The 52,056-nt window shown below is 50.6% G+C and carries 43 protein-coding genes and 1 pseudogene (1 of these 44 running past the window's edge); 21 read left to right on the forward strand and 23 right to left on the reverse strand.

Annotated features, from left to right (window positions below; all coding sequences use genetic code 11):
• From B5X72_RS08820 to B5X72_RS08880, 13 genes are all read right to left on the reverse strand, one after another.
• Nucleotides 1-3,078, reverse strand: the 5' portion of a protein-coding gene (locus tag B5X72_RS08820; RefSeq protein ID WP_079716465.1) for a SusC/RagA family TonB-linked outer membrane protein. 195 nt of this gene lie to the left of the window's left edge; only the first 3,078 of its 3,273 coding nucleotides appear in the window; it begins with the start codon at nucleotides 3,076-3,078; its stop codon lies off the left edge, out of view.
• A gap of 543 nt (nucleotides 3,079-3,621) precedes the next feature.
• Entirely contained in the window at nucleotides 3,622-4,581 is a 960-nt protein-coding gene (locus B5X72_RS08825; protein ID WP_079716466.1) for a D-2-hydroxyacid dehydrogenase, read from the reverse strand.
• Nucleotides 4,582-4,735: 154 nt separating this feature from the next.
• Entirely contained in the window at nucleotides 4,736-6,352 is a 1,617-nt protein-coding gene (locus B5X72_RS08830) for an amidohydrolase family protein (protein ID WP_079716558.1), read from the reverse strand.
• Nucleotides 6,353-6,368: 16 nt separating this feature from the next.
• Entirely contained in the window at nucleotides 6,369-7,847 is a 1,479-nt protein-coding gene (locus B5X72_RS08835; RefSeq protein WP_200122188.1) for a S10 family peptidase, read from the reverse strand.
• A gap of 14 nt (nucleotides 7,848-7,861) precedes the next feature.
• Nucleotides 7,862-9,364, reverse strand: coding sequence for a S10 family peptidase (locus B5X72_RS08840; protein WP_079716468.1), 1,503 nt, complete (start codon nucleotides 9,362-9,364; stop codon nucleotides 7,862-7,864).
• Between the two features lie 40 nt (nucleotides 9,365-9,404).
• Entirely contained in the window at nucleotides 9,405-10,790 is a 1,386-nt protein-coding gene (locus tag B5X72_RS08845) for a RagB/SusD family nutrient uptake outer membrane protein (protein ID WP_079716469.1), read from the reverse strand.
• A gap of 11 nt (nucleotides 10,791-10,801) precedes the next feature.
• Entirely contained in the window at nucleotides 10,802-14,134 is a 3,333-nt protein-coding gene (locus B5X72_RS08850; protein WP_200122186.1) for a TonB-dependent receptor, read from the reverse strand.
• 386 nt (nucleotides 14,135-14,520) lie between these two features.
• Nucleotides 14,521-17,412 (reverse strand): tetratricopeptide repeat protein, encoded by a 2,892-nt coding sequence (locus B5X72_RS08855; protein ID WP_139378607.1) that lies wholly within the window; start codon nucleotides 17,410-17,412, stop codon nucleotides 14,521-14,523.
• A 44-nt stretch (nucleotides 17,413-17,456) separates the two neighbouring features.
• On the reverse strand, nucleotides 17,457-18,938 hold the full coding sequence (locus B5X72_RS08860; RefSeq protein WP_079716471.1) for a S10 family peptidase: 1,482 nt from the start codon (nucleotides 18,936-18,938) through the stop codon (nucleotides 17,457-17,459).
• 66 nt (nucleotides 18,939-19,004) lie between these two features.
• On the reverse strand, nucleotides 19,005-20,528 hold the full coding sequence (locus B5X72_RS08865) for a SusD/RagB family nutrient-binding outer membrane lipoprotein (RefSeq protein ID WP_079716472.1): 1,524 nt from the start codon (nucleotides 20,526-20,528) through the stop codon (nucleotides 19,005-19,007).
• Between the two features lie 29 nt (nucleotides 20,529-20,557).
• A complete protein-coding gene (locus B5X72_RS08870) occupies nucleotides 20,558-23,767 on the reverse strand; it encodes a SusC/RagA family TonB-linked outer membrane protein (protein WP_079716473.1) in 3,210 nt (1,069 codons plus the stop codon).
• Between the two features lie 158 nt (nucleotides 23,768-23,925).
• Entirely contained in the window at nucleotides 23,926-25,083 is a 1,158-nt protein-coding gene (locus B5X72_RS08875) for a FecR family protein (protein ID WP_079716474.1), read from the reverse strand.
• A gap of 118 nt (nucleotides 25,084-25,201) precedes the next feature.
• On the reverse strand, nucleotides 25,202-25,741 hold the full coding sequence (locus tag B5X72_RS08880; protein ID WP_079716475.1) for an RNA polymerase sigma-70 factor: 540 nt from the start codon (nucleotides 25,739-25,741) through the stop codon (nucleotides 25,202-25,204).
• A gap of 222 nt (nucleotides 25,742-25,963) precedes the next feature.
• Here B5X72_RS08880 and B5X72_RS08885 point away from each other — a divergent pair, with 222 nt between their 5' ends.
• The 7 genes from B5X72_RS08885 to mnhG are packed head-to-tail and all read left to right on the forward strand — an operon-like array spanning nucleotide 25,964 to nucleotide 31,715.
• Nucleotides 25,964-28,273 (forward strand): putative monovalent cation/H+ antiporter subunit A, encoded by a 2,310-nt coding sequence (locus B5X72_RS08885; protein ID WP_079716476.1) that lies wholly within the window; start codon nucleotides 25,964-25,966, stop codon nucleotides 28,271-28,273.
• A gap of 2 nt (nucleotides 28,274-28,275) precedes the next feature.
• The gene (locus B5X72_RS08890) at nucleotides 28,276-28,689 is read left to right on the forward strand and encodes a Na+/H+ antiporter subunit B (RefSeq protein WP_079716477.1); all 414 of its coding nucleotides are present in this window, start codon (nucleotides 28,276-28,278) and stop codon (nucleotides 28,687-28,689) included.
• A 2-nt stretch (nucleotides 28,690-28,691) separates the two neighbouring features.
• A complete protein-coding gene (locus B5X72_RS08895) occupies nucleotides 28,692-29,048 on the forward strand; it encodes a Na+/H+ antiporter subunit C (RefSeq protein ID WP_079716478.1) in 357 nt (118 codons plus the stop codon).
• On the forward strand, nucleotides 29,045-30,568 hold the full coding sequence (locus tag B5X72_RS08900) for a proton-conducting transporter transmembrane domain-containing protein (RefSeq protein WP_079716479.1): 1,524 nt from the start codon (nucleotides 29,045-29,047) through the stop codon (nucleotides 30,566-30,568). The genes B5X72_RS08895 and B5X72_RS08900 overlap by 4 nt, the downstream gene beginning before the upstream one ends.
• A gap of 12 nt (nucleotides 30,569-30,580) precedes the next feature.
• Nucleotides 30,581-31,057 carry a Na+/H+ antiporter subunit E gene (locus B5X72_RS08905; RefSeq protein WP_079716480.1) on the forward strand — a complete coding sequence of 159 codons (477 nt, stop codon included), beginning with the start codon at nucleotides 30,581-30,583 and terminating at the stop codon, nucleotides 31,055-31,057.
• Nucleotides 31,054-31,326, forward strand: a complete 273-nt coding sequence (locus tag B5X72_RS08910) for a cation:proton antiporter (protein WP_079716481.1) — start codon at nucleotides 31,054-31,056, stop codon at nucleotides 31,324-31,326. The genes B5X72_RS08905 and B5X72_RS08910 overlap by 4 nt, the downstream gene beginning before the upstream one ends.
• Entirely contained in the window at nucleotides 31,323-31,715 is a 393-nt protein-coding gene (gene mnhG, locus B5X72_RS08915) for a monovalent cation/H(+) antiporter subunit G (protein WP_079716482.1), read from the forward strand. The genes B5X72_RS08910 and mnhG overlap by 4 nt, the downstream gene beginning before the upstream one ends.
• Nucleotides 31,716-31,748: 33 nt before the next feature.
• On the opposite strand, the gene B5X72_RS08920 is transcribed toward mnhG, so the two are convergent.
• Together B5X72_RS08920 and B5X72_RS08925 are read right to left on the reverse strand one after the other, a co-directional pair.
• Nucleotides 31,749-32,849: an NADH:flavin oxidoreductase gene (locus B5X72_RS08920; protein WP_079716483.1), complete on the reverse strand. Its 1,101-nt coding sequence runs from the start codon at nucleotides 32,847-32,849 to the stop codon at nucleotides 31,749-31,751.
• 22 nt (nucleotides 32,850-32,871) lie between these two features.
• Nucleotides 32,872-33,171 (reverse strand): ArsR/SmtB family transcription factor, encoded by a 300-nt coding sequence (locus tag B5X72_RS08925; RefSeq protein WP_079716484.1) that lies wholly within the window; start codon nucleotides 33,169-33,171, stop codon nucleotides 32,872-32,874.
• 104 nt (nucleotides 33,172-33,275) lie between these two features.
• Here B5X72_RS08925 and B5X72_RS08930 point away from each other — a divergent pair, with 104 nt between their 5' ends.
• Nucleotides 33,276-34,211 carry an alpha/beta fold hydrolase gene (locus B5X72_RS08930; protein WP_079716485.1) on the forward strand — a complete coding sequence of 312 codons (936 nt, stop codon included), beginning with the start codon at nucleotides 33,276-33,278 and terminating at the stop codon, nucleotides 34,209-34,211.
• Here the strand turns inward: B5X72_RS08930 and B5X72_RS08935 are convergent.
• From B5X72_RS08935 to B5X72_RS08950, 4 genes are all read right to left on the reverse strand, one after another.
• Nucleotides 34,204-34,662 (reverse strand): DUF4180 domain-containing protein, encoded by a 459-nt coding sequence (locus B5X72_RS08935; RefSeq protein ID WP_245826896.1) that lies wholly within the window; start codon nucleotides 34,660-34,662, stop codon nucleotides 34,204-34,206. The two genes, B5X72_RS08930 and B5X72_RS08935, sit on opposite strands and share 8 nt — an antisense overlap.
• Nucleotides 34,638-35,546 (reverse strand): class A beta-lactamase, subclass A2, encoded by a 909-nt coding sequence (gene bla, locus B5X72_RS08940; RefSeq protein ID WP_139378608.1) that lies wholly within the window; start codon nucleotides 35,544-35,546, stop codon nucleotides 34,638-34,640. Before bla ends, B5X72_RS08935 begins: the two co-directional genes overlap by 25 nt.
• A gap of 1 nt (nucleotide 35,547) precedes the next feature.
• Nucleotides 35,548-36,492 (reverse strand): homoserine O-acetyltransferase MetA, encoded by a 945-nt coding sequence (gene metA / locus B5X72_RS08945; RefSeq protein WP_079716486.1) that lies wholly within the window; start codon nucleotides 36,490-36,492, stop codon nucleotides 35,548-35,550.
• 83 nt (nucleotides 36,493-36,575) lie between these two features.
• Complete coding sequence (locus B5X72_RS08950) at nucleotides 36,576-36,809, reverse strand: hypothetical protein (protein ID WP_079716487.1); 234 nt, start codon at nucleotides 36,807-36,809, stop codon at nucleotides 36,576-36,578.
• Between the two features lie 169 nt (nucleotides 36,810-36,978).
• On the opposite strand from B5X72_RS08950, the gene B5X72_RS08955 reads away from it, so the two are divergent.
• The 4 genes from B5X72_RS08955 to B5X72_RS08975 all read left to right on the forward strand — a co-directional run bounded on the left by B5X72_RS08955 (nucleotide 36,979) and on the right by B5X72_RS08975 (nucleotide 39,787).
• Nucleotides 36,979-37,716 (forward strand): DNA-formamidopyrimidine glycosylase family protein, encoded by a 738-nt coding sequence (locus B5X72_RS08955; protein WP_079716488.1) that lies wholly within the window; start codon nucleotides 36,979-36,981, stop codon nucleotides 37,714-37,716.
• Nucleotides 37,717-37,953: 237 nt separating this feature from the next.
• Nucleotides 37,954-38,421: a hypothetical protein gene (locus B5X72_RS08960; RefSeq protein ID WP_079716489.1), complete on the forward strand. Its 468-nt coding sequence runs from the start codon at nucleotides 37,954-37,956 to the stop codon at nucleotides 38,419-38,421.
• A gap of 524 nt (nucleotides 38,422-38,945) precedes the next feature.
• Entirely contained in the window at nucleotides 38,946-39,257 is a 312-nt protein-coding gene (locus tag B5X72_RS08970) for a helix-turn-helix domain-containing protein (RefSeq protein ID WP_079716491.1), read from the forward strand.
• Nucleotides 39,258-39,340: 83 nt separating this feature from the next.
• Nucleotides 39,341-39,787, forward strand: coding sequence for an META domain-containing protein (locus B5X72_RS08975; protein ID WP_079716492.1), 447 nt, complete (start codon nucleotides 39,341-39,343; stop codon nucleotides 39,785-39,787).
• An 80-nt stretch (nucleotides 39,788-39,867) separates the two neighbouring features.
• Here B5X72_RS08975 and B5X72_RS08980 read toward each other — a convergent pair whose 3' ends face one another.
• Nucleotides 39,868-40,329 carry a VOC family protein gene (locus B5X72_RS08980; protein WP_200122171.1) on the reverse strand — a complete coding sequence of 154 codons (462 nt, stop codon included), beginning with the start codon at nucleotides 40,327-40,329 and terminating at the stop codon, nucleotides 39,868-39,870.
• Between the two features lie 82 nt (nucleotides 40,330-40,411).
• Here B5X72_RS08980 and B5X72_RS21030 point away from each other — a divergent pair, with 82 nt between their 5' ends.
• The 4 genes and pseudogenes from B5X72_RS21030 to B5X72_RS09000 all read left to right on the forward strand — a co-directional run bounded on the left by B5X72_RS21030 (nucleotide 40,412) and on the right by B5X72_RS09000 (nucleotide 42,553).
• Nucleotides 40,412-40,633, forward strand: coding sequence for a hypothetical protein (locus B5X72_RS21030; RefSeq protein WP_245826898.1), 222 nt, complete (start codon nucleotides 40,412-40,414; stop codon nucleotides 40,631-40,633).
• Nucleotides 40,634-40,660: 27 nt separating this feature from the next.
• A pseudogene (locus B5X72_RS21035) lies at nucleotides 40,661-41,185 on the forward strand (alpha/beta fold hydrolase); the annotation flags it as partial.
• A 402-nt stretch (nucleotides 41,186-41,587) separates the two neighbouring features.
• A complete protein-coding gene (locus B5X72_RS08995) occupies nucleotides 41,588-42,070 on the forward strand; it encodes a MauE/DoxX family redox-associated membrane protein (protein ID WP_079716494.1) in 483 nt (160 codons plus the stop codon).
• Between the two features lie 6 nt (nucleotides 42,071-42,076).
• Nucleotides 42,077-42,553, forward strand: coding sequence for a hypothetical protein (locus B5X72_RS09000; RefSeq protein ID WP_079716495.1), 477 nt, complete (start codon nucleotides 42,077-42,079; stop codon nucleotides 42,551-42,553).
• Nucleotides 42,554-42,613: 60 nt separating this feature from the next.
• Here B5X72_RS09000 and B5X72_RS09005 read toward each other — a convergent pair whose 3' ends face one another.
• From B5X72_RS09005 to B5X72_RS09015, 3 genes are read right to left on the reverse strand one after another with little or no spacing between them, the layout of a single operon-like run.
• The gene (locus B5X72_RS09005) at nucleotides 42,614-43,993 is read right to left on the reverse strand and encodes a RagB/SusD family nutrient uptake outer membrane protein (protein ID WP_079716496.1); all 1,380 of its coding nucleotides are present in this window, start codon (nucleotides 43,991-43,993) and stop codon (nucleotides 42,614-42,616) included.
• 3 nt (nucleotides 43,994-43,996) lie between these two features.
• A complete protein-coding gene (locus B5X72_RS09010) occupies nucleotides 43,997-47,200 on the reverse strand; it encodes a SusC/RagA family TonB-linked outer membrane protein (protein ID WP_079716497.1) in 3,204 nt (1,067 codons plus the stop codon).
• 11 nt (nucleotides 47,201-47,211) lie between these two features.
• The gene (locus B5X72_RS09015) at nucleotides 47,212-49,242 is read right to left on the reverse strand and encodes a TlpA family protein disulfide reductase (protein WP_079716498.1); all 2,031 of its coding nucleotides are present in this window, start codon (nucleotides 49,240-49,242) and stop codon (nucleotides 47,212-47,214) included.
• 841 nt (nucleotides 49,243-50,083) lie between these two features.
• Here B5X72_RS09015 and B5X72_RS20550 point away from each other — a divergent pair.
• The 5 genes from B5X72_RS20550 to B5X72_RS09040 are packed head-to-tail and all read left to right on the forward strand — an operon-like array spanning nucleotide 50,084 to nucleotide 51,838.
• A complete protein-coding gene (locus B5X72_RS20550) occupies nucleotides 50,084-50,401 on the forward strand; it encodes a hypothetical protein (RefSeq protein WP_139378609.1) in 318 nt (105 codons plus the stop codon).
• A 48-nt stretch (nucleotides 50,402-50,449) separates the two neighbouring features.
• Complete coding sequence (locus B5X72_RS09025) at nucleotides 50,450-50,647, forward strand: hypothetical protein (RefSeq protein WP_079716500.1); 198 nt, start codon at nucleotides 50,450-50,452, stop codon at nucleotides 50,645-50,647.
• The gene (locus B5X72_RS09030) at nucleotides 50,637-50,822 is read left to right on the forward strand and encodes a PIN domain-containing protein (RefSeq protein WP_079716501.1); all 186 of its coding nucleotides are present in this window, start codon (nucleotides 50,637-50,639) and stop codon (nucleotides 50,820-50,822) included. The genes B5X72_RS09025 and B5X72_RS09030 overlap by 11 nt, the downstream gene beginning before the upstream one ends.
• Before the next feature lie 32 nt (nucleotides 50,823-50,854).
• A complete protein-coding gene (locus B5X72_RS09035; protein WP_079716563.1) occupies nucleotides 50,855-51,181 on the forward strand; it encodes a type II toxin-antitoxin system RelE/ParE family toxin in 327 nt (108 codons plus the stop codon).
• 18 nt (nucleotides 51,182-51,199) lie between these two features.
• A complete protein-coding gene (locus B5X72_RS09040) occupies nucleotides 51,200-51,838 on the forward strand; it encodes a hypothetical protein (RefSeq protein WP_079716502.1) in 639 nt (212 codons plus the stop codon).
• Nucleotides 51,839-52,056 lie beyond the last annotated feature (218 nt).

Below are 52,056 nucleotides of genomic sequence, written 5' to 3' on the forward strand. Positions count from 1 at the left end.
GTTAGGCAGCCGGTACCCTATCAGTACATTTTGCAAGCGCAAAAAATCGCCTTTTTCGACATAATCGGAGATGTTCGGAATGTTTGCACTTGCAAAATTGTCGTTGAATACAAGACGTGGCACGTCCGTCACATCGCCGGGCTGTTGCCAACGGTCCAGCACTTTGACCGAATTATTGAAATACCGTTGGTCCAACCAGGTTCCGGTATTGCCATTCAAGACATAGTTGCCGCCAGAAAAGGAAAAGTTAATTCCTGCATCGAAGCTTCCATACCGAAACGTATTATTAAAGCCGCCATACCATGTGGGCAAAGCATTTCCCAAGGGTTGGTAATCAGCCGCCGTGATTGCCGGTGCCGGGCGACCATCCAGGTATGTCCACGCAGAGCCTCCCGAAGGAAAAGCTGCCGAATATTGCACTTGTTCACCAGCCGCATTCATGTAAATACGCTGGCCGGTAGCCGGATTGACACCATTGGTGACCGCTCCGTACAACGTGCCTACGGAGTAGCCCGCCTGCGTCATGTTAAACGGATTGCCCGAAGAGGTGCTTACGATACGCGAGCCTTCGCCTTCAAGTGCAGTCACCTCATTCTTGATGCTCGTGAAATTGAACGAAGCATTCCATGAAAACTTCCCTTTTCTGACGACATCCCCGCTAATTCCTAATTCAACACCTCGGTTGTACAATGATCCGACGTTCCCCAGAATTGCATTGCCGGGAATACCCTTTGAAGGAGACTGCGGCACCTCCAAGATCAACCCGTTTACATTGTTATTGAACCAGCTGAAATCAACCGATATCCGGTCGTTCCAAAAGCCCAAATCCGCCCCGATATTGGTTTGTTCACTGGTCTCCCAGCCCAGATCCGAATTGCCTGCTTGGCTAAGGTGCCACGTAGAAGCACTCCCGTAAAGCGCCGAAGAGAACAAAATGAGCGAGCCATACCGTGAATTCATCTCGCCGTTGCCTACCCGGCCCCAGCCGCCCCGCAGTTTGACACTACTCATGACGGTACTTATAGCGGAACCCTGGTAGAACGCTTCTTCAGACAGTGTCCATCCGGCGGATGCCCCGCCAAAGTTACCCCACTTGGTCGAAGCGCCTAACGCCGAATTGCCATCCCGCCTGAAATTGAACTTAATGAAATAACGACTCTTATAGTCGTAATTCAAGCTTGCGAAATAGGATAAAAAGGCCCAATTTATCAGCAAGTTACCTGACTGCGATACTTGCCCCCAGTTACCCTGAACATCGGTAAAATACGGATCGGAAGCTTGCTGCACATTGACTCCCCATCGGTTCGTCGAAAAATCCTGCACATCCATACCACCAACGGCCGAAATGTGGTGGTCCGCAAATCGCGTGTCATAATTCAACGTATTGGTAAAATTCCAGTTGTTAAATAAAGTCGATACGTTCGTCACACTACCGTTTGTAGACGAACTGGATCCATGCTCGGGACTCAGCGAGCTGACATTAAGAGTGGACAACCGGTCTACCGAATAACTGGTCGTGAAATTCAGGCCCTTCAACAGGTTAACGGTCGCTCCCACATTCGCCAATATCCGATCGTTGGTCGAGCTGTATTTAGCCAGCTCAAATAAAGCCACCGGATTATAATAGACGCTCACGACCTGGTTGTTGCCATTGCCGATAGGTCCGCCCGGCGTGTTGGCCAGGTGTGGGGTACCATCCGGATTATACGCCGGCACATTCGGATTAAGGGTATAAGCCATCCGGGCAGCGCCTACAATCAGCTGTGCGTTGCCTTCCATGGAACCCGAGTTTGGCGCCCTATTTTCAGACTTGGTATAACTTATATTACCTCTCAACTTGAGCCACGAGTTTACATCATGGTCCAAATTAAATCGAAGCCCCGTCCGGTCAAACTCGTTCGTCTGCAAGAACCCCTCCTGCTCGGTAAGGTTGGCCGAAAAGAAGTAACGCGTCTTCGGACTGCCACCGCTCACCGTTACCGCATGGCTGTGCTGCACACCCGTTTGAAAAATATAGTCATACCAATTGGTATTCACCAGCGACCCATCTGGATGATAACTTGGGAAGAACAACGCCGACGCAACAGCATCGTTATCCGCCTGACCGCTCAGTATCTTCCTGTTCAGTTGCGCTTCGTTCTTGATCATCATGAAGTCTTCCGCCTCCAGCAACTTTGGAAGCCTTACCGGCTCGGTCACGCCTACCCAGCCGTCATAAGTCACCCGGGCGCTTCCCTCTTTACCTCTTTTGGTAGTAACTAAAATGACGCCATTAGCCGCCCGGGATCCGTAAATAGCCGTTGATGCAGCATCCTTCAATACGTCAATCGATTCAATATCGGCTGGGTTAATGTCTGCCAGCGGGTTGTTGGCCACGGTAGCGTTTGAAGACACATCGCCGCTTGTCACCGGAATACCGTCTATGACGATTAATGGATAAGAGCTTAGTGATATGGAATTCGTTCCCCTGATGCGGATAACCGGCGCATTGTTCAATACCCCGTTTGGTAAGTTGATTTTTACGCCGGCAGCCCTTCCTATAAGCGCCTGATCAAAACTCTGTACCGGGATTTCCTTGACTTGATCAGCCACAATGCGGCTTGCGGCACCTGTAAATTCCTTTTTTGACTGGGTACTATATCCAACGACAAGCACCTCGTCCAACTCCGACGCGTCGGGTTCAAGGTTAATGGTATAAGGACCCGGGGTTCTCACGACAACCTCGGCAACGCTATACCCCAGGAATGTCACCTCAATGGTTGATCCCACCGGCACCCGAAGTGAAAATTGCCCATCGTCATTCGTTTTCGTCGCCAGTGTACTGCTGCCTTTCACATGTACAGTAGCCTCGGGCAAAGGAGCGCCGGTCTCATCGCGCACCGTTCCCGAAACCGTTATGAGTTCTTGAAAAGCGGCGTCCGGGACCAGCGATACGGCACCCCGAACGCCCATCGTGCCTGAAAACATCAGGGCACACAGGAACGCAAAGACGCTGCAGACGGGTTTGGGTTTAGGTTTTAATTGGATATGCCTATGCACACCACTTGGCATCGTTTTGCCAAATAAAAAGTATTTCATACTTTTACCAAATTAAGGTTAGCTATTAGAGAATAATGACGTTTTATTAGTAGTGATACCTTGTCCATGCAGGAGTGGTGCGAACACTCCTGCTTTTTTATTGGTATCGGGTATTTCCGGTCATGCTCAAGGAGGGTAAAAATGATTCATATAAAACGGTTAAGCCTGTTGACGCCTATATTTAATTACATACATTTGGCAGCTAAAAATCGTTAACCTGCAAACACCGTATGTGTTTGATAGTCCAGCTATCAGCATACCAGACTACTACGGTCCCGTGCAAACCACCGATTCACTTATCTTTTCAAGACAGAAAAAGCGAGAATCCCCAAAAAACAACCAACACAGCACAACACCAGCAATGGAGAAATAAAAAAATTAAAACTCACCTATCAATACACACAAACATAACCATATTCTTATATAATTCACAATAAAATAGTAAAAATATTTTATTTTTCATCAATAAAAAACAAAACAAATAAGAAAAACACAATTTTAGTCAGTAAAACAAGACGAAAAATTCAACAAAACCCAAAAAACCTACACATTAACGACGTTTTTTGAATCCCCTTTCTGATAATCCATCAAATTACACACAGCAACCTCCATCAGGCGGGTCCGCGCCTCTTTCGTAGCCCATGCAATATGCGGGGTAATCAAACAATGTCGTGCGCCAAACAACGGATTGTCCGGAGCCGGCGGCTCGGCGGACAACACGTCAAGGCCGGCACCGGCGATGCCGCCGCTGTTCAGCGCTTTCGCAAGATCTTCTTCCACCACAAGTGGCCCGCGCGCCGTATTGATAAGAAATGCAGTTTCTTTCATCTTTTTCAGGCTACCGGCGTTTATCAGGCCCTTGGTTTGCGGCGTGAGCGGACAGTGGAGACTCACTACATCAGCCTGTGCCAGCAATTCGTCCAAGCTTGCCCAACGGAAATTCCGTCGGTAAGACTGATCGGTTTGCGTACGGCTATATCCAATGACGTCCATGCCGAATGCGGCGGCGGCGTCTGCCACGCGCTGGCCGATATCACCGAATCCGATGATGCCCAATGTCTTGCCCGAAAGCTCCATCAATGGATAATCCCAGAAGCAGAAATCAGGTGATCGCGACCATTTGCCCGAAGCGACGGCGTCACTGTGTCGCTGTACATGGTGGCAAAGTTCCAATAGCAATGCAAAAGTCAGCTGCACAACAGACGCCGTGCTGTATCCCGGCACATTGGTCACCACGATTCCCTTTTCCCTGGCGTAGTCAATATCCACGATATTGTACCCGGTGGCCAGCACTCCGATGTATTTCAGGTCCGGCAGTTGTTCCAGTATTTCGGCATCCAATGGCACTTTATTCGTCAGTAAGGCTTCAGCGCCGTTTGCCCGTTCCACGATTTGGTCGGCGGTCGTTCGGTCATATACGGTCAGTTCACCCAAACTGCCCAGATCGTCCCAACTTAAGTCGCCGGGGTTCAGCGTATGTCCATCCAGTACAATGATCTTCATCTTTTTATTCGTTTGATTTAAAAACCCAATATTAAGCATAACTTTTAACTATCGCGAATACGCCGGTCGGTTCACGTCCATAACGACAGCGGCGCGTATACGGTCTATTCCAGACCGTATACGCGCCACCATGACACGCTACCGTAGGTAGAATTTATTTAAACATCGAATGATGGTAAATACCCGGCTGCAGGATTTCATACTTTTCCTTGGCCTTTTCCTGACGTACCATTTCCTTCACATCATCCAGCAATTTCTTTGCATCGTAGACAATACCGTCCTTCACGGTATACGTTACGCCACCCACACGCACCACCTCATTCTCTTCCGTCACCCGGATGGCGCCAGTGCCGTACAATACCTGCAGATTTTCCAGTGGATTTTGGTCCACGATGACAAAATCCGCCAGCTTGCCGACTTCCACGCTGCCGATTTCGTCGTCCATACCCAACGATTCCGCACCGTTGAGCGTCGCCGCCTTGATGACCTCCAACGGATGGAAGCCCGACTCACGCAGGAGCTCCATTTCCCGCGGATAAGCAAACCCGTACAGCGCATAGATAAATCCGGCATCCGTGCCAACGGTGACGCGGCCACCCCGGTTTTTATATTCATTGATAAACTTCATCCACAGCTGGTAGTTGCGTTTCCATTGCAGCTCCTGTTCCGTCCCCCAATTAAACCAATACGATCCGTGCGAAACCCGGTTGGGCTTGTAAAACTCCCACAACGAAGGCAGGGTGTATTCCTCGTGCCACTCCGACCGCCTTGCGCGCATCAGGTCCCTGCTGGCCTCATAAATCACCAACGTAGGCGAAAGCGTAAAATCCAGTGCAATCAGCTCATCCATCACCTTATTCCATCGTTCAGAGTAAGGTTCGGCTGCCTGTTCCCACAACTGTCCTGCTTCACCGAAGCGATCTTGCTCATCCTGGTAGTTGTATGACAGCGAATAATCCTGTACCGTACGATCCGTAAACATCGCCTCCGGCAACCCATACCAATGCTCCAATGCTGTAAGTCCCGCCCGGGCACTGTGCAGCGCATTCCAGCGTCCTACGTACACCTGTGCATGGTGCGTTTTTGACCGTAGCCCCAGGCGTTTGTTTTCTTTGATGGCGGCATCCATGATGTGCGGTTCAGCACCGAAAAATTTGATGCCGTCGGCCCCCTTTTCCTTGTTGCTGCGCACCCATGCGATGGCCTGCTCTTCGGTACTGATGGGTCCGCTTACCCCTTGCCCGAACCGCGCGTAAGCCTTAATCCTTGGCGCTGTAATCGTATTTTCCGCACTTTTCTTTTTCTGATCCAACACCCATTCCAGGCCATTGCCACATCCCGGATCGGCAATGGTTGTCACGCCATGCGCCATCCACAGTTTAAAAACATATTCGGCGGACGCCGCCTGCGATCCACCGATATGGGCATGCGTGTCTACAAAACCCGGCAGCAGATACATCCCTGTGGCATCCAGTTCCTTCCCGCCTTCCACGAGTTTTGGCCTGCGCGCTTCGTTGACCGGCACACCCGGTGCACCGACAACCGCTACGTTGGTAATCCGGTTACCTTCCACCACGATATCCACTGGCCCCATTGGTGGCGAAAGCGTACTGTTTATCAGCGTCACCCCCCGGATGATCAATTGTTTCCAGGGCCCCTCTCCCTCTGCCCTATCGGGTGCCCCCGCTACTCGGCCTTGGGCGTACCCCCTGCCACTCATGCCGATACCTGACAAGCAACAGGCGGCAATCACGATTAGTACATGCTTCATACGCTCGTTCATTAAGTTAATCAACACGATATTTTGCGGGCATATCTTCCGCTGGCAGCGTTTTGGCGATAAACGCCCGCAAGTCGTCGTTGGCTGCCTTCAGATCCTCCTTGCGCAAATACATCATGTGACCGCTGCGATAGCCTTTCCAATCCATCCGGGATTTCAGTTTGCCGCTGGGGTCCATCTGCCAAAGGTTGTATTGCGCATTGAAATAGTCGGTAGCCCCGTCATAATACCCCGATTGGACGAGCACATGCAAAAACGGATTCATCGCCATGGCCTGCCGCAAGCTCTCGCCGGTTTTGTTTTCCAGCGCAAACCGGTTCCATGAAGCGTGGCCAGCCACGTAATATTCCAGATCCGTATCGTACTTCAGGTAATTTTTGATGTAATAGTTGTTTGCTGGTGTGAACGTATGCTGCCACGACGTATTCTCCGCTGCATAGTCCGGTCTTTCGCCTGCGACCGTCCGGTCGATGCCCAGGTACCGCGAGTCCAGCCTGCCAATGGAATAGCCTTCTGCGCGCAACAGCTCTTTCCAGAAAAAGGCCATCGGCACCACCAGGTTATGTTGCAGGATAGCGGTTTCGGAGATCCCCATGTACCGGGACATTTTGTGCGCAATAGCTTGCCTCTTCCCTTCATCGAGGTAGCCGCCCCTTACCAACGCAGGTATCAGCGAGTCCACCGTATAAGCCTCCACTTCGGGAAGCATCTCCTCCAGATCCTTCCGCTGCAGGTCCGCCGGCAGTTTTTTATGGTACCAAGCCGTGGCCGCATAGTAGGGCAGCAAATTGGCATCACCCACCGGTCCATACCGCCAGAATCCTAACGTCCCGGGAGATACCAATACCACACCATTGATGTACATCCAATGCCTGTTTTGCAGCTCCAGGGCCAGTCCCGACACGCGGTACGTCCCATAACTTTCGCCAATCAAATATTTCGGCGAAGCCCATCGGTTGTGCCGGGTCACAAACGTCGACAACCAGTTTCCCAAGTAGGTGAGGTCGTTGTTGATACCCAGGAACTGCGCAAGCGGCGCATCGCCGACAGGGCGCGAATAGCCGGTATTGACCGGCTCCACATACACCAGATCCGTGACATCCAGCAACGAATGCGGGTTATCTTCTATTCCATAAGGCTGGATCGGATACCCCTCGTCATCGATGCGTACGCGGTGCGGCCCGGTATAGCCGAGCCGCATCCACAGGGCACCTGCACCCGGCCCCCCGTTGAACGAAAAAGCAATAGGCCGGGTCGCCTGATTCGCCACATCGGTGCGGTAATAATAGGTGTAAAAAACACCGGCAATCACCTTGCCTGATTCATCCCATACCGGCTGCATGCCGGTTACTGCGTTGAACTTGACGGTTTGTCCATTTATCATGACCTCATGCTTGGTCGTTACCGCAGAATCGGGATTAAATGATCGATCTTGCGCTTGGCAAATGTAGGGCAAGAGCATAAGGGCAAAAACAAGTTTATTCATAGCCATACGCTTACTCAGTCAACGGTATATTTCGCAGGGACGCCTTCTTTGGGAATGCTCAGTTTGATAAATTCGCGCAAATCCTCATTTGAAGAAGCCAAATCTTCATATCGCAAGTACATCATGTGGCCACTGCGATATCCCTTCCAATGCATGCGATCTTTCAGCTTGCCGCTTGGGTCGAGGTTCCACATGTTATACTGCGCATTGAAATAGTCGCACGCCCCGTCGTAATAACCCGATTGCACCAGCAAATGCATAAACGGATTCATGGCCATGGCCTGCCGGAGATCTTCGCCGGCGGTCTCCGTCTCGGCGCCCTCCCGCGGCCAGGGCCGGGTATGGCCGGCGACATAATATTCCAGATCCGTGTGATATTTCAAGTAGTTGGTATAATAGTAGTTGTTGGCTGGCGTAAAAATGTGCTGCCAGGTCGTATTCTCCGGTGAGTAATCAGGCTGTCCGCCTGCCACCATCCTGTCGATACCCAAGTACCGCGAATCCAGACGCCCAACCGTATATCCTTCCTTGCGCAGAAGTTCTTTCCAAAAGAATTGCATGGGCACAGCCAGGTTATGATCCAAAATAGCCTGCGATGAAATGCCCATGTACCGCGACATGCGATCGGCAATGGCCTTCCGTTCGTTTGCATCGATAAATCCACCTTGAGCCATTGCCGGAATCAGTTCCTTGATGGTAAACGCTTCAACTTCGGGCAGCACAGCTGTGAGGTCCTTTTGCTGCAAATCGCTGGGCAGCTTCTTATGATACCAAGCCACCGCCGCGTAATACGGCAGCTTGTTGGCATCAGCCACCGGGCCATCGCGGCGAATTCCCAGACCAGTAGGCGACACCAGCACCACCCCGTTGATATACATCCAGTGGCGGTTTTGCAACTCCAATGCCAGGCCGGAGACACGCGTCGTGCCGTAGCTCTCGCCTACCAAGTATTTCGGAGAAATCCACCGATTGTTTCTCGATACGAAAGTCGTAATCCATTGGGCCAAGTATTGCACATCCGTTTTTACGCCGAAGAAATCCGATGCGGGAACACCATTCACCGGCCTTGAGTATCCGGTATTGACCGGCTCGATATACACGATATCAGCGACATCGAGCAGCGAATGCGGATTATCCTCGATACCATACGGCTGGATGGGGAACCCTTCCTCGTCAATTTTGATACGGTGCGGGCCCGTATAGCCCAGGCGCATCCAGAGCGCTCCGGCTCCCGGCCCGCCATTGAACGAGAAGACCAAGGGACGGGTATCCTGCCCCGGGACGTCCGTCCGCTTGTAGTACGTATAAAAAACCCCTGCACGGGCTTTCCCTTTATCGTCCCATACCGGTTGCATGCCCGTCGTGGCGCTAAACTTGACCGTCTGGCCCTTTACCACCACTTGATGGTTGGTCGTGACTGCCGAATCCGGGTTGATTTTGATGTCCTGGGCATGGGCGCTACTGCATACACCCGCCGTCAGCGTCATCAGCACAACAGCTAATCGTTTTATCCTCATTTTTAAGTAAATAAAGTGTTAGTAATGAATTGTTTTTTGACTATCGGTAAGCCTCATTTTGTTGTACATTGTTATTAGCCCGGGTTTCAACCGAAGGGATGGGCATGACTTGCCTACCCGCATTCGATAACGAATAGCTGGGCTGGCTTCCTGTGGTCCGCACAATGTTGGTAAATACCGTTGTGCCAAGCCCCCGGCGGATGACGTCAAACCAGCGCTGTCCCTCGCCCACAAACTCCAGGCGCCGTTCTTCCAGGATAGCCGCAATGATCGCGTCCTTGCCTGCAGCAGTCCGCGCTGCTACACCAGCCCTTGCACGCACGGCATTCAAATCTTCCAAAGCACCATCAAAGTTCTCCAATTCGGCGCGCGCCTCAGCACGTATAAGGTACTGCTCCGCCAGGCGAAGCAACTGAAAATTATCCCCCTCTTGCGGATCATCCCATTTCGTAGGGTAATAAACCGGCCGGGCAGGATTCTGTGCAATCAACTGGGCACGCGTATCAGCCGGGTCAGCCACAATCGCCTCGTAGGTCGATTGATGAAGCGCAGTACCTCCCCGCGCACTCAGGTTGGACGGGTAGTACCAATTGCGCAGCCCGTTGATATCCACATTGCTAAACTGCACTTCAAACAACGACTCTTCCGTATTCTTGTTCCTGAAAATGCTCATAAAAGGCACATTCAGTGATTTCCCCGCAATCGCATCGGTGGCATACTGTTCAGCCAAATCCCATTGCCGGTTATACAGGTAATACCGGGCCAGCAGTGCGCGCGCGGCGGGTTTGGTTGCTTTCACTTTAGACAATACCGTAGACGACCGCGCTTCGGGCAGCAGCTGCAGTGCCTGAAGCAAATCCGACTCAGCCTGCGCATATGTTTCGGCCAATGTACTTCTTGGCTTCAAATCACTTTCCGTGATGCCCGAAGAAGGCGTCAAGACGATCACGGCACCCAACTCACCATACACCTGCGGATACCCCCCGAAAAAGCGCGCCAGATCGAAATAAGCCAAGCCCCTGACCCAGTAAGCTTGTCCCAGCATATCATCCTTGATCCCTTGATCGATAGCCATTTCGGGCACATAAGCGATGATGTTGTTTGCGATATCGATACACCGGTAAAACGACGTATACAAATCCTCTACCTCGGAGTTGTCCACACTCCAGTTAAATTCATCGGTAGCAATCAATGCGTCCCACGTGTCAATCTGTTGCGACATGTCCGACGCCACGTCGGACAAGACCTGCACACGCCACATATACGGCGTTTGCAAGTTGTTGTACATCCCGTTGACGGCTCCTTCAGCACTATTGAGATCAGAAAAAGCTTGGTTACTTGTAATTTGGGAGACAGGCTCCAAATCCAACAAATTGCATCCGGAAAACGTGAGCAATCCCGCACATATAACGACTAAAACTCTCATAGCAGTAATTTTTAGAATGTTAGATTTATTCCCCCCATCCACACTCGCGGCTGTGGCATTACACCCTGGTCTATGCCTTGAACGGTTTCTGACGGGCTTACCGACACCTCGGGATCCAATCCAGTATAGTTGGTAAACGTCAGCACGTTTTGTCCAGACACATACAGCCGCAACTGGCTAAGCCCCAATTTTTGGATGGCGCTGCTTGGCAGCGAATACCCCAGGCTGATGTTTTTCAGCCGTAGATAAGACGCATCCTCAATATGCCTTGATGGGCGGTAGTTGACATTGTAGTTGATGTTTGCCATCCGCGGAATATCGGTCACATCGCCCGGCTGTTGCCACCGGTCCAACTGCTGCGCACTGTAGCCTGTGGTCCGCTCGCCACCATGTTCGAAAAAGTAACGGTTGTAGTTGAATACATAATTTCCGTAACTAAACTGCAGGAAAGCAGACAGGTCAAAATCCTTATACCGCCAGGTATTGGTGAGCCCGCCCTGGAAATCGGGCCAAGCATTTTTATCCGAAATGAAGCGGTCTCTGTTTACGTTAAACTGGCCGTCGTCGCCCGTCCGCCAGATGATATTTCCCGTTTGAGGGTCAACCCCCAATTGTTCATGCACATAAAACGAATACAGCGGATATCCTTCTTCCAGCCGAATATATTCCCGTGAAAATTGGTTGAAAGGCGAAGCAAGCTTCTTAATCAAGTTCCTGTTTTGCGACACATTCAAATTGATATCCCACGAAAATTGCTCATTGTTAATCGCCTGGGCATTGATCCCGAGCTCAATACCCCGGTTTTCCATTTCGCCGTAGTTTTGCAGCATCACGCTATATCCGGTAGATCTCGGCGTAGGCACTTCCAGCAACAGGTCCTTTGTCTGCTTGTCATAATAGTCCAACGTCAAGCCCAATCTGTTGTTGAAAAAGCCGATATCGACCCCGATATTCAGTTGGGCGGTGGTCTCCCATTTCAGGTCCGGATTGGCCAGCTGCACCGGATTGAACCCAGCCAAGTCGCCATAAGAAGCCGCTCCACCGGCACCCGGTGTGGTTCCGCCGCCGCCCCGATAACCGCCTCGCTGACCTCCCCACAACCCCAGGGACGCATAGTTACCAATACCGCTTTGGTTACCAGTTACACCATAGCTGACGCGCCATTTCCACTGCGAGATCACCGGCAGCTGCTGCATGAAGGCTTCATCTGACATCACCCAGCCCAACGATGCCGAGGGGAACAATCCCCAGCGATTGTTGGCACCGAACCGAGAAGAGCCATCGTACCGCATGTTTACACTGACGAGGTATTTCTGTTGGAAGTCATAATTTATCCGGCCAAACACCGAAGCTATTGCCCATTCGCTTTCATCGCCACTTGAATTCTTGACAGCCGCCGAAGATATTTTTCTAAAGCTGTCACTGGGGAATCCCTGTCCCGTTGCAGTCACAAACGTATTTTTATTTTTTTGGAACGTCGTGCCCGCCAGGAAGTCCAGGTTGTGTACAGCATTGAAACTGGTCTTATAGGTCAGTATATTTTCATTGATCCAATTCAGGTCGTTGACCACGCTGCTCGTCGCCTCACCACCTACGCCCGCACCGGCCACCATCTTGGTATTTGCATAGTTGTCTTCCTGGATGTAGTTATTGTCCAAGCTCCAGGTCGTCCGAAACACCAGTCCCTCGATGATTGTCCAATCTGCAAAGAAATTACCGATAAGCCGGTTTGTATTCATCAAGTAGTCCGTCTCGTTGACAATGGCCAGCGGGCTTTCCCAAACCGGGCGGTTGTACGATCCGTCCTCGTTGTAGGCCGGGATATTGCTTGGATAGAAAAACGCATTGGCCAACGCGGAGTTGATGTTGTTCCCATTTTGAATCCGGTTGCGCCGGCTGTTGGAATAAAAGATACTCGTTCCGAATTTTAAGCGGTCGGCCGCCGAAAAGTCGATGTTGCTCCGAAACGATTTGCGATTAAACATGACCGGCTTCATGATCCCTTCCTGATTAAAATTATTGGCAGACACCATATAGCGTATCCGTTCGTTGCCCCCTGAGATTGAGGCATCGACATTGTACATCGCCCCCTGCTGCATGATGGGATCCATCCAATTGGTATTTATGGCATTATCGGGATTGGCATATGGCGGGGCAAAGGCCGCTCCCGAAGGGTTCAGTGCATCGAGGCTTCCATAGCGGTCTATCCAGTTATTGGCCGCCGCCTCATTTTGCAACCGCTCGAATGCCGGGCCGTCAACGCGCAGTTCATTCGGGTCTTTCCACGCCTTGGAAGTACCCGCATAGCTCGAAATCGAGATCGTCGGCTTACCGGATTTCCCACGTTTCGTCGTGATCAGGACCACCCCGTTGGCCGCCCTGGCGCCATAGATTGCCGTCGCCGCCGCATCTTTCAATATTTCCATAGACTCAATGTCGGATGGATTCAAATCCGCAAGCGGGTTGGTCGGTTGGCCGAAGGTCGTCCTTGCCAGGTTCTGTGACACAATCGGCACACCATCGATGACATACAACGGCTCGGAGCTGGCATTGATGGACGTACTCCCCCGTACCCGCACCACCATGCCTGCGCCCGGCTCACCGGAGGCGGCCGTCACCTGTACCCCCGGGGCCCGTCCCTGGAGCATCTGATCGGGGCTTGGCATGGGTAGATCTTTCAGCGTTTCACCATCCACACGGGCAATAGCGCTGGTCACTGTCCGGCGGCTCTGCTCGCCATACCCCACCACCACCACTTCATCCAACTGCGACGCGTCTTCCTGCAGCTGGACGTGGTAAGGGCCCTCGTTTGTCACCGTCACTTCCTTTGGTAAATAGCCGATATAAGACACCTGAATGGTAGCATTTTTGGGCACCCGCAGGGTAAATCCACCCTCGGTATCCGTTTTTGTACCGATACTTGCCTGGTTTTTCACCGATACCGTAGCCCCGGCCAAGCTTTCGCCACCCGCGTCTTTAACCGTGCCGGTAATGGTCACTTCTTCCTGCACAGGCGTGGCCATTTCATGCTTCATGTTGGCAAACTGCGCCTTCGGAAGCGTGATGATGATCGTTTCCGAAATAATTTTGTAGGCCATGCCCTGTGGATAAATCACACGGTTCAGCACGTGCTGTATATCGGCATTCTTTACCGAAATACTCACCAGGTCCGATGACTGGACTACTTCATCGCTGTACAGAAAACGATAGTCCGTCTGTTTGGTGATTTCGCTAAAAACATGTTCGAGCTTAGCATTCTTTAGGGACAGCGTCACCTTCTGCGCGCTGCTTTCCGCATACGCGCCAGCTACAAATGCAATAAGCAACAAACAAGTAATCTTCACAGCGATTAGGAATTTAGTGCACCGAGCATACCAGCATTTACGGTTTGGCATACCCTTGCCAATTGAAAAGTATTTCATACTTTTGCCTAATTAAGGGTTAATTGATAGATTAATTGATACTTGTTTAGCTTTTAACCTTCCGGGAGTGCTGCCAACACTCCCGTTCTTCTTTTACAAGCTTTTTCTTTTCAAATCCAGCATTTTTTCCATTTTGTCGGGTTTTTCCATCGTTTTTGATTTGTTGGATACCAGTTAGTTACTATAAAGAAACGAAGCGTCCCAATCGGGGTGACAAGAACCGCAATTTTTATTCGTTTAATAACCCCATGCGGCCAAAACCGGTCTGCTGCTACCGGTTTTTGGCCTACATGGAGCATTTTTTAATCTTATTCCGTCGCCACGTCGGCCTTCAATCCCTCAAGTGTCCTGTCCAGTCGGCCGATTGCTGTATCATCGCCATTGTACAGGTCTTTCAGCCCTTGGTAGGCTTGCACCTGATAACGGTTGTGCCGGATGGCTTGCTCAAATAGCGCAATAGCCTCCTCGGCGCGGCCATCCTGCACGGCCAGCTGTGCAGCAGACAACGCCCGGGAAGAGCGGTAAAAGCGGTCACCGTCTTGCGGAAGCTTATCGAACAGTGCCGCTGCCTCCTGGCCTTTACCTGCTTTACTCAGCAGGCGCACCAAGCGTTGGTTGTGCAGTTCATCCAGCCGGTCAGGGTCTATCCCGTTCACCAGCAACTTTCCGAGATACACATTCAGGGAATCCGCCTTGCCTGGCTGCATGGCGTAGGCCTCAGCTATCCGCAATTCAAAATCCGGACGGCCGCTTGACGACGCTTCCAGAATGCGCTGCGCCTCCAATAAGGTGGTCACGGCTTCTGCATACCGGCCATTGGCCATCAATGCATCGGCATAGCTCCCGCGCAGGTTGTAATTTTGCGGCCTTTTGGCCACCAGTGAAGCCAATTCAGCCAACGGAGCAGCAATCCCCAGCAACGCGCGTTCGGTAGCCGCATACGCCCGTGCATCATCCTTGCGGTCCCGCAGATAAGTAGATACCTCGGCACCGATGGCCACATATTGGCCAGCCGCCTTGATCGCCTCGGCAATCAAGCCATTCCGATGATAAAAGGTGCGCAGTTGGATGGCATTTTGTGCTTTGATCTGAAAATCAGTCTCTATCGCCACCGCCTTATCATAGAGCATCGCCTGTTCGCCTATTGCAGCGTCGTTATCGCCCGATTCCCTGCCCACGATTTCAGCTTTCACCACGTAAGCTGGCGCATACCCGCTATCCAGCTCCACGACCTGTTGCACATAGCCCTTTGCGCCGGCAAAATCACCGGTTGATAACTTCAGGCGTGCGTATGCAAGCAATGCAGGTAAGTATCGGCTATCATACGTCAAGGCCGTATCCAAGTAGCGCTGCGCCAAGTTGACGTCTGCCCGCTGTGCACGGTTGCTGAGGTTGAGGTACACTTGGGCCCAATTGGATGCCATCGCATCCTTGTTGCCGGCGAGGTAAGCAGCCTCGTTTGCCGTAAGCTCCTGCAAAAACTGGTACATTTCCGGATCTTTCGTCGTCAGGTCATGATGCGTATTCATGGACTTAAAGTCCAACGGGTGCACCTTCACGTGTTCAAAGTAAGCCGGATAGGTCTGCGCCAAGTACTCCGACTCATTATTTTGCGAATAATAATCCAGCGTCAATCCCTTTTCCATCGCGTTGAAGTACAAGGCCCTGATACGCCTGTTCTGCTCATCGGTGAGCACGCGGCCATGGAACAAATGGACATACTCATGCAAGATCACATTCCGTTCGCCGTACGCCCCCCGCTCAACGTACCCGATATCCGCCGCGCCGCTGCCAACCCCACGGATGTCCATCCATTGTCTATTATCAAATGTCGTATTGAACCTGAAATGCGGCGATTTCATGGCAATCGCAAGATCGATATGCAGCGGCGGTATCACGAACGCATTGTTTTGTTTCGTCAAAAACGGGAAATAAACCACCGCGCTATACAGCTGATTCCAGACCATGCCTTTTGCTATCTCACCTGGGTAATACGTCACATCGGGGAATACTTTCGCAAAATTGTCCCAATCGTGAATGGTTGTATGCTTCAACTCCGCCGTAACCGAATCGTACGAAGCCAAGTAGGGTATCCGCTTCGATTTGATGACGGCAGACAAGCCATTATGGGCCGGCCCATAATGCTGCTTCCTTGCCAGTATCTCCAAAAATATCGCTTGGGCGGTATCCAATCTTGCCAGCCTTTCGGGATGATCGAAATCGCTGTAATAAATAGACGCACGGTGCATGAGTGGCAATACCGAGTGGTTGTACTCCTTTTCGACCTCCCGGGTCACAACCAGTGCCTGATCGACGTTACCTTCCCGCACCAGCTGATCAGCCGCTTCCAATTTCGCCCGTATGGCCTTTTCATCGTTATCGACATAATCAGCGAAGGTCAGGTTCGTATGGCCATTGCCCCAGTGCCAATGGGTTTGGAAATGCAATGGGTTGATGGCCAAGGCCACCTCCCACTGACCCGCCATATCGTCCAGCTGAGTAGCATCTATCCGTCGCCATATAGCGTATCCGTAGCTAAACCGCGCATTGGCCTCCAGGGGATTCAGCTCCAGGCACCGAAATATCGGTGCCTCGGCAAGTGCCGGCCGCTGGTCCCAGAAGTACACGTCGCCCTCCAACAGATAGGCCGCCGCAGACTGCGGGTTCCGCCGCTGCATGTCCTTGGCCAGTGCGAGCGCCTCATCGTATTTCTTCTGCAGCAACAGCGCCCTGCCCAGCACGGCCCTGAGCCGCTCATCTTCCGGGTTGGATGCCAGCATGTCTTTGCAGCGTGCTTCAGCTTCGGGCAATTTCCAGGCTTCGATAAGCAATGTCGCCTCCATGCGTGCCACCAAGGGCGAGCGGTTAGCTGCTGCCTTCACCGACCGGAGTTCACGCGCTGCCCTATCAAAATCATTATTCAACCACCAATACTCCGCGCGCAGCACCGCCTCTTCCACCTCGGTCACGTTAGCCCCCGCATCCAGGTATGACAGCACCTCATCCCACAGCCCTACCGCCAACATGCCGTCCAGGATGCCGTACATATCGCGCCCCCCCTGTTTAAGCTGAGCGCGGAGCTTCTGGCGGTGTTCTTCCAGGTGTTTCAGCGCAGCGCCGGTATCATTGACCAGATCCTGGCAAATGCCCTGGGCAAGCGCTGCAAACACCAAAAAGCAGCATATCCATATTCTTTTCATGACGTCCTGATTTTGGAACCGCATGGCCGGCCATGCGGCCAGCGCTAATACTTAGCAGGCTGGCCTTTAGCCGGCGTTGAATTTTTGATAAACTCCCGGATATCCTCATTAGCCGTTTCCAAATCCTGCTTCCTCAAGTACATCATGTGGCCACTGCGGTACCCTTTGAAACTTGTCCTGTCCAACAACTTTCCAGAAGGATCCATCTGCCACAGGTTGTATTTGGCATTGAAGTAATCGCAAGCGCCGTCGTAGTAGCCCGATTGCACCATGACGTGCAGGTAAGGATTTTGTGCCATGGCCTGGCGCAGGTTCAGCCCGGTATTGTCGTTGCTTCTGTCCCAAGGATGAACGGGGCCAAACATGTTGTACTTTACATCCGTCTGATAGTTCAGATGATTCTTGTAATAGTAATTGATGGCCGGCGTAAACGAATGCAACCAAGAGGTCAATTCCGCCGCATAGTCCGGGCGTTCGCCACCCTCTTTGAAGTCGATACCCAAATACCGCGAGTCCAGACGGCCAACGTTATACCCTCTATCGCGCAACAGTTCTTTCCAGAAGAACGACGTCGTGATATCGAAGTTATGCTGCAGAATCACCTTTTGCGAAATGCCGGAATAACGGGCCATTTTTGCGGCGATCTGCTCCCGCTCTGCTTGGGGTAAGCTCCCACCCTTGGCTATCGCGGGGATAAGCTCGTTCATGGTAAACTCCTCGACTTCGGGCAGCATGTCTGTCAGATCTTTCTGCTGCAAATCCGCCGGCAAAGCCTTGTGGAACCAGGCGGTAGCGGCATAATAAGGCCAACGCAGGGCCTTCTCCAGCGCCGTGCCCCTATCGATGCCCAAATCTGTCGGCGACACCAATATGACGCCGTTCAGGTACATCCATTGCGCGTTTTGCAGTTCGAGTGCCAAGCCGGAAACCCGGGTAGTTCCATAACTTTCGCCGATAAGATACTTAGGCGAGGGCCACCGGTTCGTCCGGGAGACAAACGTGTTCAACCATTCCGCCAGGTATTTGATGTCTGCATTTGTACCAAAGAACTGCTTGCGGTCCGCATTCTTATCCAGGATTCGCGAATAGCCGGTATTGATCGGGTCGACGAACACAATATCAGCCACGTCAAGTATAGAATACGGATTTTCCTTAATTCCATACGGCTGCAACGGATACCCTTCATCGTCGATATTGAGCAACCGCGGGCCGGTATACGCGATATGCATCCACACCGACCCCGATCCCGGCCCCCCGTTGAAGGAGATGACCAACGGCCGTGCATCCCTGTCTTTTACATCATTCCGTTCGTAATACGTGTAATGCACAGCAGCAATGGGTTTGCCCTCCTCATCCCATACCGGTTGTGTGCCTGTCGTTGCGGTGTAGCCAAAACGCTGTCCTTTGACCGTCACTTCATGCTTGGTGACGATCGTCGAATCTGCCCACGGTATCCGTTGGGCGTGCAGATTTGCGACATACAGTACCGTCAACAAAACCATCATTAACATTGTTCTCTTCCTCATATAGCTTATTGTTTAAAAGGTTATTAAAGTAAAAAATTTTTAACCCAGCGATGAGCCTACCGCTGGCTATTGCCTGGTATCCCAAAATGCCCGATCAAGCAATGACGATCGTTGCGTGATGTGCGGGTTATTATTGATTTCAGATTGCGCATAAGGCAACAACCGTGGCACCTCATCATAGATGGCAGCCGGCTGCTGATGCGGCACCAAGCTCGGGTAGCCTGTCCTGCGGTAGTCCGTCCACGGTTCTACCAGCACGGCATAATTTGCCACATACTTTTCGGTGATGATTTGTTCCAGCCGTTGCGCGTTGGTACCGCTAAGCGTACCGTGCTCAGCCAAGTAGCCGTCTATTTCTGCCTGCGTCAACCCTGCTTCCAGCATGGATGCCCGGATCCCCTCCGCAAAAAACGCATTCGGGTCGCCAGCGGCGCCGTAGAGCAGCGCTGCCTCGGCGCGGATGAAGTTATATTCGGCATAGGTGAGCAACCGCGCCGGACCATCGCCACCGTAGGTAATCGCACCGTCCTGCAGGCTGCCATTGGGGTTTATCCGAGCCGGATCAACTGCCGACGCCGTCCCATAGACGTACGAATGGATGCGCGAATAAGCCGACGATGGCTCAATATCCAGGAAGCTCGCCCCCCGGTAAGTAGCCGGGCTCGAATTGTAGGGGAATGGCACGAAATACGAACGCCTGCGCGGATCATCGTTGCTGTTCATCAAATCCACGAGGAACCTGTTCGGAAAAAACTGATTCCTGAACTGGCCGTTTTCCATGCTATACAGCGGGTTCTGGCGCTGCGATTCGGCCAAAAACGGCATCTGGAAGCTGTCGTCATTGCTTTCCATAAACTGTGCGCCGCTGTTAATCAACGCAGTGATTTGCTGCGACGCGAACGCCGCATCTTTTGCACTATAATGCAGGAAGATCCGTAGTTTCAAGGTATTGCCGAATTTCTCCCATTTTTCCCGTGCTGAAGGCCAATCGTTACTTGTATAGATTGTGGAATACTGATTGGGCGACAAGGTGGAGCTTGCCGCATTGATATCGGCAATCCCTTCATTGATCAACCGGATCAGATCAGCATATATTGCTTCATCATCGTCCACTTCGGGATACAGGTTTTCGGCATGCTTCGCCGCATTGAAGTAAGGTACATCGCCCCATGAGTCTACCACGATTTGATACACATACGCTTTCAGCAGTTTACCCACGCCGGCGTAGTGCGGGCTTCCGCCCTCCGTTGCTTTATCTATCAGGAGCTGGGCATCGCTCAGTGTTGTTCCGAAGATACGTACCCATTGGTTGTTTACGTCCGAGTCATTGATGTTGTAGCGCTCGTACTCCCTAAACGTACCGAAACCGGTATTGGGGCCATGGCCACTGAACTGCTGCACCAAAAGCGAGGCGTAGCGAAACAAATCGCTTGCTCCCATGTAGCCTACATTGACGGTCACTGAAGGCAGCAACTGGGTGACTTGCACGTCCGTCACGTTATTGGGGTCGTCATTCACATCGAGAAACTTCTCACATGACCCGAAAAGTACGACACTTGTCGTCAACAAAATATAGAATAGCTTTTTCATCTGTTTATTTAATTCTATGGTCTCCAATGTTAGAGCGTTAAACGAATACTGCCACCAATTGTACGCGCTGTTGGTTGGATGCCAAACTCCAATCCCCTTGCGTTGCTAATCCCCAGCAGGTTTTGCTCCGGATCCAGGTGCGGATAATTCGGTGCGTAGATAAACAGGTTACGCCCATAGACCGACAGGTTAACCGCTTTGATGAATTTTTGGCCACCCAGCAGCCGTGCCGGCAACCGGTAAGACAAGTTGGCTTCACGAAGCTTGAGGAAGGTGGCATCCAGCACATAACCTTCCCATGCCACATATTTCCCCTGCAAGCCGTAGTACTGCTGTGCCGTGACACCAATGTTATTTGGTGTGCCGTCTTCCAGCACGCCTTCAAAGACATAAGGTGTGGCGGGGGTACCATCCGCATTGAACCGGGGATATTCAGCAGTTTCTGCCGCTACGCCATTGATTTGCAAATCGCCGATGGTCCGCGACAGCTGGTCGCCCTTATATTTGAAGTCAAACAGGAAGGAAAACGTAAAATCCTTAAACGAGAGCGTGTTGTTCCATCCCAATACAAACTTCGGATTGGGGTTTCCGACACGTTGCACCGCCGAGGTCGGCCTTGGCAATCCGTTTGCCCCGATAATCACTTGGCCGGCCTCATTCCGTTGGTACGCATTAGACCAGATTTGGCCATATTCTTCGCCAGCAACCAAACGGATGTTGGGCGAGGTAAAGCCGCCGATGGAAATGTTATCTACCCCCGGCGCCAACTCCTCGACGACTGATCGGAAGGTCGTGAAGTTGAAGGAAGCATCCCAGTTGAAGTTTTCATTCTTGACGGGCACCACCCGCAGCAAGAGTTCAAGCCCTTTGGTAGACAACTTGCCCGCATTGGTCGATATGCTGGTAAACCCGGATGAAGACGGCACCGGTACGTTGAAGATCAAGTTGCGCGTATCACGCCGGTAGACCGACCCATCCAGAAACACCCGCCCGCTGAAGAGCGACACTTCCGTACCCAATTCGATTTCACGGGTAAACTCCGGCTCCAATTGCGGATTGCCGGCACTATTGTTCAAGGTATAGCCTGCCAAGCCATTAAAGGGGAAATTGACTGCCGTAGATCCCAAGCCATCGCCAGCATTAGCCCGGCCATAGTACGTATTGGTTTCATAAGCACTGGTGCCTTTACCCACTTCGCCAATGTTGGCCCTGATTTTCAACGACGACAGCACATCCGATTTCAGCGAAGGAAACGCCTCGGTAGGCACCCAGCTGATGGCCAGCGCAGGATAGAAAATCGATCGGTTACCCGGTGCCAAGGTCGACGAAAAATCGTTCCTCGCCTTGACGTTTACCGAAAGGAAGTTCTTATAGTCGACCACCAAGTCGGCAAATACGCCTATCGCCCGCTGCTCGTTGACGCTCGTACCGTTTGCCGTATTGTACGTCAAAAAGTTGGATTGATGATCAAACCCTCGCAAGACAATGCCAAGGCCATCCGCCCGGAGGCTGTTGCGATAGTTGGCAATAATCTCATTTCCCACGGTAGCCAATATATTGATATCCTCGCTGATTTTCCGGTTGCCGGTTACAGTGAAGTAGGAGTTGATGTTCCTGACGGTCATTGACCGATCCGTGACGCCGCCAGCGCCGGCGGAGTTGGTATTGGCATTACTCCGCACGCCCATGTCGTCGAAACCTTTCGACACGCTGTTGAACACATCCGTACCCACTTTCAAGTCGGCCTGCAACCAATCCAGGATATCATACTTAAGGTTTACATTGCCGTAAAAGCGGTTGACCTCACCACGGTTGGTAATGTGTTTGATGGACCAGTACGGGTGATCCTCTGCCGCATACCACAGCTGGTTACCCTCTTCGTCTTCAAACGGCAGGTTTGTCAAATCATAGCTTCTCGGCGCGTAGATGCCCCGCCACAGCGGGTTGGCACCCTGGTTGCCGGATTGCGTCCGATCGGAGGTATTATTGGTATACGAAAACGAAGTACCAATCCGCAACTTGTCGGAGATATTCGTCCCAACGTTTACCGATAAGTTATTCCGTGTCAGTTCGTTGTTGGGTACCAGTCCTGTTTCTTTGGTATACCCATATGAAACGCGGTAATCGTACTTATCCGTTGCGCCCGAAAAGCTGAGGTCATTCTGGGACGATATCGAATTCTGCAAGATATCCCGTATATTATTCGGGTAGGCACGTAGCACCTCTTCCTCACCAAACCAGTTTTCTACGATTTGCCCTTCGATCCGCGGTCCCCACGAGCCGGCCACGTTGTTGATGTAATTACCGTTGCTACCTTGCGCATATTCATTTTGGAAGTCGGGAAAACGGCTCACCGTACCCACCGCCGTATTGGTTCCTACCGTCACCTGGTTGCGCGTACCCTGCTTGCCTTTTTTGGTGGTAATCAGGATGACGCCCGAAGCAGCCCTTGAACCATAGAGCACGGTTGCAGCGGCGCCTTTCAGCACGCTGATGTTTTCGATATCCTGGGGGTTGATATCCGATATCCGGCTGGAGGTAACCACCCCGCTATTCACCGAGTTGTTGCCGCCCGAGTTGTCCAGAGGAATCCCATCGACCACATAGAGCGGTTGGTTGCTCCCCGTGAAGGTCGAAAAGCCGCGGATGGTGATATTTGAACCCGCGAAGCCCCCTCCAGCGCCACTGACCTGCACGCCCGCCACTTTTCCGGACAATGCGTTCGTGACGTCTGTCGTCGGTGCTTTGGTCAGTTCCTCACTTTTCATTTCACTCACCCCATAGCCCAACGTCTTCCGATCGCGCTGAATACCAAATGATGTGACGACCACTTCATCGAGTTCGGCAAACGATTCATCCAGCACCACCGTTATCGGCTTGCTATCCGTGACGGTGATTTCTTTTGCTTCATAGCCGATAAACGATACCACCAATACCGAATTTGACGGCACGGTGAGCGTGAAACGCCCGGCGGCGTCGGTGTTCGTCCCCCTGCCGGCAACGCCTTTCACATTCACCGATGCTTGCGTTAGCACGTTACCCTGCTTGTCCATCACCACCCCGCTTACGGTCAATTCCTGCATGAGGCCGCTTGCCGCATGAATACTGGCCATACTTTCTGTGTGTACGCCCATCGCCAAGACCAGCATCATCACAAAGACCGCTTTAATGGCCAGCCGTGTTTTAGGTAAGGTTGAGTCACTTAACTTGCCTGTTTTTTTGTAGAATAAAAAATGCATACGTTTATGCAATTGAGGTTAATTGAATAAGTTAGTTAAACGCGTTAGATTTTTGTAGCCATCAGTGAGCACGCGAGCACTCCCGATTTGAGGTTTGGTTTACGTTCGATAGTAGTAGCTGTCGTTCATGTTCGTTAGTTTGGTGTTAAAGTTTGTAATTATTCGAATGCTATGGTCACCGTATTCCCCGCTATCGTAAACGCCGCACCACTTACATAGCTCAGCATCTCCAATACCTCGGAAATATTCACGTTCCGCCGGATGGCACCACTATAGCCTTTGTTGGTCGGGTAGGTCCCTTGGTATTTCACCTCCACATCGTACCAACGCGATAGTTGGGCCATGATTTCGTCGATGTTATCACTTTTAAAATAAAAATCCCCTTGTTTCCAGGCGATGGCTTTCTCAATGTTTGCCGGCAGCACCGTGATGTGTTCGCCCACTTTCGCCTCCTGTCCCGGGGCCAGCAGCCGCTCACCTGTCGGGTTAGACACCCGCACGGCTCCCTGCAGCAACGTGGTAGACATCACCTTATCGTATGCATTGATATTGAAATGCGTGCCCAGCACTTCCACTTTGTTGCCATTTACATTGACAAGGAATGGCTTTTCGACATCATGAGCCACTTCAAAATAAGCCTCTCCCTGCAAGAACACCTCCCGGTCGTCTGGCCCGAAGTGTACCGGAAACCGCAGTTCGGACATGGCGTTCAGCCATACTTTCGTACCATCCGACAGCGTGATGCTGAACGTCCCGGCCTTGGGCACCACGAGCGTATTATAGATCAACCGATCGTCGTGGCTTGCACCCTGCCCATACATCAGCTCGCCCCCGCTGGTGACGATCTGCGTACCATCCTGCTCCTGCAGCTCGTGCTGGTACACCTCTAAATCCACCAGCCGCCCGTCTGACAGCCTCAGCAATGCCTTACTTCTGCCGGGCGCCACATCGTTGGCATACTGCTTGTCGGGGACAGGCTGCTGGTCGGCGGTCGTTCTGGTCAGCTGTCCGGAAAATTTAATACCCAAAAACGTAATCAGGGCTATCGCCGCCGCCACGCCGGTAAAACCCAACAGCCGTTTCCACCGTCTTCTTGTGCTTCGTGTCGAAAAACGCTCCCAGGCCGCATCCGTGTCTATACTGTTCAAGAACGCTATATCCGCATCCGATTCCCGTCCCTGAAATGATGCCAGCATTTCCTGATGCTCCGGCGACTCCGCCAACCATTGCTGGAAGACTTCATTTTCATCTTCCGACAAGTTGTTTTGGAGATACTTGCTGACCAATTTTGCGATTTGGTACGTTTTCGGATCCATTTATGTCATGATTAGTTACCGCAACAGGGCATAAAACCACACACCGCGCGGAAGAAGCCGAGCTCCCGTATTTAATATAAGAAAACGAAAGCAGGTAAAAGGGTGACAAGAAAATAAATCAACTATCAAAAAAAAGCAACAAGAGCCCGAGGAGTTCGGGATTAAACTTGCTTTTAATAAGTTTCATTCCCCGCTGTTTCTGGGTTTTTACGGTGTTGATGCTGATGTTCAGCTTTTCGGCAATCTTGAGATTAGACAGCCCTTCCAAGTAGCCCATGCGGAATACCTGCCGGCAGCTTTCCGGCATGGCCTGCATGATACGATGGATTTCATCCATCACTTCCGAGCGGATGATTTTGGCCATCACGTGGGATTCCTCAAAATCTTCCGGGCGGTAATATCCCAAAAACCGCTGCACCACCTTTTCATGACGCGAAAGGTTGAAACAAGCATTCCGCACGGCGCTGTACAAAAAGTTCTTAATGGCTACGTCATCTTCGACCAACGCATCACAGTTCTTCAAATAAGCCATGAATGCATCCTGCACGATGTCTTCGGCCAATACCTTATCGTGGACGAATTGCCAGGCAAAATGGCAAAGTCGCGGATAGTACTTTTTGAATAGCGCTTCAGGCAATAAGCTGTAATGATCTTCCATTTAATTGTGACCGGGATAACCAACGTGACAAAACTCCATAAAATAAAACCAGTCCCTCGCTCAATTCACAGTGTGTTTACAATTGGATGTCCAAATATTAACATTATAAATAAAAATAACAAAAAAACTTCAGATTCTAATCCCGCTTTTTCAACTTTTATGCATCAGCGTTGAAAAAAATGCGTATTTTAGTCGCTTTCCGCGAACAAAACAAACGAACAGATGCTATTCGCTGTACTTGCAGGTTTTATTGTTTCCATTCTCTACATCCCCTTCGGCCGGTTCTTGAAAGGCAAGCTGGCGGGGCTGGCGGCACTACTGCCCATCAGCTTGTTCGCCTATTTTGTCAGCTTCATTCCCGCTGTCAGCGACGGGCAGCGTGTGACGTTCCATCAGCCGTGGGTACCTTCATTGGGCATCAATTTCGATTTCCACCTGGATGGGCTATCGCTGCTATTCAGCCTGCTCATCACCGGTATCGGCTCACTGGTCTTTCTCTATGCGGCCCCCTATCTCCGGGGGCATCGATACCTTGATCGTTTTTATGCGTACCTAAGCCTGTTTATGGCGGCCATGCTGGGGGTCGTGCTTGCAGACAACGTGCTGTTGCTTTTTATCTTTTGGGAACTTACCAGCATCAGCTCCTTCTTTCTTATCGGTTTCAACAACGACAATGCCGCCTCGCGCAAAAGCTCGCTGATCGCCCTCGGGGTGACGGGCGGCGGCGGCTTCCTGCTTATGGCCGGTCTGGTGCTGATGGGCCACCTATCCGGCAGCTATTCCATCCAAGCGATGGTCGAGACCAACGAATACCTCAAAAACCACGTGTTATACGGGCTGATCCTCCTGTTGGTCTTCGCTGGCGCATTTACCAAATCGGCGCAATTCCCCTTCCACTTCTGGCTACCGGGGGCAATGAAAGCGCCCACTCCCATATCCGCATACCTACACTCGGCCACCATGGTCAAGGCGGGGGTCTATCTCCTGGCCCGGCTTTATCCGGTACTGGGCGGCACCGATTACTGGACCTATCCGCTGATTATCATCGGCGGCATCACCATGCTCTACAGCGCTTTCCATTCAATATTCCGCACCGATCTGAAAGGCATACTGGCCTATTCGACCATTTCTGCACTGGGTATCCTCGTGTTCCTTATCGGTATCGGCACGCCGCAGTCGCTGCTGGCCGCCTCGGTATTCATTTTGGTCCATGCGCTGTACAAAGCATCATTATTTTTGATCACCGGGGTAATTGACCACGAAACCGGCACGCGTGACATTACGCAGCTGGCCGGTCTAAGGAAGGTCCTGTTTCCGCTGGCCATAGCGGGCTTGCTCGCCGCCCTCTCAAGCGCCGGCCTGCCTTTCACCTTTGGCTTCATCGGCAAAGATTTGGTGTATGAAGCCACGCTGCATACCGATGGGGTGATGCCCATTATCCTTACGGCGCTTGCGGTCGTCACCAATATTTTCCTGCTATACGCCGGCCTGCTTGCCGGCCTGAAACCCTTCACTGGCCAGCTGCCTGATCGGTACCAACGCATTCACCTGCCGTCGTTGCTGATGTGGGCACCGCCGTTGCTGTTGGCCCTGTTGGGTATTGCCTTTGGGGCATTCCCTGCCATAGCAGACGCTTCGCTGCTCAATCCGGCTGCCTCGGCAATGATCAACAAGCCGATTGACACGCCACTGAAAATCTGGCACGGCTTCAACCTGGTGCTATTGCTCAGCGGCTTGACGCTTGCATTGGGTGCCTTCCTGTACCTGATGCGCAAGCCTTCGGCTTCCGGTCTGGACTGGATCGAACGATTCAACAACCTGTCACCCAAACACGTTATCAGCCAGTTGACACATTATGTACGCCACTTTGCCATCCGGTATACCCGTACGCTGCACAATGGCCTCCTGCGGGTGTACCTGCTCCGTATCGTTGTATTTGCCACCTTGCTGCTGGCCTTCCGCCTTTTTGCCGGCGGCAACATTTACCTGTTGCCCGGTTACCTGACGCCCCTGAGCGTCTACGAGATCGCCGTCGTGTGCATCCTGATTGCGGCCATTTACCTTACGGTCACCTCCTCTTCGCGGCTTACGGTCGTGGTGGCCACCAGCGTCATCGGCTACGGCATGTGCCTTTTGTTCGTCTTTTACAGTGCACCGGACTTGGCCATGACCCAGTTTACCATTGATACCCTTACCGTGGTGCTGTTTGTACTGGTACTATTCCGGCTGCCGCCATTCCTCAATTTTGCCAACCGCGGTGCCCGGATACGTGATTGGGTGGTCGCCGCCACATTCGGCGCAATCATTACCCTGATAGGCATACAGGTTTTGAATCAATCGTTTGACGACGCGGTGAGCAAGTTTTACGGCGACAATGCCTACATCCTGGCAAAAGGAAAAAATGTAGTCAACGTCATTTTGGTTGATTTCCGTGGCATGGACACCCTATTCGAAATTGTGGTATTGAGCATCGCCGCCATAGGCGTGTTCAGCCTGTTGAAACTAAAGCTCAAAGCATCCGAAAAAGAATAACCATGAAAAGCACGATATTAAACACGGCATCAAGCTACTTATTGCCCATTCTGTTACTTTTTTCGATATTCATTCTGCTGCGGGGACACTACCATCCAGGCGGTGGCTTTGTTGGTGGCCTTATCGCTTCCATTGCCTTTGTGCTGCATAGCTTTACCCACGGCACGGACGACACACTCAAGCTGCTCCGTATCCATCCAGGCGTACTGATTCCGGTAGGGCTTGGGCTTGCCGTCCTGAGCATGTTTGCACCCGTACTCATCGGCGATCCGGTGATGACCGGTTTGTGGTTTGACGAGCCTTTCCCTGTCATCGGCCTTATCGGCTCGGCACTGTTTTTTGACATCGGCGTGTACATTGTGGTCGTTGGCGTGGTGCTCACCATATTGTTTACCATATCCCAATACAGCGAATAGCCATGGAACTATTACTCGTCATTTTACTCGGAGTCCTGTATGCGGCGGGCATTTTTATGTTGCTCAGGAGGAGCATGGTCAAGCTGCTCATCGGCCTCATCCTGCTGGGTAATGGTGCCAACCTCATGATTTTCCTGGCAGGCGGCATCACCCGGGGCAAACCCCCTGTCATTGATGATGCGGCCAAGCTTTTCACCGATATCTACGCCGATCCCATTCCCCAAGCGTTGATTCTGACGGCCATCGTTATCAGCTTTGGGCTCCAGGCCTTTGCCATTGTACTGTTGAAGCGGGTATACGTATTGATCAATTCGGATGACCTCGACGATTTAAACACCCCGGAAGAAGAAGATATATGATTGATAATACGCTCATTTTTCCTGTAATCGTTCATTTGTTTACGGCCATTGTGCAGCTGTTTTTCTGGCGCAAGACCGTTGCCCAGCGCATTGTCAGCATCACGGGCAGCCTCATCGCGATGCTGTTGGCTACACGCCTCTTCACGGCGGTGTGGAACGACGGCATCCGCACCATGCAGGCAGCGGGATGGGACGCGCCTTTTGGCATCACGTTCGTAGCCGATGTATTCAGCAGCACCATGGTGCTGCTCACCTCGTTTTCCGGCTTGGCGGTATCCATTTATTCCGCCACCGGCGTCGCACGCGGGCGCATGCTGTACGGCTATTTCCCGATATTCCATTTCCTGCTGATGGGGCTCAACGGCGCGTTTCTTAGCGGCGACATCTTCAACCTGTACGTGTGGTTCGAGGTGATCATCATCGCGTCATTCGTGCTCATGACACTCGGTGGCCGCAAGGCGCAGATTGAGGGTGCCGTCAAATACATGGCCATGAACATCCTGGCTTCCACGTTCTTCCTCACCGGCATCGGCATCCTTTACGGCATCACCGGCACACTCAACATGGCCGACCTGTCGCTCAAAATCGCCGCTCTCGAAAACCGCAAGCTGGTAGACCTCACGGCCAGCTTCTTCATCATTGGCTTCGGCATCAAGTCGGCTGTCTTCCCACTGTACTTTTGGCTGCCCTCGTCGTACCATACGCCGCCCTCTGCGGTTGCGGCCGTCTTCGGGGGGTTATTGACCAAAGTGGGCATTTACGCCTTGTTCCGTGTTTTTACCCTCATTTTCATCCCCGACGATTTCCTGGCCACGCTGCTGGTCATCCTGGCGATATTTACCATCCTCACGGGCACCTTTGGCGCGGTCATCAAAAACAATATCCGCCGGGTATTTTCGTACCTTATCGTCTGCCACATCGGCTTCATGTTAGGCGGCTTGGGCATGTATTCGGAGATTGCGCTTACGGGAGCGCTGCTCTATTTATTTCATGACATCATGGTCAAGACGAATATCTTCCTTATCGCCGGCCTTATCCGGAAGCTACGCGGTACGATGAACATGGATAAGCTCGGCGGCCTCTATGCCGAGTACCCGTTATTGTCACTGGTTATGGCCCTCGTGCTCTTTTCGCTGGTGGGCGTGCCGCCGCTCTCTGGATTCTGGCCCAAAATTTACCTGTTTGAGGCCGGCTTCATGGACGGGCAGTATGCGCTGGTGGCCGCTATCATCGTGGGCAGCTTTGCCACCCTATACGTCATCGCCAAACTATGGGCCAAGGTATTCTGGAAAGACCAGCCGGACGCACCGGACGGGGAAACGCCCGCGGACGAGTTCAAGCCGCTCAACCCGTTCAGGAAATCACTTTTGGTCGTGCCGATTGTTTTCTTGGCAGCCATCACGCTGTACATCGGTCTGGCCGCTGAAAATGTTGCCGCGGTGGCCAAACACATCGCACACGAGATGAAAGACATTTCACCGTATATCGAAGCCGTTTTAGGACCCAATGTATCACCGTAAAAACGTAACGTCATGGTAAAACAATTTTTGATGAACCTCCTGCTCGCCTTCACCTGGGTTGCATTGACGGGCGTACTGTCCTACTCCAACTTCCTATTTGGCTTTGCCGTTGGTTTTCTGTTGCTGTGGCTGATGAACCGCAATGAAAGCGACCACCGCTATTTCACGCGCGTGCCGAAGATTATCGGGTTTTTCCTGTATTTCCTATATGAAATGATCCGCGCCAACATCCAGGTGGCCTATGACGTTATCACACCCAAGTTTTTTATGAAACCCGGCATTGTCAAGTATCCGATGAATGCCAAGAGCGATTTTGAGATCAACCTGCTCTCTACGGTCATCTCCCTGACGCCGGGCACCCTTATCCTCGATGTGAGCGAAGACCGCAAAGTACTGTACATCCATGTGATGTATCTCAGAGACAAAGATCAGTTCATCCAGCAAATCAAGGATGGTTTTGAACGCAGACTATTGGAGATTATACGATGACATTAAGTACCTATATTGATTACGTGATTTTGCCCATTCTGGGCGTAGCCTTGCTGCTGGTATTGGTCCGGATATTCAAGGGTCCCACGATCGTGGATCGCGTGATAGCCTTGGACCTGCTGATAACCATTGGCGTGGGCGTCATCACGGTATTCAGCATTAGCACACAAAAATCGACATTCATCGATGTGGCGATGATTCTTGCGCTGATTGCCTTTCTGGGCACCATCGCGTTTTCGTATTACTTAGAAAAAAGGGGGAGAAAATGATCGATATTCTTATTGGCACATTATGCACCATCGGTGCAGTCGCTATCCTTATTGCCGCCATCGGCATCCTGCGGATGCCCGATTTCTATTTACGGCTATCCGTCACGGTCAAGGCCGCCACACTTGGCGGGGGGTTGCTGCTGCTGAGCGCCGCCTTCTATTTCCCGGAAGAAGTGTCGGTGACGACCAAGGCAGTGGCCATCATCTTCTTCCTCACGCTCACCGCCCCTGTAGCGGCCCACCTCATTGGCCGTACCGCCTACTTCATCGGCACGGAAAAGTGGAAAGGCACCATACGAGACGATTTGGCGGGCATGTATGACAAGGAGACCCACCAGCTCGGCAGTGGCGACAATGAAGGAGACAACATCTCGCACCCATCGTCGTGAGGGATTCAGTTAGCGACGTGCATAACGCGATGATTACACCAATTCGGCGAGCGCCTCTTTCGTAAAGCCCCTTAGCTCATCTGCACGGCCCAACTTGATTTTGAGCAGCCAGTCCGGATCGGCCAACAAGGCCCTGCCTACGCCCACCAGGTCAAAATCGCCCCGGTCAAAACGGCGCAGCAGCTCATCCAACCCGCTTGGCACGGAGCTTTCGCCGCGGAAGGCGGCGAGGAACTCACCCGAAAGGCCGACCGACCCAACCGTAATCGTTGCTTTTCCCGTCAGTTTCTTGGCCCATCCGGCAAAGTTAAGATCAGCGCCTTCAAATTCAGCATCCCAGAAACGGCGTTGCGAGCAATGGAAAATGTCCACACCCGCATCGGCCAATCGTTGCAGCCACGCTTCCATTTCCTGCGGTGTCTTGGCCAACTTGTTTCCATAATCCGCAGGCTTCCATTGCGATAAACGCAGGATAATGGCAAAATCGTTACCCACCTGCCTCCGCACCTCTTTTACTACCTCTACGGCAAACCGGCTTCGCTCAACCAAGGTTTTACCGCCGTAGCCATCGGTCCGGGTGTTGGTGGCTTCCCAAAAAAACTGGTCGATCAAGTACCCATGTGCGCCATGGATTTCGACGCTGTCGAAGCCCAGCCGTTTGGCATCAGCGGCAGCACGGCCAAAAGCAAGAATGGTTGCCTCGATATCTGCCTCGGTCATGGCTACGCCATTGGCAAACCCCGGCCTATTGAATTCAGACGGCCCTTCAAACGGCATCGGCGGCAGCCAGCCCGAATGGTGGTTGTCCATAATGCCCTGGTGCCATATCTGGGGGGCCATGCTTCCACCGGCAGCATGCACTTCCTCGATGACCTGCTGCCAGCCCGCGAGCGCTTGCTGGCCATAAAAATGCGGAATATTCGGGTCGGCCGATGAAGAAGCCCGGTCAATGACCGTTCCTTCAGACAAAATCAGTCCCACCTCTCCGGCAGCGCGCTTAGCATAGTACCGCGCTACCTCAGCAGTAGGTATACCATTCGGCGAAAATGAACGTGTCATCGGCGCCATTACGATCCGATTTTTCAGGTTCAGGGATTTCAGTTGAAAAGGCTTAAAAAGCGTTGTCGTGTCCATTGAATTTGATATCTTGAATGACTTAAAGTGTAGATTGCACGAACTTTCCCAACGCCTCAAACGCTTCGTCGTTGCGTTTGTAATAGGTCCATTGCCCCATGCGGGTAGCCGTTATCAATCCCACCCGCTGCAGCAATGCCAAGTATTCGGATACCGTAGACTGCGTCAGCCCACATTTTTGCTGGATTTGCCCCACGCAACCCCCCACTTCGGTAAACGAATGCCCCTGCGGCGGGAAATGCTTCTCCGGCTCCCGCAGCCACTGCAGAATTTGCAAACGCGTTTGGTTTGATAAGGCTTTGAAAATCTCCAGTTCGTTCATGGCACAAAGATATATCGGTTTTTCCCGATATACCAATAAACAAACAACGTATGACATTCCTGTGATTCTGCATTGATTTTCAATTGCTACCTTTAACTACCAATATGAAAAGTGTTGCACCTGATCATATTCATTACACGGTATACCAGCCGGAAGGAACAGCCGTAAAGGCAGCTATCCTACTGCTGCATGGCATGCAAGAGCACAGCGGGCGGTATGAACGTTTTGCGAACTATTTAAAAAAACAAGGCTATGCCATGCTCACCTACGACCATATCGGACATGGGCGTACCGCAAAAACGAAAGAGCAGTTGGGATTTTTCCGCAGGAACCAGCCCGACAAGCTTTTGGTTGATGACGCCGTACGCATGGCCGATTTCATGTCGCAGCGCTTTCCGGGTGTACAACTGTTTTTGATGGGGCACTCCATGGGTTCGTTTATGGCCCGCGTGCTGCTCCAGAGGTCCGCACACCGTTTTGATGGGGCCATCCTGATGGGGACGGGCGGCCCGAATCCGTTGGCCGCCCTGTTTCGTCCGGTACTGTACATGGCCAACCTTATCGCACCTACCAAACGCAGCAAGCGGCTCAACGGCCTCTTCGGTGCGATTAACAACCATAAATTCAGGCACGAAAAACCCAATGACGGCACGAATTGGCTGAGCGCCGGTTTAACAAACCGAAAAACATTCCTTGACGACGACCTATGTGGCGTGGCTTTCAGCAACAATGCATTCTTCGGCCTCATTTCCCTCAATATCGAGGCGACCCGGTCCAGCTGGGCAAAACGCATCCCCAAAAAGATGCCATTGCTGTTTGTCAGCGGTGCGGACGACCCCATCGGCGAATTCGGGAAAGGTGTGGAAAAGACAGCGGTGGATCTGCGGCACCGCGGATTTGAACACGTCGTTTGGAAGCTCTATTCCGGTATGCGCCATGAAATACTCAACGAGGACGACTGCCTGCTGGTTTTCGATGACATCACGCAGTGGCTGGAGCAAACCGTATCCCACAACGTCTCTAGCCGGGACGCTACTTAGCCAACGTGTCCAGTGCCTCGCCAACGGAGGCAACAAAATTAATATGCTTCCCCTGATTGCTTTCGTAAATAAAATCCTTCAGGCTTTGGCTTGTAAACTTCGAAAAGTCGCCGACTATTGCCAGACGGATACGGTAATTCGAAAATTTCTGAAGTATCTCGCCCGCCATCTTGTTTTTTAAGTCAAAAAAATCCGCGGTGACATTCTGCTCGTAGATAATGACACTGTCAAAGCCTTGATAATAGATATTACCCAGCAGATCCAATGCATCATCAGCGTGCTGAATGATTACGTTGTCTGAAGTTACTTCAGCAATTTCCTTACCGTTTACCTTATGGATTTGGATGTTCATGATACCCCGACCGCCGTCTTGCAAGTATACAAAATTTCCGCGCGCTTTCCTGTGCGCGGCGGCTTGAATATTTTTTACTGGCGCGCAAAATAATCCCATGCCGCTTTGGCAATGTCAGCAATGATTCGCTCATTTGTTTCCAGATCCTCCTTCGAGTCGGTTACAAACACGCTGATGTAAAAATAGTTGCCATCCGGCAGAAACACCACACCAATGTTATTTACGGCAGCGGTTATGCCTGTGACTTCATTCCGGCCAGACCAACCCGTTTTGTGGGCCACGACTGTCCCTTCCGGCAACTGCCCCTTCAGCCGGTTCTTCCCGGTTTCAGTGGTTTTCATCAGCCCCCACAGGAAATCATAGCTTTCCGGCGAAAGCAGGTTATCCCGGTTTTCATAGCATGCTTGCAGGATGCGGTTGGCCTCATTCGGTGTCGTCCAGTTCCGGAACTGCGCCTCCCAGTCGCCCTGCATAATTTCTTCATTGATCTTGATGGAAATCTCCTTAAAGCTGCGCTCATGGAAGTACCGCTCAACCACCTGCGGCGAGCCAAGAAGCCGCAGCAAGACGTCGCACCCCACATTGTCGCTCAGCGAAACGGTGTATCGAAGTATTTCGGCAATGGTAAGCGTAGCACCTTCGGGATACGTTTCCCGTATCGGGCTGTAAATCCCCGGCAGCAGCTCGCTCTTTTTGATTGTTATTTTTTGGTCAAGGGAGAATGTACCCTTGTCTACCTCCGAAAGCATGGCCACGGCAATCGGAAACTTGAAGACGCTCTGCATGGGAAAGCGCCTCGATCCATAAACGCTCAGCGTATCTTGACCGTCGCGGCCAGTGATGGCCACACCGACGACCGCATCTTTCGAATCGGCGATTTGCGCTATCTGCCGGCGCAGCGTTGCAATGGATTGCGAGTAGGCCTCCGCCGAAACCAATAAGCCCAACAGAAACAGTAATCGCATCTTTTTAAGCATTTTCACGCTAACTGTGTTGCTTGATTTCACTGAGATGCGCAATTTCCTTCAGGTCAAACGGCGTCTCCTGGTAAACAAAATAATTCAACCAGTTGTTGAACAGCAGGTTCGCATGGCTGGCCCAACGGACTACCGGCTCGCTTTGCGGATCATCGCCGGCATAATAATTCCTGGGCGTATCTATGGGAAGCCCTTTTTCCAGATCCCTGGTATACTCCTCATGGAGGGTCCATGGCGCATACTCCGAATGGCCGGTCAAGTAAAATTCCCGCCCGCCCCTTGAAGAAACGATAGCTACGCCGGCGTCCTCCGATTTGGAGAGGATCGCAACATCCGCTAAGCCAGCCAGATCTGCTTCCGTAATGGTGGTGTGCCGGCTATGCGGAATATAAAACTCATCATCGAAGCCACGAAACAACGGATGCCTCTTATCCAGCGCGCTGTGTTTGAAAACACCGAACAGCTTTTTATCCAATGGAATTTTGCCGACACCATAAAAGTGGTACAGCGCCGCTTGGGAAGCCCAACAGATGTAGAGAGTAGAGGTGACGTGCGTTCGCGCCCAATCGAAAATCATCTTGATCTCATCCCAGTAGGTGACCTCCTCAAAATCCAGCATCTCCACGGGCGCGCCGGTGATGATCATCCCATCGTAGAAGTTTTCCGCAACCTCCTTGAAACCTTTGTAGAACATCTCCAGGTGTTCCACGGGCGTATTTTTGGGGGTGTGCGTATCCAAGCGCAAAAATTCAACCTCCACCTGCAACGGATTGTTTGACAGCAGCCGGATGAAATCAGTTTCCGTAGAAATTTTCAGCGGCATCAGGTTCAGGATGATGACGCGCATTGGACGAATATCCTGTGTATTGGCCCGCAGGTCATCCATCACAAAGATGTTCTCATTTTTGAGCAGTGATATCGCTGGGAGATTGTCTGGTATCTTTACTGGCATGCTATTTATTTCCTCGCAACTTGATTTGCAAAAATACGAGAATTTTTGCGGCTTCGGAAGTTTTCGCAACCCGGCCGGGATTTCTATCGGCTATTTCCCTCGCGGGCAGCGATAGCCTGTCCGATGGCATTGACCTCCTCATCCAGCCCAAAAAGCGGGATCCCCGATGCCGGATCGAGCTTCAGCCACTGGCTTTCGGTGTCCTTCTGTATCTGTAGGTATTCCTTGCCATCTTTATAAATGGTATACACGCCCTCCTCCTCCGGAAAAACGGAATAAGTATTGTCAAAGATTTCAAGATCAAATGGCTCTAACATGTGTGACGATTTTAATTGATAAAGGTAGCAAAATTTCATGTGCTTTTACGACACCCGGCGTCATTCCGCGCCGGCAAGAGACCACGCCACGAAATCATGCGAACATTCCCCGCTGCCCATTGTTATACCGGCAGCTTATCGTCGCAATGATTACGTTAATCGACATGTGATGCCGGAAGGACCGTCCATCGTTATCTTAAAAGAAGCTGTCCTATCCTTGCACTTGGAGGGGCAGCCGATCCGTGCCGTCTCAGGCAATAGCAAAATCGACCAGCATGTATTGCCGGGGCAGATTGTGCTCAGCTTCCGTTCGTGGGGTAAGCATTTTCTGGTTTGTTTCGAAACGTTTACCCTGCGGATTCACTTTCTTTTATTCGGGACCTACCGCATCAACGAGCGGAAGCCCTCACCGGTGAGATTAAGCCTGCAGTTTGCAACGGATGAGCTGAACTTCTATGCATGCTCCGTAAAGATCTTAGACAAACCTGCGGATGAAATCTATGACTGGTCAAGCGATGTCATGGCTGAGGAATGGGATGCCGGAAAGGCCTTAAAAAAGTTAAAAAATGCCCCGCACGCACTTTGCTGCGACGCCCTGTTGGACCAAGACATATTTGCCGGAAGCGGAAATATCTTCAAGAATGAAGTGCTTTTTCGCATCAGGGTACACCCGTTGTCCCATTTAGGCGCGTTGCCAAACGCCAAATTGGAAGAAATGGTACGGGAGGTCAGGAACTACGCATTTGAGTTTCTTCACTGGAAAAAGGAATTTACGCTAAAGAAGCATTGGTTGGCCCACACCAAAAAGACCTGTCCCCGGTGCCAAATCCCGTTTACCAAAGCCCATACGGGCAAAACCAACCGAAGAAGTTTCTTCTGTGGCAACTGCCAGGTGCTTTATGCGTAATGGTCCACTTTCCGATCAAGTACAACCGGGCGATAGTTATCGAACAACGGTCCTGCTATTCGTCTATAAAATCGACCATTTAGTCTAAAGCCTTTTCCGTTGGTCGATTCCTACCTACCGTTCGTCTAAAACCACCCTGTTGCCGTGCAACGTTTTCCAACTGCCGTCGTCATATCTACAAAACAACAGCAAAAAAAGTAGTAACAAATACATTATTCACCACAAAAAGATATCATCATGAAAACGTTCGTATTAAGCACCCTGATTAGCGTAGCAGCCCTCGGAAACAGCTTTGCCGGCACCGCCCCTATTGATCCGTCTAACGAAAAGAAAAACGCCACTGCACTGAAGGAAACCGCAGCCTTTCATCAGCACAACATGGTGACGCTGTACAACCAGTATGACCTGGCTGAAGCACGCATCAAAACAAGCCGTGGCAACCATGCCGAGCTGGACCGCGACCACAAATTTTTCGTAGGCCTGTACCAGCAAGACATTGCCAACGGCATCCGCGTGGAGCAAAGCAAAAAGGCCATTGAAGAGATAAACGCCCGCTATGCCAAGCTGCATGCCGAGCGCGATGCGTACGAGGCCAAGGAAATCGCCAAGTTGCAAAAGCACCTGGACGTAGCCCTGAAAAAAGAAGAAAAAGCGTTCAACAAAGCAACCAAGGCCTTGTCTAAGACCGTCAGCGCGGCCCGTTAATGCAACATCCCCTTGGCGGGGCTCCATATATCAGACAGCAAGCCTTCCCTCAATCTGGGGGAAGGCTTTATCGCTTACACCCTCACCGTGGGTTGCCGTACTGGCGGCAATCCACGGCCGGTGCTGTATTCCTTTCGGCAATCAATTGCAAGGCAAGGCGCAGTTCGCTATCGGTTCCTTCCACGAATTCAAAAAATGGCTTCAGCCGGCAGGAGCAGGTTCAATACCCAAATGCGCGGCCCCGCCCGGGGAGGGCAAGGGCCAGCGCAAGGGTCTGCACACATAGAAAGTTTTCAGGCGGCTGCCGCCGCTTCTGCATATTTTTACCAAGGCAACGAAAAAAACACGTAATGCACGTCCGGAACACCGGCCGGATGCGGGTATTCGTGGATGCCGCAGACACACCGCGGGCTTACCCGAAGAGGTCGCTCTTACGCCGTTGCTTATTGATCTTTTTGACAACATCCTTTCGTTTTTAGGTTCTCAGGCCGCGGCTCTGAGGATGTTATGGACAAATATAGGAAATGATTTCAAAATACACACATATTTGTGTAAATTTTTATCATTTGTATTGGCTACTTCGCTTCGCAAGAATTGTTAAGTCCTACGAGGTGGAGAAAATTGAGCAATATGTTATTGATTTTGTAAGGAATTTGAGGAATCAACATGACTTACGCCAGGAAGATATTGCTAATATTCTGGATGTAAAACCTTCCTTTATCGGAAATGTCGAGAGCGCGTCCCATCCCGCGAAATACAATCTTAAACATATCAACAAGCTTGCGGATCATTTTGGACTTTCACCCCAGGACTTTTTGCCGAAGAAGCCGTTATAAATATCCATTATGTTTATTTACAGCTAGCTGTAGCAAACAGCCTAAACTAGTCGTTTTATATAACGAACTTAACTGATCAATTTATGAGTACCTATCGTATTTGTTTACTGGTGATAGTTGTTTGCTCCTTTTTTAGCTGTGAAAAGAGTGATTATGCCAACCTAGAGAATACCCTTCTCGATCTGACCAACACCCGCTGGAAGATGGAAAAAACAATCGATAAGACGACGAAGTATATCAGCACCTATCCAAGAAAACCGGATTTATATGAGATATCCTTTCAAGCCGAAGGAAAATTGAGGCTGCAAGGCGGATGTAATTACCACTATGGAAGCTATCATATCGGAGGCAATAACACGATTCGGTTTTCAGAGCTGGGCCCCGCCACTTATGGCTATTGCGCAGACATATTCGAGTGGGAAATGCAAACTATCTATGGACTGGAAAACGCCTCAACCTACCGGAGTGACGGGGACCGGTTGATCATCGAAGGAAAGCGGGTGGTGTTCCATCTTCAAAGAATACCCTAAACGAAGTTCGATCGCCTTACGCCACGCTTCGCGTGGATGTCATGAAATAATCCCATGTTGCGCCTGTGCGCTGCACTATGTTAGCGCTGCTCGTCGTTGATCTCTATCCAATAACCATCGGGGTCCTTGATATAAAGCTGTTTCACGCCGTCCACGCGTGTCCCCACTTTGCCTGGCTCATGCTGCACGTTGTAATAGACTATTCCAAATCCATCAAGCCGATCAATGAAATCGTCAATGGAGGCCACGCTGAAACAGATATGGGTACTCCGGTTGTGTTCCTTGATTTCTGCCGCGTCGGCAACAAGATGTAGCGAAAAACCGGGGGCGATCTCGAACCACTTGTGCTTACCTATTTTAAAGGGCTCCGGAAGGGTATCGAGTAATAGCACTTCCCGATAAAAGGATGCGCTCTTCTCGAGGTCATAAACGGACAAGGCAATGTGGTTGAAACCCCCTTTGCTTACTTGAGCATAGCTTTTGACGGGGCCTCCAACGAAACACATTCCGATGAAGGCATACAGGATCAAGAACTGTTTCATTTATCAAACTTACATAAAGTAACCGAATTCCGGCGACCGGATACGGTACGGCTAAAAATCCACTTGATAATAGTTACCAAAAATGAAGAGAATACTGCTAACCCTTGTGACGGTAATTTACCTGGTTGGCGCCGATGCGCAAACTGACCGGCCTGTCTTGGACATCATGCTGTCCAATTACGACTACCCCTTCACTGTACACTACTTGGATCTCAACAACCAAAACCAGCAGTTGAAAATGGCCTATATGAATGTCCGCCCGGCACGGCCCAACGGAAAAACGGTGGTGCTGCTGCACGGATAGAATTTCAATGGTGCCTACTGCAAAACCGCCGCCGATGTCCTGACGGAATCCGGTTACCGCGTGGTGATACCTGACCAAGTAGGCTTCGGAAAATCATCCAAACCCGTGGGCTACCCGTTTAGTTTCCAGCAACTGGCCCAAAATACGAAAGCGTTGCTGGACGAACTGCGTCTTGATAACGTCTATCTCTTGGGCCATTCGATGGGGGGCATGCTGGCTACCCGTTTTTCGCTGATGTATCCTGAAACGGTTGGAGAACTGGTACTGGAAAACCCGACCGGACCGGAGGACTGGAAGCTCGTGGCGCCATACGTTCCCATTGACGCACACTACCGGAATGAACTGAAGGCCAACTACGAAACCACCCGCAAATACCAGCAGGGATTGTACTACGAACAGCATTGCAACGGTACTAAGGACGGCGGGCAGCCTTTGTACAAAAACTTCCATATAGAAAGGGCCACCATGGCCCTTTTTCAATATTTCAGGGAGCTACTTTTGCGGATTTCTTTTGGGAAATTCATCGACCAGCAGTCTGCTAAAAACCCCTAAGCGGTTCGAAGAGATGCTATTGGAAAAATTCCAAAATACGGTTTACTTCTCACAGGTCAGTCATTGAATTGATGAAAAAACGTATCGCTCACATACATCCCCACAGCGCCGCCGTTTGATAGCCACAGAATGCTGTAGCCAAAATAACCATATACCCCGTAGCCAAAATCACCTAACTGCGCGTTAGACGTACCCTACCTTTGTCTGTATGAAGGAAGCGAAAGACGTAAGTTTTATTATTCTTGGGGGAATTGCCGTAGCAGCCATCTGGTCGGTAACAGCCCTTTATTTCGAGTACGCCGGGCACTCCTGCATTGAAACTATTTTGTCCGAGTCGGACACCGGTTGGTATTATGTTGATACACCGGTGGGACTCCATATGAATACACCTGTACATATACCATGAATACGAAGACATTATATCTCGACATTGCGATCCGCGTACTTTTCGTGGCCCTTTATACGTATACGGCAGCGATGAAGCTGCTCGACTTTCCCGTGTACCGCATCAAGATGCGGCGCCAGCATTTTTTCGAGCCGCTGAAGGAATGGCTGGTTTGGGGTGTACCCATTGCCGAACTATTGGTAGCCACCGGTTTAATACTTCCGTTTCTGGTGGCGGCACCAAGGCTGAGGCGGGCGGGGTTGGTGGGCAACCTTATGCTTATCAGCGGTTTCACACTGTATACGGGCCTGGCAGCGTCCGGCATTTTTGGCTATGTGCCCTGCTCTTGCGGGGGATTCTTGGAAGGCATGGGCTGGTGGGTACATTTCCTATTCAACTTGGTATTTACGGCACTTGCAGCCGTTGGCGTCTGGCTGCAACGGGATATGATAAGAGGCGCCGATGTTTCACCATCGGTCTGTGGGCGGTTTTCGGGCTGATGTGGCTTGGCCGGCTGCGCGATAGCAAGACAACAAAGGGGCGATATCAAGGCCCAAACTCACAACGGTTATTTGCTTGCTTACTCGCGCCAGCGCAGCCAACATCACACGGAGACGGTACAGATTGATAAAACTTTAAAGCCTATGGTTTTTAAAAAAGTTGTTGGTTTATTTATGGTGGCAGTGATGATGGCTACCGCGGTTTTTTCCTTTGCAAAACACAAGGAAAGCAAGGCGAGTCTCGCAAATCTCCGACAAATGTCGTGGATACATGATGGTTCTGGCCCCGCCACTGATCCTGAAAGCTATCAGCCCGGGAACATTTCTAATTGTGTGGGGGAGTCGGAAATTTGTGGGATTTTAGCGCCGTTAGATGAGGAAAATTCAACTCCTACAAACCCGGTGCCGTTCATTGACGACGATTTGGAAGATCGTATACAAAGTGAGAATACGGCAAACGGGGATGTGTTTTTGTTGAATTGAGGTAAAATGCAAAGCCGATTATCAAAAAGGCGCCTATCGTTATGGGCGCCTTTTTTGATGTTATCGTTCATTTTGCGGTATACCCGTTTCCTGTACTACACTGGCCGGTATTAAAAACGTATATCTACTATCTTCTGGCTGTAACGTATAGGTTGTCCCGCCCATTTCTCTTGTGACGGTCCTTTTAAAACGGCTGTCTTTATTCAGCCGTCTAAGGTCACTCCATCGTACCCCGCCCCGCAGCGCCAACTCTTTCTCCCTTTCCGTGATAATGACTTTCAGTGCTTCTTCGGCATCATCTGTATCATAGGGGTTGAAAAGGCCGGCTTTCCAACGGTTTTTCAGCAGCGTGTTAAGCGTTTCGAGAGCCAAGCCTGTCTCTCCCAATCTCGCCAGACATTCAGCTTTGATAAGATACACCTCATTTGTGGCTAAGCCGCAAAACGGCGCAGTGACCGTGGCGCTTGTTCCATAATCTCCGGTAAACCGATACGACCCGTCCGCGTTCTCCTTATAAAAGATTTCCGTTCGCAGGTCATCCGCTGTGTACAATGCGTGAAGCGCTGGGCTTACTTTTGCCCTTGTGTTATTGAACCCGCCTCCTCCATTTGGCATCTGTAGGTGTAAAAGTACCTCTTTATTAAGCGCGGGTACCGGCTTAGCAGCGGCGGGGTCGAGATCATTGAAGTCAATTAGTTCGCTATAGAGGTCTAAGCAGGCATTGGCATGCTCAAGGCTGTTTTGATAATTTCCCATAATAAGGTATGCCTTAGCCAGCGCAGCATGGGCCGCAGCTTTGTTTGGCCTTACGGGTACAGGTGTACTGGTAGGGAGCAGCGCTACAGCCTCCGTGAGATCATGGAGTATTTGATTATAGGTCTCTGCCAAGGAAGGACGTGTGGTAGGCGTTTCGATGTTTGGTGAGAGCCGCAGTGGCACACCTAACAACTTCTCGGCCCCCGCTTCGTCAAAAGGCGGTGCAAAAATCTGGGCTAAATGGTAGAATGCCAGCCCCCTGAAGAAGAGTGCTGCGCCTTTGATATGCCTTCTATCCAATTCGGTTAAACCATTGAGTTGCGCATCATCTACCTCTTCCAAGACTACGTTGACGTCAAAAATATTAAGATACATATTGCTCCAATCCCGGTCGGCCACTGCATCTGACTTCCATAGATAGATATTCCGCGCATCAAACGCGTCATTCAGTTGATTGAAGCCGGCCTCGTCCAGATAATAATAGTCGGCAGCAACATCCCCGGCATAAGGATACAGCGTATTCCGGCGTGTCTCATTATCCAAAATAGCTTGGAGATCCCTCAGCGTGTTCGGGATGGCCAAAGACCGGATGGGTTTCACATCCAGATATTCGGCGCAAGCGCCAAGGGTGAGGATGCCTGTAACCAAGCAAACGGTCATTGGTATATTTATTTTCTTTCTCATTGTTTAAAATGTTATGTTCATACCTATTGAAAAACTAAAGGGAGCGGGATATCCACGAAAGTCGGGATCCAGCCCCGCGTTGTTTGCCCGCCATAGTATCGGAAGATTGCGTGCATACAGCATCATTGATACCGATTTGACCGGAAGGGATCGAAGGGCAGGACTATTTAGCCGATAAGTTAGATTGACGTCTTGCAGTCGGATATGATCACCGCGTTCAACCGTAGCTTCGGAGTTCCGGTACACTTCATCTCTCCTGTTGTTGGCAGGATATATCATTGAGGGCACGGTGGTGGTACGTTCGTCCCCCGGTTGTTGCCAGCGCAAATAATAATCGCTATGGCCCGTCACGCCGTTGTTCAATAACTGCGCATATTCTATTGTAGGTCTGCGGAAGAAGTATCCCATACGGTATGTGACGTTTGCGGAAAGGCTCAACCCACCAAATGACCACGTGTTACGCAATGAACCGAATGCCCTTGGAGTTGCGGAGCCATGGAATACCAAGTCGTCCATGGTCGTGTTATTGATGATATGGAGGTAGTCTGAGGTCAGCTCCCCGTTTACATAACTCTGGGGGTTTCCTTGAAGGGCATCAAGGCCGCCCCATCTGTAGCTTACGATATTATACGCATCGTAGCCCTCGATGGGATGCAGGCTGGCCCCGTTGCCTACATAAGCGCTCGGCCTGCTTCGCTCTACCAGATAACGTGTGACCTTCGTCTGGTTGACGGAAAGGAAAAAATCGGTAGACCAACCTATCCTTCCCCGAAGATTACGGCTGTTAAGTGTCACATCCCATCCGCTGGTCCTGATTTCGGCAGCGTTTCTTGTGAGGTTGGTAAAGCCGGTTGTTATATCGGCAGGGACAGATGCTATCAAATCGCTGGCATTCTTGACAAAGTACTCCACACTACCGGACACGTTGTTGTTCAGAAGACCGAAGTCCAGCGCCAAATTGGTCGTGGCGACGTTTTCCCACCGCAGATCCGCATTGGGCGGATTCATGATAAAAGCATGCAGATTTCTGCCCAATGGGGTGAGCCCACGGTAATCGATCGTCGTTACTGCCGCTGTCGCATTGTTAACATTTCCGCTATGGCCATAGGTAGCCCGTATCGAAAGCTGGGGTAGCCATTGCCAGCTGTAAAAAGGCGTGTTGGAAATATTCCACTTATAACCTAAAGACCATAATGGCTTCCACTTGTTATTGGTATTTACACCGAAAAGATTGGATGCATCTCTGCGCGCACTGGCTGTCAACGTATGGTTTGCCTGGAAGCGATACGACGCGTTGGCGAACAGTGACACGAAGCGGTTCATCAATCCGGCAAACGACTGCGGCTCTCCCAACGGGCTGTCGAATGCCATTCCTCCATAGATTGGATATCGATTTACCAAGTCAATGGGTTGAGCAAGCATCAATTCGTCATCATAACCATAGGCAGTGGAAGCGTTTTGCAGGTCTTCCACCTGTCTCAGCTCCCCTCCAACCAGTACTGCTAAGTCGTGGCCGGAGTTCCATGCGGATGAAAAGTTCAGTTGGCCACGTAGGTTATGACTATATCGATTGCCTTCCTGAGACCGGAGAATACCTCCCAGCGGGAGTGGACGATATACATCGTCGCCCGAAATTTGGGTGAACCTATTGATCTGGTCACGGGTATAGAACGTTTGATCACTGTAATGATTCCTGTCGCCGGTGCGCTGATTTTGATACTGATACCTAACCTCCATGTTGAGCACAGGCAGCAACTGATAGGTAGCCGAGAGGTTGATCAACAGATCGTTTATGCGTGAGGTATTATCCGCCAAACCGATCTCTTCCAAAGGTCTGTAGTGCCAATCCAGCAGTTTTCCATTGCCTGCCGTATCCACGAAACCCAAGCGGTAATTTTGGACAACCGTTGCGGGTTTACCGTCGGCGTCCACCAGCTGTGCGTAGGGATATATTGAGCTGGATGCATTCGAGGTGCCCAGCACGCCCAACCCGTTGTTTTCCCGCTGGCTGTGCACATACATGATGTTTGATTGCACGGTTAGGTTCTTTATGGGTTTATAGGTGTTTTGGGAACGAAGTGTAATGCGCTGGTAGCCATCGCCCACCTGTTGGGAAGCCGCCCTATCAAGCCCGCCGGAGATTAAGTAACCCGCCCGGTCACTCCCGCCGCTCATGTTGAGGGCATACTGCTGGCCTACCGGTCTTTGGTATACATATTCAGCCAAGTCTTTGCGAATGTCCTGTGAGCGCAGCGCATCAAGTAACCGATCTGCCTCTTCCGTTGAAATAAGGCCTTGGCGTTGCCGATGCAAGATTTCCACAGCCGGAGTGATTACCGGCCAAGTGACGGTGTTGGATAGCGCATTGTCAAAGGCTCCTTGCTCAAAAAGGAATCGTTCAATATCGATAAAATCTGAAGGGGTCATCTCAGGCCGGTAATACAGATCTGTTTGATTCTGGACAGATACATTGGCCGTTGCGGTTATGGAAACAGGTTTGTTTAGCGCTCCCTTTTTAGTGGTTATGACCATTACCCCGTTGCCAGCACGCGCTCCCCAGATGGAGGCGGCAGCGGCATCCTTCAAGAACGTAATATTCTCGACATCGTTTGGGTTGATGTTTTGGATATCTCCTTCATATGGAAAATCATCAACGATTATCAACGGCTGAGCCGCAGCGGGAGTGATGCTGCTAAGTCCCCGTATTTTGAAGGAGGTTTCGTTGCCGCCCCGCTTATCAAATAACATACCCGGCACCAGCCCGTCCAATCGGCTGATGACGTCCGGGCCGATCTGCCTATGGAATAATTCGTTGTCTACATGCCCGAACGATCCTGTAAGCCGTTCTCTGGGCAAGGTCTGATATCCGGTAGATACTTCTACCTCTTCGAGAATGCTCGTGTTTGCCTCAAGACCGATAAGTAACGGGGCTGATGGCGGCAGTTTAGACAGCATGGTGTCTACGGACATATATCCCAGGTGCTGGAAGCTAAGCAAAACATTTGCACTATCATCGGCAAAGAGGATAAAGCGCCCTTTGGCATCTGTATATGCAACAGGATGCTTACCGTTCACTTTTACAGATGTGCCTTGTAATGGACTGTTCGTTGATTGGTCAATTATGGTGCCTGTGATGCGGTATTGAGCAGATAGTGTTGCGGCGTGCAAGAGTATGGCTGTCATCACGCCAAGCGTTTTAATGTGCATGGTTTGGTTTATTATTGTTTAGCGGTTGATGAAAAAATATAGCCAAAATCAGTAAGTTGAAGCCTGCCGGAGTCGCCGTCAAATCCGTTTTCGGTAAGGACAAACATGTCCATCTCACGTTCGACCCAGCTTAGTTCAAGCCCTTGTGCATTCAGCGCTGTGTTGATGGCTTCCAGCGTTGCCTCGTTTGTAGATGGGAAATCGAGGTCGAACCTACCCTCATAGCCCGTCTCATTAAGAATCGAGGGCAAGGGTTCGTTTGTGATTTCGTCAATCATCATCATCACATCTGCGAATTTGCCGTGCCTGATATAGGTATCCACGCCATTTGGCAGCGCGCCTACATCCTTTATTTGATCGACGAATCGGCTGTTTATGCGGCCACTTACCACTTTGACCCGACTGCCGCTCTCCGATTTATACGTTGGAGGACTGTCTATTGCCCTTAGTGCAAGGCAGCGCATACTGCGTGATTCGATGCGCCCATGTAATTGCAGGAAAAAGTCGAGATCACTTTTCATTTTTTCCAATACCTGATGCCGTCCGAGCACACTGGGGAAAAATATTTCATAGCAGAAAAGATCTGGACGATCGGTGCTCATCGTATTAGCTGCGGGCATGAGCAGGTTGCGGATACGGGCATGGGATATTTCCAGGATAATTCTATTTTTATTGATTGGCAGCGGCGAGTTGAGGGCTATGGTGTACAATTTGGGGATAACAGCGTTACTTACAATGAGCCGGCTTCTATGATTCGTTGAATCGGTTTCCCAGATAATCTGGTGAACCGCTCCGACATGATGGCCGGAAAGTGCACTGTATAATTGCAGGCCCGCGTGCCTATTGTCATTTATATCAAGTACCGACAGGTCTGTAGCGTCCGCTATCGTGTTTATGCCCGCTTCCTCCACGCCAGCTGTCAAAAGGGTCGAAACTCTCTTTTCATCCAATGCCTGTGGCCTTGTAATCACTTGCACGATGCCGCGGTCATCTACGATGACGGTATGGGGCAACGATTGTGTTGGAAATAGACCAGCGAGGGTTTTATCATCTACAGCCGATATAAACTTGTCTCTTATCTTATCGATATGAGGCGATCTTGTTTTGCTGAGGAATTGCCTGATATGATCCCCGGACTCATGAGTTACCGGAATCACGGTGAGGCTGTCATTGAACTTGGCCTGCAGGTCAAAAAGATGGGGCAGCGATGCGATGCATGGACCGCAGAATGTGTTCCAAAACTCAAGTATTATCCATTTACCGTTTGCAAGACGGCTAACGGTTGTTTCCCGCTCTGCATCCGGCGAACTAAATAGCGTTATAGGCAAATCGGGTATGGCATCGCCTATTTGCAGCGGTGTGATGTCTGCCTGCCTGCCAGACAGGCTGTCGCCGGGGACCGATTGGCGGGTAAGCGGACTGGCTTGGATGGAAATGCTTACCGCCAGCAGGAGCAGTGCCAGTACCCCATTTGCGCGGCCCCGCCCGGGGTGGGCGGGGGCCTGCGCATGGGTCTGCACACATAGTAAACTTTTCTTGATACAGCTTCCAATACATCTTCCATACCCCTCCGTATACGCCTTTATCCCGCCATAAAGCCGCCAAACCTTCGCTAAAATGCCGATTTTGGGTACTTTTACCGAAGGATACACGGATATGACTGGGATAGGGCACGGATGAGGGATAAGGGAAGGTGGGATTTGGGATAAGGGGAACCGCTGCTTACCCCATAGGGATTGTCCGTCGAGATTGTCCGCTTCCGCTCCGCTTATCTTCCGCTGGAGACCATTACTTGCGCAACACCTGCTGTACACCTGCGGGTTATCTGTACTTCCGGTTTTCCCCTTATTGTCCGTTTGTTTTCCATTCCTTCTCCACTTCTCAAGCAGAAGAGCAGCAGAGAAGCACCGAAGGAGCAGCGAAAAACGAACGGAGGATGAGCGAATGTCAAGCGGAGCATGGACTGCTCGTTTTCGTTTATGTTTTGTATCGTTGGTTGCCAACAGGGCATAGTTATCCCCTAAGCGTAATTTTTGCTTCATTTGATGTTTGACTAAAGTGAAAAATTGAGTAACTAACTCCGGGTTTTCACTTCAATCAAACTGGCCTACCAATGATGTTTTTGTGAAGATTAACCGTGGAAATCTCCCACGCCTTAGATAAAATAGCTCTCCCCTCTCCTATTCGAGATGGAAAACTGGCAGGTTGTAAAAATAAAAAACTCGTTTTCATGGTTAGATTTGAAAACGAGTCTCCGGTAATCTAGTGGGGTCGTAAACACGAATAGCGCTGTGAACCCTACCTACTACCGCTTCACAAGGCTCTAACCCCTCACAGAACGGATTCAGTAGAGCCCACAGCGCTACCTTAACGCACCAAAAGTACGCAAAATATCACCATGGGCATTAACTACCTACCGTCTCGTCTGTGATTAATTGTTAGAGTTTGTGAACGAGACTCTTTTGTTAATGCTCTTCTTTAAAAAATTACAGAAGCCTAAACACACATCGACTTCTGTTTTACTATATTTTTCTACTTATTTACTTTTCAACAATTTGGTAACGACGCAAATATAACGTAAGCAAATATATAATGCAAATTTTTGTCACAAAATTAGATGCTATTTATATGCTCTTTTAGCAATAAATGAGCTCAAGCAAAAAAGACAATAAGAAACCAGCTAAAATTACCCCGTTAGCCCAATATTTTATAGACAGAATTCGTGAAAGACGCCTAGAACTTGGTATTTCACCAGAAAAGCTTTCCCGCGAGATAAGTCCATTTGACGGCGATTCCATTGTGAGAAAAATTGAAAATGAGTTTACATCCAATAAATATACGCCAGGCACGCTAAAAAAGGCTGCATATTATCTTGGGTTGACCATGGAAGACATACTTCCGGACACTCTCTTACCCGACGACACCCTACAGGACAAGACCAAAATACCCATATTGAAAGAAATGTCTGCCAAAGCTGCGCTGCGGTCATTATTGGAGGAGGGTTATTTTGATGAAGGCCGAACACGTTACGAAATCCGGGAATATGCCAACCGCTTCTTCGATGAAGAGAAACCTGAAAACTTCTTTGACCCAGCATTGGAAGACGTATACTATGAGGCCAAGCTGATTAAGGTTGAAGCTGACGAATCCAACAAGCTCATCCGCTTCCAACGGAATCCAACGTATGATCCGAATGCATGATAACGAACATATTTTGATTAACAAGTCATCTTTCGTAAATTTGCTGATATGAGAACAGTAACATTGGAAATATTGAATGACAAAGCAATGAGCCTCCTTCGTGATTTGGAGCAATTGAAGCTGTTGCGTTTTCGTAAAGATTCTCAACAAGCTACCAAACAAGCAAAAAAGAAGGTGACTTTTGACGCCGTTGCTATTGACACAACTGGCTTCAAGTTTGACCGAGACGAAGCGAATGAGCGATAAGGTTTTTTTGGATACCAATATTTTGGTCTATTCCTATTCGGTATCAGATAAGGACAAACAGCTTACCGCCCGTAAGATTATCGCGGAAACCGATTCTTATGTCAGCACGCAGGTATTAACCGAACTGACCAACACGCTCACCCGCAAGTTTAAACTTCTTTTGATGCTGCATTGAAAGCCGTCAGTGAATGTTGCGCAAATAACCATGTGTTCATAAACAATCCTGAACCCTATTTCTACAAAAAAGCAAAACGGCTTCTGAAAAAATATAAGACGCTTGGTCAAAGCCTCGCTACCTTGGAAGGTGATTTGCTCGAAAACCCACAGATGGGAAACAGCTATGGCGCTAACATCTATAAGGTACGAGTAGCCGATGCTTCGAAAGGCACTGGAAAAAGTGGCGGGTTTAGGGTAATCACCTATTTGGTGAGGGAATCGGAAGAGGGTACCGACATTTATTTAATCACCATCTTCGATAAATCTGAGGAAGCATCTATTAAGAAGGAAGATGTTGTAAAATCATCAGAACACTAGATTTATAGGTTGTTGATTATGCTCGTATACCCTTCCCTTGATTATGAATTGAACACCCAAGTACGCAAGCACCGGGAGGCCAATGGCTATGCGCAAGAGGAATTTGCATTTTTGATAGGACGAGATGTAGCAGATGTAGTGAAGTACGAAGACCTTACCACCACAGATGCCTACGATTTCAACCACATCAACCGCTACGCAAGGGTGCTCCATCGTGTGCCGAAGGATTTTGTATTCAAAGAGTCGCTGCCTGAGAACGACATCAAGATTGAAGCGCGGAAAACCACATACAAGACAAAAACAATGTATCGTGGCGAACGGCAAATAATGGTTGGCGGAAAACCACAGTGGGTTAAACTGGAGCCTTATAGCATCCCAATTGCGGAAATCACCGTAGACTCAAGCGATAGGCAACGGATGGTAGCATTGCTGGATGGATTGCTACTTGAAGGCTATTTCCGAGATGGAGTGACCGGATATGATTTGTATATGCACGTTGGCACTTTGTGGGCAGGAAGTTTCCGGCCTAAATTGCTAATCGAGGGGTTGGCCGTTCTCTCCGGTCGTCGCAAACGCCCAAAACTACTCCCTATGCGCAAAGCGCCGAAAACCGATGAAAAATGGATATTATATAAAGAGGATTTAGACGAAGATTGAATTTTGCACACCGTGTATTGAAAATTCGAATACATAAATACTTCTTTGTGATAAAAATGAATTAGTCACAGCCATTCAAACCGCATAACACCATCATCGTATATTGTGATTTGCTTTCATTCTTTGATTTACTGATATTAGACACAGCTTATAAAGCTTTAACAATGATTATTTCCGAGTTGTGATTTGCTTTCATTCTTTGATTTACTGATATTAGG

It is taken from the genome of Parapedobacter luteus (genome assembly GCF_900168055.1).
Taxonomy (GTDB): domain Bacteria; phylum Bacteroidota; class Bacteroidia; order Sphingobacteriales; family Sphingobacteriaceae; genus Parapedobacter; species Parapedobacter luteus.

What these genes read in the sequence shown, in the direction of transcription:
- B5X72_RS08825 (WP_079716466.1), bottom strand. Translation starts at nt 4,581, where the DNA reads ATGAAGATCATTGTACTGGATGGACATACGCTGAACCCCGGCGACTTA.
- B5X72_RS08830 (WP_079716558.1), bottom strand. Translation starts at nt 6,352, where the DNA reads ATGAAGCATGTACTAATCGTGATTGCCGCCTGTTGCTTGTCAGGTATC.
- B5X72_RS08835 (WP_200122188.1), bottom strand. Translation starts at nt 7,847, where the DNA reads ATGAATAAACTTGTTTTTGCCCTTATGCTCTTGCCCTACATTTGCCAA.
- B5X72_RS08840 (WP_079716468.1), bottom strand. Translation starts at nt 9,364, where the DNA reads ATGAGGATAAAACGATTAGCTGTTGTGCTGATGACGCTGACGGCGGGT.
- B5X72_RS08845 (WP_079716469.1), bottom strand. Translation starts at nt 10,790, where the DNA reads ATGAGAGTTTTAGTCGTTATATGTGCGGGATTGCTCACGTTTTCCGGA.
- B5X72_RS08855 (WP_139378607.1), bottom strand. Translation starts at nt 17,412, where the DNA reads ATGAAAAGAATATGGATATGCTGCTTTTTGGTGTTTGCAGCGCTTGCC.
- B5X72_RS08860 (WP_079716471.1), bottom strand. Translation starts at nt 18,938, where the DNA reads ATGAGGAAGAGAACAATGTTAATGATGGTTTTGTTGACGGTACTGTAT.
- B5X72_RS08865 (WP_079716472.1), bottom strand. Translation starts at nt 20,528, where the DNA reads ATGAAAAAGCTATTCTATATTTTGTTGACGACAAGTGTCGTACTTTTC.
- B5X72_RS08870 (WP_079716473.1), bottom strand. Translation starts at nt 23,767, where the DNA reads ATGCATTTTTTATTCTACAAAAAAACAGGCAAGTTAAGTGACTCAACC.
- B5X72_RS08875 (WP_079716474.1), bottom strand. Translation starts at nt 25,083, where the DNA reads ATGGATCCGAAAACGTACCAAATCGCAAAATTGGTCAGCAAGTATCTC.
- B5X72_RS08880 (WP_079716475.1), bottom strand. Translation starts at nt 25,741, where the DNA reads ATGGAAGATCATTACAGCTTATTGCCTGAAGCGCTATTCAAAAAGTAC.
- B5X72_RS08885 (WP_079716476.1), top strand. Translation starts at nt 25,964, where the DNA reads ATGCTATTCGCTGTACTTGCAGGTTTTATTGTTTCCATTCTCTACATC.
- B5X72_RS08890 (WP_079716477.1), top strand. Translation starts at nt 28,276, where the DNA reads ATGAAAAGCACGATATTAAACACGGCATCAAGCTACTTATTGCCCATT.
- B5X72_RS08895 (WP_079716478.1), top strand. Translation starts at nt 28,692, where the DNA reads ATGGAACTATTACTCGTCATTTTACTCGGAGTCCTGTATGCGGCGGGC.
- B5X72_RS08900 (WP_079716479.1), top strand. Translation starts at nt 29,045, where the DNA reads ATGATTGATAATACGCTCATTTTTCCTGTAATCGTTCATTTGTTTACG.
- B5X72_RS08905 (WP_079716480.1), top strand. Translation starts at nt 30,581, where the DNA reads ATGGTAAAACAATTTTTGATGAACCTCCTGCTCGCCTTCACCTGGGTT.
- B5X72_RS08910 (WP_079716481.1), top strand. Translation starts at nt 31,054, where the DNA reads ATGACATTAAGTACCTATATTGATTACGTGATTTTGCCCATTCTGGGC.
- mnhG (WP_079716482.1), top strand. Translation starts at nt 31,323, where the DNA reads ATGATCGATATTCTTATTGGCACATTATGCACCATCGGTGCAGTCGCT.
- B5X72_RS08920 (WP_079716483.1), bottom strand. Translation starts at nt 32,849, where the DNA reads ATGGACACGACAACGCTTTTTAAGCCTTTTCAACTGAAATCCCTGAAC.
- B5X72_RS08925 (WP_079716484.1), bottom strand. Translation starts at nt 33,171, where the DNA reads ATGAACGAACTGGAGATTTTCAAAGCCTTATCAAACCAAACGCGTTTG.
- B5X72_RS08930 (WP_079716485.1), top strand. Translation starts at nt 33,276, where the DNA reads ATGAAAAGTGTTGCACCTGATCATATTCATTACACGGTATACCAGCCG.
- B5X72_RS08935 (WP_245826896.1), bottom strand. Translation starts at nt 34,662, where the DNA reads ATGGGATTATTTTGCGCGCCAGTAAAAAATATTCAAGCCGCCGCGCAC.
- metA (WP_079716486.1), bottom strand. Translation starts at nt 36,492, where the DNA reads ATGCCAGTAAAGATACCAGACAATCTCCCAGCGATATCACTGCTCAAA.
- B5X72_RS08950 (WP_079716487.1), bottom strand. Translation starts at nt 36,809, where the DNA reads ATGTTAGAGCCATTTGATCTTGAAATCTTTGACAATACTTATTCCGTT.
- B5X72_RS08955 (WP_079716488.1), top strand. Translation starts at nt 36,979, where the DNA reads ATGCCGGAAGGACCGTCCATCGTTATCTTAAAAGAAGCTGTCCTATCC.
- B5X72_RS08960 (WP_079716489.1), top strand. Translation starts at nt 37,954, where the DNA reads ATGAAAACGTTCGTATTAAGCACCCTGATTAGCGTAGCAGCCCTCGGA.
- B5X72_RS08970 (WP_079716491.1), top strand. Translation starts at nt 38,946, where the DNA reads ATGATTTCAAAATACACACATATTTGTGTAAATTTTTATCATTTGTAT.
- B5X72_RS08975 (WP_079716492.1), top strand. Translation starts at nt 39,341, where the DNA reads ATGAGTACCTATCGTATTTGTTTACTGGTGATAGTTGTTTGCTCCTTT.
- B5X72_RS08980 (WP_200122171.1), bottom strand. Translation starts at nt 40,329, where the DNA reads ATGAAACAGTTCTTGATCCTGTATGCCTTCATCGGAATGTGTTTCGTT.
- B5X72_RS21030 (WP_245826898.1), top strand. Translation starts at nt 40,412, where the DNA reads ATGAAGAGAATACTGCTAACCCTTGTGACGGTAATTTACCTGGTTGGC.
- B5X72_RS08995 (WP_079716494.1), top strand. Translation starts at nt 41,588, where the DNA reads ATGAATACGAAGACATTATATCTCGACATTGCGATCCGCGTACTTTTC.
- B5X72_RS09005 (WP_079716496.1), bottom strand. Translation starts at nt 43,993, where the DNA reads ATGAGAAAGAAAATAAATATACCAATGACCGTTTGCTTGGTTACAGGC.
- B5X72_RS09010 (WP_079716497.1), bottom strand. Translation starts at nt 47,200, where the DNA reads ATGCACATTAAAACGCTTGGCGTGATGACAGCCATACTCTTGCACGCC.
- B5X72_RS09015 (WP_079716498.1), bottom strand. Translation starts at nt 49,242, where the DNA reads ATGAAGCAAAAATTACGCTTAGGGGATAACTATGCCCTGTTGGCAACC.
- B5X72_RS20550 (WP_139378609.1), top strand. Translation starts at nt 50,084, where the DNA reads ATGGAAGACATACTTCCGGACACTCTCTTACCCGACGACACCCTACAG.
- B5X72_RS09025 (WP_079716500.1), top strand. Translation starts at nt 50,450, where the DNA reads ATGAGAACAGTAACATTGGAAATATTGAATGACAAAGCAATGAGCCTC.
- B5X72_RS09030 (WP_079716501.1), top strand. Translation starts at nt 50,637, where the DNA reads ATGAGCGATAAGGTTTTTTTGGATACCAATATTTTGGTCTATTCCTAT.
- B5X72_RS09040 (WP_079716502.1), top strand. Translation starts at nt 51,200, where the DNA reads ATGCTCGTATACCCTTCCCTTGATTATGAATTGAACACCCAAGTACGC.